The organism is Erwinia sp. 1181_3 (assembly GCF_052824965.1).
Map to the genome: position 1 here is coordinate 115344 of NZ_VTDE01000006.1, position 57671 is coordinate 173014.

A 57671-nucleotide genomic window follows, 5' to 3' on the forward strand; every position below is an offset into this window, starting at 1 on the left:
ATCTTTGATCGACGGGTTCTTCAGCATCACGTTCAGGGCACGTACGAAGGCGATAGTGGTTGAGATTTCTTTGTTCTGCTCATCCAGCAGCTGACGGAAATCTTCCAGTACAGGCATGGACAGCTTCTCGCTGAAGTTCGGCTCACGGGTTGGCAGGTAGCCGCCCAGTTTTTCACGCTGACCATGCAGGTAGTTGTATTCGTCAGACCCTTTATCGAAGGTCACGTACGGCAGTTTTTCGATGGCTTCATCGCTGACCGGCACGTTGAAACGATCACGGATATAGCGTACGCCATCCATGTTCATTTTCTTCACCTGGTGCGCAATGTTTTTGCCTTCAGCAGTCTCACCCATACCATAACCTTTAATGGTATGTGCCAGAATCACCACAGGTTTACCTTTGGTATCCTGCGCTTTTTTCAGTGCAGCGAAGACTTTCTTCGGATCGTGACCACCACGGTTCAGAGACCAGATCTCGTCGTCGGTCAGATCTTTCACCAGCTCAGCCGTTTCCGGATATTTACCGAAGAAGTGCTCACGAACGTAGGCACCGTTACGGGATTTGAAGGTCTGATAGTCACCGTCAACGGTTTCGTTCATCAGTTGGATCAGTTTACCGCTGGTATCTTTACGCAGCAGCTCATCCCAACGACCGCCCCAGATCACTTTAATCACTTCCCAGCCAGCACCACCGAAGATACCGTCCAGTTCGTTGATGATCTTGCCATTACCCGTCACCGGGCCATCAAGGCGCTGCAGGTTACAGTTGATGATGAAGACCAGGTTATCCAGTTTTTCACGGGTCGCGATAGTGATCGCCCCTTTGGATTCCGGCTCATCCATCTCACCGTCGCCCAGGAAGGCGTAAACGGTCTGCTGAGAGGTATCTTTCAGGCCACGGTGTTCCAGATATTTCAGGAATTTAGCCTGATAGATCGCACCCAGTGGGCCCAGGCCCATAGATACGGTCGGGAACTGCCAGAAGTTAGGCATCAGTTTAGGATGCGGGTAAGAGGACAGGCCTTTACCATCAACTTCCTGACGGAAGTTGTTCATCTGGTCTTCGGTCAGACGACCTTCCAGGAAGGCACGCGCGTAAACGCCCGGAGAAATGTGGCCCTGGAAGTAAACCAGATCGCCGCCGTCTTTTTCAGTGCGCGCACGGAAGAAGTGGTTGAAACACACTTCATACACGGTGGCAGAAGACTGGAAGGAAGACATATGGCCGCCCAGATCCAAATCTTTCTTGGAAGCACGCAGAACGGTCATGATGGCGTTCCAGCGAATAGCGGAACGGATACGACGCTCTAAAGACGTGTTGCCCGGGTATTCCGGCTCATCTTCAACAGCAATAGAGTTAATGTAGTTATTGGCTCCCGCGCCGGCAGCCACTTTAACGCCACCTTTGCGTGCACCGCTCAATACCTGGTCAATCAGATACTGTGCGCGCTCAACACCTTCTTCACGGATGACCGATTCGATCGCTTCTAACCAGTCGCGAGTTTCGATCGGATCCACGTCATTATTTAAACGTTCTGACATGGGGGGTATTCCTTATCTGTGTCTAATTACGTTGAATTGTCTGGAGCCTGTCTCTTTGTGCTCTGTGGGCAAAATACAAAGAGACAGGCCCGTCGTTTATACCTTTATAGGTACGTGCCGCGTTATATTTACGCGTTAATCCTTACGTTGCTGTAAACGTCGCAAGGAGCGCTCTCTACGACTTTGCTCCCGACTTCTGTCCAGCAATACTTCCTCGATAAACGCCAAGTGGCGGTGTGAAGCCTCGCGTGCCTGCTCTGGCTCACGTGCCACAATCGCCTCAAAAATACTGGCGCGGTGGCTACTTACTTTCTCCAGCATCTCACGACGCGTGTAGAGCATTTCGAAGTTCTGTCTGACGTTCTGTTCCAGCATCGGACCCATGCTACGAAGCAAATGCAGTAACACCACATTATGCGCCGCTTCTGTTACAGCGATCTGATACTGCATCACCGCTCCCGCTTCTGCGTCGAGATCGCCATTTTGCTGGGCGGTCTGAATATGCAGATGGCAGTCGCGGATGCGTTCCAGATCGTCGTCAGTGCCGCGCAATGCGGCGTAATAGGCAGCAATCCCTTCCAGTGCATGACGTGTTTCGAGCAGGTCGAACTGGGATTCAGGATGGCCGGCAAGTAATTCTACGAGCGGGTCGCTCAGGCTTTTCCACAAATTGGTTTGGACGAAGGTACCACCGCCCTGACGGCGTAATAGCAGGCCCTTGGCTTCCAGACGCTGAATAGCTTCGCGCAGGGAGGGACGGGAGACATCGAACTGCACGGCCAGCTCTCGCTCAGGCAGCAGTTTTTCTCCGGGACGCAGTGTCCCTTCCATAATCAGGGACTCAAGCTGCTGCTCAATAGCATCAGAGAGCTTAGGTTGGCGGATCTTGCTGTAGGCCATCATCCCTTCTTTTCGATTTGCCAGAGTAAATTGGTAATACCAATTGCAAAAAGGTGCCCGTAAAGTAACAAAGTATTCACCTGATGTCCATATGGCAACTGCCCGAAACCAGACCGCCGTCTCCTTCTCTGTCAGGGCACAGGCACGCCGTTGACACGCGAATTTACCTGACGACAAATGTTAAATTTCGTCACTTTTTCGAAAGCAGGCAGCAGCTTAGTGGATAGAATACGATACCCATACCTTCGCAGATAAGGCGTTATTACCCTTTTCTGCATCTTGTTATTTACCTTATCGCACCCGGTGCGATCGGTGGTTTTTTATCCAACCCAGCACACATAATGAGAAAGAAAGTGCAAAGTACCGCTCCTAACATTATTCTCTGCGCCATACCAGACTCATACGCATTTTCGTACTGACATAAGTGTAAATATATCAGTATGTTATTGGTTTTTTAGCCGATGCAGTCATACACAGAAAGCGCATTACGAGGATTATTATGGAGCAACAACCGGGAGAGACGCTGCAGCGCGGATTAAAAAACCGCCATATTCAGCTGATCGCATTAGGCGGGGCAGTGGGCACAGGACTGTTTCTGGGCAGTGCATCGGTGATCAAATCCGCCGGTCCGGCAGTCATTCTGGGCTATGCCATTGCCGGGTTTATCGCCTTCCTGATTATGCGTCAGCTGGGTGAGATGGTTGTCGAGGAGCCAGTTGCCGGCAGTTTCAGTCACTTCGCCCACAAATACTGGGGCGCTTTTGCGGGCCTGGCCTCCGGCTGGAACAACTGGATGCTCTACGTGCTGGTGGCGATGGCTGAACTGACCGCCGTGGGCAAATATATCCAGTTCTGGTATCCGGACATTCCGACCTGGATGACAGCGGCGGTGTTCTTCGTGATCATCAATGCGCTCAACCTGACCAATGTGAAGGTGTTTGGCGAACTGGAGTTCTGGTTTGCCATTATTAAGGTTATCGCCGTTGTCGCGATGATTGCCTTTGGCGGCTGGCTACTGTTCAGCGGCACAGGCGGCCCACAGGCAAGCATCAGTAACCTGTGGAGCCAGGGTGGCTTTATGCCGCACGGCATGGGCGGGCTGGTGATGATGATGGCCATCATCATGTTCTCCTTTGGCGGGCTGGAAATGATCGGCCTGACCGCCGCAGAAGCAGAGAACCCGGAAAAAAGCATCCCGACGGCAATCAATCAGGTGATCTGGCGCATCCTGATTTTCTATGTCGGTTCACTCACCGTGCTGCTGTCGCTGATGCCATGGACGAGTGTGACAGCAAATACCAGCCCGTTTGTACTGATTTTCCACGAGCTGGGTGATGCTCTGGTGGCTAACGCACTGAATGTGGTGATCCTGACCGCGGCACTGTCGGTCTATAACAGCTGCGTTTACTGCAACAGCCGCATGTTGTTTGGCCTGGCGCAGCAGGGTAATGCACCAAAAGCCCTGCTAAAAGTTGATTCACGAGGTGTGCCGGTCGCCGCTATCCTGATGTCTGCCACTGCCACCGCCTTCGGCGTGCTGCTCAACTATCTGATGCCCGCTTCTGCTTTCGAGCTGCTGATGGCGCTGGTGGTTTCCACGCTGGTGATCAACTGGGCCATGATCAGCCTTTCCCACCTGCGGTTCCGCAAACGCCTCGTCGAGCAGGGGGTTCAGCCTCGCTTTAAGGCCCTGTTTTATCCGTTTGGCAACTGGCTGTGCCTGGTCTTTATGGCTGGGGTGCTGGTTATTATGGCAATGACGCCGGGTATGGCTATTTCGGTGTGGTTGATCCCGGTATGGATTGGCATCCTGGCTATCGGCTACCAGGTTAAGCGCCGCACTTCGCGCACCTGATCTCCCTCTCCTTTATCCACGTTCCGGCAGCCTACGGCCGGAACGTTCTTCAGCCCCACTCGTAACGCCCCGTCATAAGACAATGTTATTCGTCATTTTCGATAATTTATGACAAAACAAATACAGCGATAAATGAGACGCCGCGCTGCTTTTTTAGTCGTTCCTGCGCATGTTTATCAGAAAGCGAGTGCAAACCTCTGCACATAGCACTATTCTCATCCTGAGGCTACGCCTTGAATTATATTTACTTACACAGTGTCGTAAAGTTTTTAATACACCTGGATAACAGGGCCAGCCGTAGACATAAAAAATAATAAAACATCATGAGGTCATACATGGAACATCAGCAGGGCGAAACGCTGAAACGTGGCTTGAAAAACCGCCATATTCAGCTGATCGCATTAGGCGGTGCCGTTGGTACCGGTCTGTTTCTGGGCAGCGCATCGGTCATCCAATCCGCAGGACCAGGCGTCATACTGGGTTATGCTATTGCCGGATTTATTGCCTTCCTGATCATGCGCCAGCTGGGCGAGATGGTGGTAGAAGAGCCGGTAGCCGGAAGCTTCAGCCACTTTGCTTATAAATACTGGGGCAACTTTGCCGGTTTCGCCTCTGGCTGGAACTACTGGGTACTGTATGTGCTGGTGGCGATGGCAGAGCTGACAGCCGTAGGCAAATATATTCAGTTCTGGTATCCGGATATTCCTACCTGGATGTCGGCAGCGGTGTTCTTTGTGCTCATCAACGCCATCAACCTGACCAACGTGAAAGTGTTTGGTGAGATGGAGTTCTGGTTCGCGATTATTAAAGTCGTTGCCGTGGTGGCTATGATCCTGTTCGGTTGCTGGCTGCTGTTCAGCGGCACGGGTGGCCCACAGGCCAGCGTGCGTAACCTTTGGGAACAGGGCGGCTTCCTGCCCAATGGCTTTAGCGGGCTGATCATGATGATGGCGATTATCATGTTCTCCTTCGGGGGTCTTGAACTGGTCGGCATTACCGCTGCGGAAGCGGATAACCCGGAAACCAGCATTCCAAAAGCCACCAATCAGGTGATTTACCGCATTCTGATTTTCTACATTGGTTCCCTGGCGGTCCTGCTGTCGCTGATGCCATGGACCCGCGTGACGTCTGATACCAGCCCGTTCGTTCTGATTTTCCACGAGCTGGGTGATGCGCTGGTGGCGAATGCCCTTAACGTGGTGATCCTGACGGCTGCGCTGTCGGTATACAACAGCTGCGTTTACTGTAACAGCCGTATGTTGTTTGGCCTGGCGCAGCAGGGTAATGCCCCTAAAGCGCTGTTAAAAGTCGACAGCCGCGGCGTGCCGGTGATCTCTATCCTGTTCTCCGCGATTGCGACGGCATTGTGCGTACTGCTCAACTATCTGATGCCGGGTGAGGCGTTTGGTCTGCTGATGGCGCTGGTGGTCTCAGCTCTGGTGATCAACTGGGCGATGATCAGCCTCGCGCATATGAAGTTCCGCCGTAAGAAAGATCAGCAGGGTGTCACCACCCGCTTCCCGGCGCTGCTTTATCCGTTGGGTAACTGGATTTGTCTGCTGTTCCTCGCGGGAATTCTGGTACTGATGGCAATGACCCCAGGCATGGCGATCTCTGTCTGGCTGATCCCGGTATGGGTACTGATCCTCGCCGTGGGTTACTGGATTAAAAACCGCACACAGCGCGCGTAATCATCACGCCCGCTGTTGATTCGGCCAGCACTTGCTGGCCGAATTGTTATCTGCTTCACACTTTCCCCTCTCCAGGCGTTTTGTCCATCTCTGCGACGTTTTGCACCTGCGCACCGCATCCGATAAGCGTGAATACTCTCAAGCACTAAAGACACGCGGGAGAATTATCCATGAAGGGCTCAAAACTCTCAGTCAGAGAGAAAATTGGTTACGGAATGGGCGATGCCGGATGCAATATGATCGGCGGCGCCATCATGCTCTTTCTTAACTATTTTTATACGGATGTCTTCGGACTGGCGCCTGCATTGGTGGGCGTTCTCCTGTTATCTGTCAGGGTGCTGGATGCAGTCACGGACCCGATTATGGGTGCGATTGCCGACCGGACTCAGAGTCGCTGGGGTCGTTTCCGCCCCTGGTTACTGTGGGTCTCCGTACCCTATGTGCTGTTCAGTGTGCTGATGTTCACCACTCCAGACTGGAGCTATAACAGCAAAGTCATATGGGCGTTTGCGACCTACTTCCTGATGTCGCTGACCTATACCGCGATCAATATCCCCTACTGTTCCCTGGGTGGCGTGATCACCAACGATCCCGGCGAACGCGTCTCCTGCCAGTCGTACCGGTTTGTGATGGTCGGGATTGCCACGCTGATCCTGTCACTGACGCTGCTGCCGCTGGCAGAGTGGTTTGGCGGTGACAACAAGGCGCGCGGCTACCAGATGGCTATGGGTGTGATGGCGCTGGTGGCACTGCTGATGTTCCTGTTCAGCTTTGCCACGGTACGCGAGCGTATTCGTCCGGCAGTGCCCAGCAATGACGACCTGAAAGCTGACCTGCGCGACGTGTGGAAGAACGATCAGTGGGTACGCATATTGCTGCTGACCTTCTGCAACGTCTGCCCTGGCTTTATTCGTATGGCTGCCACCATGTATTACGTCACCTGGGTGATGCAGCAATCGACTCACTTCGCCACGCTGTTTATCAGCCTTGGCGTGGTAGGCATGATGATCGGCAGTACGCTGGCGAAGATCCTGACCGACCGCTGGTGCAAGCTGAAAGTGTTCTTCTGGACCAACATCGTGCTGGCAGCATTCTCCGGTGGCTTTTACTTCCTTGACCCGCAGGCAACGATGCTGGTGCTGGTGATGTACTTCCTGCTGAACATCCTGCATCAAATCCCGTCACCACTGCACTGGTCGTTGATGGCCGACGTTGATGACTACGGTGAGTGGAAAACCGGTAAACGCATTACCGGTATCAGCTTCTCCGGCAACCTGTTCTTCCTCAAAGTCGGGCTGGCGGTGGCCGGTGCCATGGTCGGTTTCCTGCTCTCCTGGTACGGTTACAATGCTGGCGCGAAACAACAAAGCGCCGCTGCGCTGAACGGTATCGTGCTGCTGTTTACCGTTATCCCTGCGGTGGGATACCTGATTACGGCTGGCGTGGTTCGCCTGCTGAAAGTGGACCGCACACTGATGCTACAAATCCAGAGCGACCTTGAACAGCGCCGTACAAACTATCAGGAGCTGAACGACTATCACGAACACAAAGAACTGAAAACCAAACCACAAGGAGCCGCACGATGAACCACTGGCCTAACCCGTTGATTGAACAGCGCGCCGATCCCTTTATTCTGCGCCATCAGGGGAGCTACTATTTTATCGCGTCGGTACCGGAGTACGACAGGCTGGAGATCCGCCGCGCCGCTACCCTGGCAGAACTGGCACAGGCCGATGCCGTCGTCGTCTGGCGCAAACCTGAGCATGGCCCCATGAGCGCCCTGATTTGGGCACCGGAACTGCATCTGATTGACGGCCAGTGGGTGATCTATTTTGCGGCAGCGCCATCACAGGAGATTAAACAAGGTCTGTTCCAGCACCGCATGTTTGCCCTCACCTGCGATGATATCGATCCACTGAAAGGAGAATGGGTCGAACGCGGACAGATCCTGACCCCCATCGACAGCTTCGCGCTGGATGCCACACACTTCGTCCATCAGGGGAAAAACTGGTATCTGTGGGCGCAGAAAGATCCGGCCATCCCCGGTAATTCCAACCTCTACCTGGCAGAGCTGGCTACCCCCTGGCAGATAAAAGGCGAGCCGGTGATGCTCAGCCGCCCGCAGTATGAATGGGAGTGTGCAGGATTTAGCGTCAATGAAGGCCCGGCGGCAATACATCACGGCAGGCGCCTGTTTGTCAGCTACTCGGCCAGCGCCACCGATGAGAATTACTGTATGGGGCTGTTGTGGATTGATGTCGATGCGGACCCGCTACAGCCAGAAAACTGGCACAAATCTGCTGCGCCCGTGTTTACCACCGACTGGGAGAACCATCAATATGGTCCGGGCCACAACAGTTTTACGGTCGGGGAGAACGGCGAAGACGTGTTGGTGTATCACGCACGCAATTACACCGAAATTGAAGGTGACCCGCTATACGACCCTAACCGCCATACCCGGGTGAAAACATTCAGCTGGAGTGCCGATGGCATGCCGCAGTTCGGCACACCACCTGCAGACAGCGTGTTACACCAGCGTGCCGTAAATAGTCAGTAACGCCACCACCACCACGAGGACCAGCGACACTTTTTTCGCCAGCATCACTGCCACACGCGGGGTCTCCACCTTATCCAGGTGGGGATCGCGCGCCAGTGAGAACTGGGCCAGACGTGTCAGCACCTGATACTGCGGTGTGTGGCGATCGCCCAGAGACGCAAACCACGCGGGTAATGCACGCTCACCGTGCCCCAGCAAGGCATAAGCTACGCCCACCAACCGTACCGGGATCCAGTCAACCCAGTGCAGAATGGCATCAACACCGGACTGCGCGCGCGCCAGCGGATTCTGCTGCCGCGCCAGCCAGCTCTGCCAGGCACGCAGGAACGCATAGCCCACCAGCAGCACCGGCCCCCAAGTGCCCCCCACCACGAACCAGAATAGCGGTGCCAGATAGAAACGGTAGTTAATCCACAGCAGCGCATTTTGCAGTTCAGACAAAAACTCACGTTCGCTACACTCGCCGGGTACGCCGTGGATCAACGTCAATTCCTCAATCATGGCGTTATGAGCATCAGTGTCGTTATGGCTGGCCGCCTTCAGATAAGCGTGATAGTGCAGACGCACCGACCCGGCGCCAATACAGAGGAGGCCGATCAGTATCCAGAACAGCAGCTTAGGCACTCCAAAAAACAGCCCTTTTAGCGCCAGTAAGCACAGAGCGACGATAGCCATGATCATCACAACCATCAACAGCGTACGCACCAGAGAAAAACGCTGACGAGCGCGGAACAGTGGCACCAGATGATGATCCAGTTGCCAGTGTTCACCCATTTTAAATAATCGTTCCCATCCGAGAACCAGCAACAGGCTGAATAACGTCATGCCTTAACTCCCATTGAGTGTGGTCAGGGTGTTATGCCCAAGGTCGGCGCGAAAACGCGCCCAGTCGAAAGAGGGTCCAGGGTCCGTCTTACGTTCAGGTGCAATATCGCTGTGCCCGGTGATGTGCTGCGCCATCATCGGGTAGTGTTCAATTAACAGCTGCGTCACGGCCTGCAACGCCTGATATTGCGCATCGGTATAGGGCAGCGTATCCGTGCCTTCCAGCTCGATACCTACGGAGAAATCATTACAGACTTCACGCCCCTGATAGCGAGAAACCCCGGCGTGCCATGCCCGCAGATGAAAAGGCACATACTGCACGATCTCGCCGTCGCGGCGGATCAGACAGTGCGCAGACACCTGTAAATGACAGATATCAGCGAAATAGGGATGAATGCCAGGATCAAGCTGACCGGTAAACAGCGCATCGATCCAGGGGCCACCAAACTCACCGGGCGGCAAACTGATATTGTGCACCACCAGCAGTGAAGGTGCTTCATCGTCAGGTCGCTGATTAACATGCGGCGACGGAACATGCCGCACGCCAGCGATCCACCCATCTTGCAACTGCATACCGATCTCCTGTGTTCAGACTCTCGCAGATTAACATGGTTTTTTTCAGCTTAATCAAACTTATCTGTCGGCCTTTTTACTGTGGCAAAAAATATTTTCATCTTTTTGCATCCGATTTCCACTCTCAACCGTAGATAGATATAACCAGCATAATTGGGGTTACAGCAGGCCAGCATCCGATGATGCTCATGCCGTTGCCGCTTCAAACATGACGGGACTATGTAAGGCAAAAATGCCTTCTCTTACCCAAAGGAATTCATCATGAAAACGTTCATCCGTACCGCTCTGTGTCTCTCAGTGTTGTTCAGTGCCGCATCAATGGCTGAGATGTCCAAGAATACCGTGATGGTGGGTGGGGCCGCTATGCTCCCTTCCCATAATATCGTTGAGAATGCCCTGAACTCGAAAGATCACACCACGCTGGTCGCTGCTGTAAAAGCGGCAGGCCTCGCGGATACACTGCAAGGCCCTGGCCCCTTCACCGTCTTCGCCCCCACCAATGCCGCTTTCGCCAAGCTGCCCGCTGGCACGGTGGATAACCTGCTGAAGCCGGAAAACAAAGCAACGCTGACCAGCGTGCTGACCTACCATGTGGTGGCCGGAAAGTATGATATGAAGACGCTGGTGAAAAAAATCAAACAAGGCAACGGCAGCACTGAGCTGAAAACCGTGAATGGCGCCCCGTTGTGGCTGATGATGAATGGCCCACACAATATTCAGGTAAAAGATGATAAAGGCAATGTTGCCAATATCAGCACCTATGACGTGCAACAAAAAAATGGCGTGATTGATGTAATTGATACGGTACTGATGCCTTAATCCATCGTGTGCCAACACCAAGGGAAAAATTAAATATACCCGCTGATGTAAAAATAAAGGGTATATAATTGGTGCAGCAGGTTTTTTTCATACTCCTTCTGCACCTCTTTTTTTTCAGGACGTTTCATGACGGACGACGTAACAGATAGCCAGATTTTGTTAATGAAGGCCATTGCGGCCGGCGATAAACGGGCTTTTGAAGCGACCTACCACCGTTATTCACCCTACCTTTTTGCCATCGCATTGCGGATGTTACGCCGACGCGACTGGGCAGAAGAGGTTCTGCACGACAGTTTCCTTACTGTCTGGCAGCGTGCTGGCAGCTTCGACCCGGCGCTCAGTGCCCCCAAGACCTGGCTCACCAATATTGTGCGCAATCGCGCTATTGATTATCTGCGCCTGCAGGACAACCGCGTTGAAGAACTGGAAGAGGATGACACCCTTTTCGATGTTGACCGTTCACCAGCAGAGTTACCTTCAGGCTCGGAGTCGCGCAGGCTGGCAGACTGTATGACGCAGTTGACGTCTGAACAGCGGCAAAGCATCACGCTGGCGTATTACCAGGGGCTGTCGCACAGTGAAATTGCCCTGCACCTGGAGCAGCCTGCCGGAACCATTAAAAGCTGGATCCGCCGTGCATTAACTCAACTAAAAGAGTGTGTGGGCATATGAAAAGCAGACGCGATTTTGACTCAGCACTGGCCGCAGAATATGCCCTTGGCACCCTGCGTGGTGCAGCACGCCAGCGTTTTGCCCGTCGCCTGACGCAGGAACCTGAGCTGGCGGCAGAAGTCAGCCGTTGGCAGAATTCACTCTCTGAGCTGGATCAGCGGGTTACGCCTGTTATCCCGCCGGAAGCGGTGTGGCAACGCATCGCCCGTGGGCTTCCTGCCGATAAAATGCGTAAGAGCAGTGTGCGCTGGCCATGGCTCGGCTGGGCGCTGGCCGCCTCGTTTGCCGGGGCATTGCTGTATAACCAGTTTACTGTGCCTCCGGCACCGCAGACCGTGGCGGTCCTTAACGGTGACAGCCAGCAAGGATCCTGGGTGGTCAGCCTCAGCCCGGATAAAACGCAGCTCACAGTCCAGGCCATCAATGCCTCTGCCGTGCAGTCCGATCGCAGCTTGCAGCTGTGGCTGATCCCGCCAGGGGAAAAACCGCAATCGCTTGGGCTGATTGATCATTCAGCTCTTCAGCAGGTGGCCGTGAAGGAAATTCAGCTGGCCAGCCTGCCAACGCTTGCTATCAGTCTTGAACCGCGCGGTGGCTCCCCAACCGGGCAGCCGACCGGCCCCGTACTGTACAGCGGTAAAGTTATCCCGCTGTAGCGAGGCTGGCCTGCGGCAACACCGGGGCCAGCTGTGCAAGCAGTATTTCGCGTAAACGAGCGGCGGCAGGAGGTAAAATCTCCTGCCCCAGATGCAGCACCAGGCCTAAATCGGCCACTTGCGGCAACAGCGGATGCTGCAGTCGCTGTAGTCCGACTGGCAGGCCAAACCCGCTACGTAGCGTCACGCCCAACCCGGCGGCAGCGGCGGCCCAGATTCCACTCAGACTCCGGCTGGTAAATGCCACCCGCCACGGAATTGCAGCATGGTCCAGTGCATCAATAGCACGGGTCCGCATCACACAAGGTGCATCAAACAGCAGCAGCGGTAAAACATCACCTTGTTCCATCCATTGCGTAAACGGCGACTCATCACATCCTATCCAGCACAGCGGTGCAGCGGGTAGTGGCTGCATAAAACGTGAGGTTTCCTCACCCTGCCAGCACAGTGCCAGATCCAGCTCTCCCTGACGAATTCCCTGAAGTAGTTCGCTGTTACGCCCGATGCGCGCGGAGATCTGTATCAGAGGGTGTGCCCGGGAAAACTGCCCCAGCAGCGCTGGCAGCAACGTCTCGCCAAAATCTTCCTGTAACCCAATGCGCACGTTGCCAGCAATATCCCGCCCGGACAATGCGCTAAACGCTTCATCATTGAGCGCCAGCAGGCGCCGCCCGTAAGCCATCAGTAACTCTCCATCATCAGTGAGCATCAGGCGTCGCCCGCTTTTCTGCAACAGGAGTAACCCCGTTTGCTGTTCCAGTTTTTTAAGCTGTGCGCTGACGGCAGATGTCGAGCGGTTCAGGCGATCGGCCGCCTGCGCAAAACTTCCCAGTTCAATACCGAGAACAAACGTGCGTAACGCATCCAGATCGAAAGTCATACGTTTAAACGGTTGCATTAATCATCCTGTTTTTCGGGATTATCGATACCAATCTATGCGATTTTATAAACTATTTTCGCGTTCTATGCTGCTGACTTCTTCCTCACTACAGGAACAGCAACATGACCCCCCCTCTTGACCGTCACAGCCTGGCCAGCGTCGCGCCCACGCTGGCAGCGATAACTGAGCAGACACTGTTCGGCACGATCTGGCAGAGACCCGAACTGAGTAAGCGCGAGCGCAGCCTGATCACGGTGGCAGCGTTAATCGCCCTCGGCCGCGACCAGCAGTTACCCTGGCACCTGGATTTTGCCCGGCAACATGGCCTGAGTAACGCCGAACTGGCCGAAGTAATGACGCACCTGGCGTTCTACTGCGGCTGGCCCGCTGCCGTCTCAGCCCTCGGCCATTTACCCCAGCCCGGTCATCAACCTCAGGAGTAACCGACATGCCTTTCAGCCGTATTGCCCTGCCCGCAGGCACAACGCCTGTTTTCCGTCAGGCGTTGTCTGAGATTCTGCACCGCACCCTGGTGGACTTCTTCGACGTCCCCACCGACGACTGTTTTCAGCTACTGGATGAATATGCGCCAGGCCAGCGCGTGTTCCCGCGCCACTATCTTGGCGGCCCACGCTCGGAGGGATTTATCTGGTTCCATATCACTGCCGGCCGGCCCCGCTCGACACAGCAAAAACATCAGTTCTATCATCATCTGGCACACCGATTGGCCTCTGAACTGTCGGTGCGCCCGGAGGATGTGATGGTCACCCTGAGCTTTACGCAGCCAGAGGACTGGTCTTTTGCCAGCGGTAACGCCTTTCACTGGCAGGTGGAGAATGACGGATGATCACGTGGCGCTGGCTGGTATGGGTGCAGTAAACGCGCTAGCATGTCAGCCTCTGTTATCCGACCTTTCGGAGTTTGATCATGACCTCCCGCCGTTACGATCCGGACAGCCGCCGAGCTGAATTGATGGGCCGTATTGAAGATGATATTCCCCCTGGCGTTGCCCAGGCGCTGCGTGAAGATCTGGGCGGGGAAATCGATCCCTGTAAAGACATCACCGCCAGCCTGCTGTCTGCCGACACCCTGTCTCATGCGGTAGTCATCACGCGTGAACCCGGTGTTTTTTGTGGTAAACGCTGGGTAGAAGAGGTGTTTATCCAGTTGGGCGACAACGCGCAAGTGACCTGGCACGTTGAAGATGGTGATGCGATCACCGCCGATCAAATCCTGTTTGAAGTCACCGGCCCGGCGCCGTTGATCCTCACGGCTGAACGCACCGCGCTGAACTTTGTGCAGACGCTCTCGGGCGTGGCGACAGAAGTCAGCCGCTATGTTGCCCTGCTGGAAGGCACACGCACACAGTTGCTCGACACGCGTAAAACCCTGCCGGGGCTGCGCACTGCGCTGAAGTATGCCGTTCTGTGCGGCGGTGGAGCGAACCATCGCCTGGGTTTGTCCGATGCGTTTCTGATCAAAGAGAACCACATTATTGCCTGCGGCTCGATTGCCAAGGCGGTCGAGAAAGCCTCCTGGCTGCGCCCTGATGTACCGGTAGAAGTGGAAGTTGAATCGCTGGACGAGCTGGAACAGGCGTTGCAGGCCGGTGCTGACATCGTGATGCTGGACAACTTTACCGTTGAACAGATGCGTGCAGCCGTCACGTTGAGCGATGGCCGTGCACTGCTGGAAGTGTCGGGTAATGTGACGGATAAAACCCTGCGGACCTTTGCCGAAACTGGCGTGGACTATATTTCCGTAGGTGCTCTGACCAAACATGTGCGTGCCCTCGACCTGTCGATGCGCTTTCGCTAAAAGGTAACGACGCTTAAGAGATATCGCGTCAGACAATGTCCACGTTGTACCCCAGGCCAGCCATACATGCTGGCCTTTTTTCTGCCTGCGTTTCGGTTTTGCGAGATGGCTTCCTGGTTACCCGCAACTCTCTGTAACGCCCAAAACTCTTTACGTCCCTCCTCTGAAAGCTGCCGTTTGCCGCTGGCTGACCGCACATCCCGGGTTTATGTTGCCAGCCTCAATACACAAGGAGGTTTACCATGAACTACCAAGAGGGCTTTACCCTGATCGAACTGATGATTGTCATCGCGATTATTGCCATTCTCAGCGCCATCGGCCTGCCCGCTTACCAGGGCTATCTGCAAAAAGCCGCACTCACCGATATGCTGCAAACGGCTATGCCGTATAAAACTGCCGTAGAGCTGTGCGCCATTGAACGCGGTGGCAGTGGAAACTGTAGCGCGGGGAGTAACGGGGTTCCGGCTGAACGGACCTCACGCTATGTTTCGGCACTGACCACCAATGCAGGAGTCATCACGCTTACCGGCCAGGAGAGCCTCAAAGGGCTGAGTGTGAAACTGAGCCCCCAGTGGAATAGCAATGATGGCCAGTTAAGCTGGCAGCGCAGTTGTAGCAGCACCAATAGCGGACTGAAGGACGCCTGTCAGGATGTATTCCGTTTTGATGAGGATGAGACGCCATGACAGTAGAGACACAGCGGGCGCTGGAGGCTATCTGCCACCGTTACCAAGCCGTAATTATTGAATGCAATCCGCAACGGCTTCACATTGCGCTGGCAGACTCACCCAGTCATGAAATGATGACTGAATTACGCTTCGCTACGCATAGCGCAATTAATGTCGAATGCTGGCCACAGGCAAGGCTGGAGCAGTTTTCCCGACAGACAATGACAACAGCCGCGCAAGAACCTGCCCCGGAAGAGCATAGCGGTACAGCGGTAGAAAAAGTGGATTATCTGCTGGCCCAGGCACTGCAAAAACGTGCCTCTGACCTACATATCGAACCACAGGAAAATGGGTTACGTCTGCGCTTGCGCGTCGATGGCGTCATGCAACTGCTGCCGGCAACAGGCTGTGAAAATAGCGCAGCACTCATCGCACGACTTAAAATTCTTGCGGGCCTCGATATTGCGGAACGCCGCGTCCCACAGGACGGGCAGTTTTCACTGGCGCTGAACAATACGACGGAATCATTTCGCCTGTCGACGCTGCCCACCCGCTTTGGTGAAAAGGCGGTGGTGCGCCTGTTGCAAAGCGATACGCGGGCAATTGCACTGGAGAATATCGGTATGCCTGGCCCGCTTCTCAAGCGCTACCGTGATGCATTATCCCGCCCTCAGGGAATGATTCTGGTCACCGGCCCCACTGGAAGTGGAAAAACGTTCACGCTTTACAGTGGCCTCAGTTGGCTAAATGTCGCCACACGTAATCTTTGCAGCGTGGAAGATCCGGTGGAGATCCCCCTGGCAGGCGTGAACCAAACCCAGATTCATGCCCGATCCGGGCTCGATTTTCATCGCGTATTACGCGCCCTGCTGCGCCAGGATCCCGATGTCATTATGATCGGTGAGATCCGCGATGGAGAAACCGCTGAGATCGCCGTTAAAGCCGCTCAAACTGGACATCTGGTGCTATCGACTCTGCATACTAACTCCACCACTGAAACGCTGGTACGTTTGGGGCAAATGGGGGTGCCAGGCTATCTGCTGGCCTCTGCGCTCAAACTGGTGATTGCTCAACGTCTGGTTCGCAGGCTGTGCAAACACTGCCGCCAGCCCGCAGAAGCAACGGCCCATTTTCCGCCTCATATCTGGCCGGGTACCGTGCAGAACTGGCGTGCGGTGGGTTGTGAACACTGTTTTTCTGGTTTCTATGGGCGTCTGCCACTGTTTGAGCTACTACCCATCACTGCGCGGCTGCAAAATGCGCTGGCAAAATCGGCACGCCCGGAAGAGCTGGCAGATATTGCACGTCAACAAGGACTGAACTCACTGTTTGTTGAGGGGCTTCACTGCGTGAATCGTGGCGATACCACTCTGGAAGAGTTAACCCGTGTAGCGGGTGGTAGTGATGAATAAACGAACACTTTTCCGCTGGCAGTCGATTGACGACGACGGGCAGTTACATCAGGGAAGCAGTTTTGCCACCAGCGCCGGGCAGATTATTGAGGATCTTGCGGCTGTTCATCAGCTCCCGTTAAAGATCGCCCGTGGCCGCAGCTATGCTCCGCGTCACTGGCAGTGGCAACAGAAGAACGCATTTGTCCGCCAGTTGGCAACGTTACTGAAAGCGGGAATTCCCCTGACGGGCAGTTTACAGCTGCTGGGCGAAGATCACCCTGAACCCGGCTGGCAGGCGCTGTTGTTGCGGCTTCAGCAGAGCATTTCCGCCGGAGAACCTTTCTCGCAGGCGCTGGCTGCATGGCCGGATGTTTTCCCACCGCTGTTTCCGGCACTGGTGCACATTGGCGAACTGACAGGGGAGCTGGATGAGTGCTGCCAGCAACTGGCAAGCCAGCAAGAACGGCAGCAACAGCTACAGCTGAAAGTGAAAAAAGCACTACGCTATCCACTCTTTATTCTGGCGGTCGCCCTGCTGGTCAGCATCGGTATGCTGGTATTTGTGTTACCGGAGTTCGTCGAAATTTACCACACCTTCAACGCGCCACTCCCCGCCTTTACCTCCGCGGTCATTGCATTTTCTAAGCTACTACAGCAACAGGCACTGATATTTATGGTGTTTATTGTGAGTATCGGTGTTTTTTGGAACGTTCAGCGCAGGACATCCCAAGCCTGGCAGCGGCGAGAACAGCGTCTGTTACTCAGATTGCCGCTGATTGCCACGCTGTATCAGGGCAGTCTGTTGACCCAGATATTTACCACGCTCTCCATGACTCAGCGTGCCGGGCTGACTCTGCTGCAAAGCCTTCAGGCGGTTGAGAAAACGCTTTCGCCCCTACTCTGGCGTGAGGCCATCATGCAGTTACAGCAACATATCGCTGCCGGTAATCCGCTGCATCAGGCGCTGAAGTCGCATACGTTGTTCACCCCACTGTGTTATCAGTTGGTCAAGGTGGGCGAAGAGTCAGGGTCACTGGATACGTTACTGGAAAGACTGGCAAGCTGGCATGAACAACAGACCCATCAGTTGGCAGACCAGTTGGCCGCCGCACTAGAGCCATTAATGATGGTGGTCATTGGGGGAATTGTGGGCACGCTGGTGGTGGCGATGTATCTGCCCGTGTTCCGGTTAGGGGATGCGCTCGGCTAAAAACCATGTCCCCGCCCGGTTGGGCGGGAGCACTTGTGGCGTTAAAGGCTATTCTTATCGGTTAAAAATGCGGTTTTCCTGCTCATTAACACGAATAAACGTCGTGCGCTTGGTCAGTTCTTTCAAGCGCTCAGCGCCCACATAAGTACAAGCTGAACGCAGGCCGCCGAGAATATCGCGTGCGGTAAACTCAACAGGCCCACGAAGCGGCAATTTAACGGTTTTTCCTTCAGCTGCACGGTATTGCGCAACACCGCCTACATGACGCTTCATGGCCGACTCTGAACTCATGCCGTAGAACAGCATAAACTGTTCGCCGTTCTCTTCGACCAGCGTCCCTTCACATTCATCATGGGCCGCCAGCATACCGCCAAGCATGACAAAATCGGCTCCGCCACCGAAAGCTTTTGCAACATCGCCAGGCACCGAACAACCACCATCACTCACGATTTGGCCGCCCAATCCATGCGCCGCATCGGCACACTCAATAACGGCAGACAGCTGCGGGTAGCCAACCCCCGTTTTCACTCGGGTAGTACAAACAGAACCCGGGCCGATACCGACTTTCACAATATCTGCCCCGGAAAGGATCAGTTCCTCGACCATTTCGCCCGTCACGACGTTGCCGGCGCAGATGGTTTTCCCCGGACAGGCTTCGCGTGCCCGCCGCAGGAAAGCCACAAAGTGCTCAGAGTAGCCATTAGCCACATCGATACAGATAAAATTGAGTGCCGGGGATAACGCCAGGATTTGTTGTAACTTCAGGAAATCTGCCTCAGACGTGCCGGTCGACACCATGACATGCTGAAGCACCGCAGGCGTGGAACGCTCAACAAATGCCCGCCACTGCTCAACGCTGTAATGCTTATGCACTGCGGTGAGGATATCGAATGAGGCCAGTGCTTGTGCCATGCTGAAAGTACCGACGGTATCCATATTCGCGGCAATGATCGGTACGCCTGACCAGGCAATACCTGAATGCTTGAAGGTAAACTGACGCTCCAGCTCAACCTGAGAACGGCTTTGCAGCGTTGAACGCTTTGGCCGGATAAGAACATCTTTGAAGCCTAACTTAATATCTTCTTCGATACGCATAACAGATTTCCTGGTTGATGGCGTTGGTGCAATAACGCACTCTGCGGGCAACACTTTTGGTCATAAGCAAATTGCCCGCTCCAGTGACGCTATCATACGCGCTAAAAACGCGCCGACAAGACTGCGAAATTTGATTTATTTAGGCTACAATTCGAGAAATTTACCTGTGAATTTGTCTTGTGATCTGTGCCTCAAATTTGCCTTCAACGCGCAAATTCCAGTACGACAAGGCAGAGAGAATCAAGACCTATGCGCTATACCGTAGCGCTGACCGGTGGTATCGGCAGCGGAAAAAGTACCATTGCGAATGCCTTTGCCTCACTGGGCGTTGATATTGTCGATGCGGATATTATCGCACGTCAGGTGGTGGAAAAGGGCCAGCCCGCGCTAGCCGCTATTCACGCCCGATTTGGCGACGATGTGCTGCACCCGGATGGCTCGTTAAACCGGCCGGCATTACGCCAGAAAATTTTCAGCTCTCCAGCGGAAAAACGCTGGATTGATAATTTGTTACATCCTCTTATCCATGCAGAAACCCGACAGCAGCTAGCATTAACCCAGTCACTATGGTGTCTGTGGGTGGTTCCTCTACTGGTGGAGAATAATTTGCAGCATCTGGCTGACCGGGTACTGGTGGTCGATGTAGACCGTGAAACGCAACTGGCCCGGACCATGAGCCGTGATAACATTAGCCGTGAACAGGCTGAGAATATTCTTGCTGCACAGGCAACACGCGAAGCGCGTCTGGCAGTAGCGGATGATATTATTGATAACTGCGGGTCGCTTGAGACGGTGACAGCGCACGTTGCCGAACTCAACCAGCGTTATCTGGCGCTGGCTGCGACACGCTATCGGGATTAACAGTATGAGTACAATGGTTCTATTTGAGCACCCTCTGAATGAGAAAATGCGCACCTGGCTGCGTATCGAATTTTTACTAAAACAGCTGACTGCCAGCCAGAAAATCACCGACCATTTGGGTGCCCTGACCTTTTTCCGTAATGCTGCCGAACTCCTGGACGTCTTTGAGCGCGGCGAGCTTCGTACAGATATCCTGAAAGAACTTGAACGTCAGCAGCAGAAACTGCTGGGCTGGGCGGAAGTGCCTGGCGTAGATATGGCGCGTATTAACACACTGCGCAGCGATCTTAAAAGTTTCGGTGCTACGTTGATGTCCGCCCCCCGCATGGGCCAGATTTTACGCGAAGAACGGCTGATAGCCCTGGTGCGTCAGCGCCTGAGCATTCCAGGAGGCTGCTGTAGCTTTGATCTGCCTACGCTACATATCTGGCTTCATATTGAACAGCACCTGCGTGACCAGCAGGTGACCACCTGGATGGCATCGCTCGTACCGATACAACAGGCGCTGACAATGATCCTCGATCTGATTCGCCAGTCAGGGATATTCCGTAATCACACCAGCCTGAATGGTTTCTTCCAGGATAATGCGGAAGGAGCTGACCTGTTGCGTATGCAACTCCGGTTGGATGATGCGTTATATCCTCAGATTTCTGGCCATAAAAGCCGTTATGCCATCCGTTTTCTGCCACTGGACAGCGAACGTGGTGAAGTTCCTGCCCGCTTCGATTTCGAGCTGGCCTGTTGTTAAGGTAAGTGTAATGAATGATGTAACCGTAGTGAACTGCCCGACCTGTAGTAAGCAGGTTATCTGGGATGAACTCAGTACCTGGAGGCCATTTTGCAGCAAGCGCTGTCAGTTAATTGACCTGGGTGAATGGGCCGCTGAAGAGAAACGTATTCCCAGCAGCGGTGACCAGACTGACAGCGATGACTGGAGTGAGCAGCCATTTGATCGCGATTAATGATTAAGCGCTGGCTTTCAGTCGCGCAACAATCTCAACGTTTGCGGGGGGGAATGCCTCCGCATCCAGTTCGCTCTGCCTGACCCAGCGCTGTGGCTGCCCTTCACGCCCCCACGGCTCGCCATTCCAGCGATCGACAATGAAAAAGTGCAGCGTAACGCGCAAATCGTCATAGGTGTGATCGACAGTATCGTACGCCGTGGCATTCACCACCTCGATGCCGGTTTCCTCCAGCAACTCACGTTTCAGCGCCTGTTCGGGGCTTTCACCCTCTTCCATTTTCCCCCCAGGAAACTCCCAGCGGTTGGCCATATAGGAGTCTGCGGAGCGTTGCGCTAAAAAAATTTCTCCATCTTTACGAATAATGCCAACGGCCACTTGCAGGTGCTTCATGTTTTCCTCACTTCACTGGCTGACTTATTTTTCCCGCCACTATTCCAGCGTTGCCCCCCAATGACAAGTTGTTATGCGGGTAAGATCGGAAAGATCGAGCCTCGCCGCATGGCTGAAATGTAACATGGTGCAAATGCATTCAGCCCTGCCTTCACCCGGTATCCGGCGCTATAGTGCGCAGCATCATGGATGAGAGAGGGAGAAAATAATGCTGCAATTTGCGACGGAATCAGTATGGATTTACTGGGCATTGCTGGTGATGTCTGGACTGTGTGCAGGCAGTCTGCTGAATGTGGTGGTTTTCAGGCTTCCGCTGATGATACAGCGAAACGACCCTCACCGGTTCAACCTGGGATTTCCACGCTCTTATTGCCCACACTGTCAGATAACACTGACGATGGGCGATAACATTCCTCTGTTTAGCTGGCTGTGGCTGCGCGGGCGCTGTAGAGGATGCCAGGAAACCATTTCCTGGCGTTACCCCGCCATCGAAAGTCTGTCACTGCTGATCACATTACTGGTCGCCTGCCTCCTGCCTGCAGGACTGCTGCTGTTGGCCGCTCTGCTGCTGAGTTGGCTATTACTGGCGCTGGCGATCATCGACAGTATGCATTTTTTATTACCGGACAGCCTGACGCTTGCTTTGTTATGGGTAGGTCTGCTGTGCCATCTTGCCGGAGTGATGCCATCAGTGTCTCTGGAACAGGGGATTGCCGGCGCCGTGCTAGGTTATGGGTTATTTTGGCTACTCGCGTGGTGTTATCAGATCGTGCGTGGTGAAGAAGGTCTGGGAAGGGGGGATGCGAAATTACTGGCTGCCGGAGGGGCATGGTTGGGCTGGCAAACCCTTCCGCCATTACTACTACTGGCTTCATCTCTGGGTATCACTGTTTTCATGCTGGCGCGTCTGGTGGTTAAGCGCTCACTGTCGGCACGACTGCCCTTTGGCCCGGCGCTGGCAGCGGCGATCTGGATACTGTTCCTTTGGCAAAACACATAAAAAAAGGGCCGGAAAATTTCCGGCCCCTGGTGTTATCGTTCGCGGCTGACTACGCCAGGCGACCGTGACACTGCTTGTATTTTTTACCTGAGCCGCACGGGCACAGGTCATTGCGCCCCACTTTGCGTTCGCCGGTCTGTTCAGACAGAGACTGTGCCGCTTCGGTATCGGCATCCACATGGCTTAACTGCTGTTGCTGTGCCAGGCGCTCAGATTCCAGACGACGCTGTTCTTCCATCTGTTCAACTTCTTCCGGCATACGCACCTGAACCTTGCTCAGGGTGCTGATCACTTCATACTTCAGTGATTCCAGCATTGCCGCAAACATAGCGAAGGACTCACGCTTGTATTCCTGCTTAGGATCTTTCTGCGCATAACCACGCAGATGGATGCCCTGACGCAGGTAGTCCATTGCCGCCAGGTGTTCTTTCCACAGGGAATCCAGCGTTTGCAGCATCACGCCTTTCTCGAAGTTGCGCATCATTTCAACGCCAACCACTTCTTCTTTACGCTGATACTGTTCTTTCGCCTGCTCCATGATGCGGTCACGCAACGTCTCTTCATGCAACTCTGGCTCTTTATCCAGCCATTCCTGAATCGGCAGATTGAGGTCGAAATCGTTGCTCAGGCGCTCCTGCAAACCAGCAACATCCCACATCTCTTCCAGAGACTGCGGCGGTATGTAGCTATCAATGGTGCTTTTAAACACATCCTCACGAATGCTGGCAATGGTTTCTGACACGTCAGACACATCAAGCAGTTCATTACGCTGTGTATAGATAGCACGGCGCTGATCGCTGGCAACGTCATCGTATTCCAGCAGCTGCTTACGGATATCGAAGTTACGGCTTTCTACTTTACGCTGAGCGTTGGCAATGGCTTTGGTCACCCATGGGTGCTCAATCGCTTCGCCAGGCTTCATACCCAGTTTACGCATCATATTGGTGACGCGGTCTGAGGCGAAGATACGCATCAGGGCATCTTCCATTGACAGGTAGAAGCGGGAAGAACCCTGGTCACCCTGACGGCCTGAACGGCCGCGCAGCTGGTTATCAATACGGCGTGATTCATGACGCTCAGTACCGATGATATGCAGACCGCCGGAGGCCAGCACAGCATCATGGCGAATTTTCCACGCGCTTTTGATTGCCTCAATTTGTTCAGCCGTTGGTTCTTCGATGGCAGCAATCTCTGACTGCCAGCTACCGCCCAGCACGATGTCAGTACCACGACCCGCCATGTTGGTTGCAATGGTAACCGCTGCTGGCTGGCCAGCCTGAGAGACGATATCCGCTTCGCGTGCGTGGAACTTGGCGTTCAGCACTTCGTGCTTGATGCCCGCTTTGGTCAGCTCATTAGACACCACTTCCGATTTCTCAATCGAAATGGTCCCGACCAGCACTGGCTGGCCGTTAGCGGTGCGCTCGCGGATGTCTTCGATGATCGCGCCGATCTTCTCCATTTCAGTCATATAGACCAGATCCGGCAGATCCTTACGAACCATTGGGCGGTTGGTTGGCACCACAATGGTATCCAGCTTGTAGATAGAGCTGAACTCAAACGCTTCAGTGTCGGCAGTACCGGTCATTCCGGCCAGTTTGTTATACAGACGGAAATAGTTCTGGAAGGTAATTGAAGCCAGCGTCTGGTTTTCGTTCTGGATTTCCACGCCTTCTTTAGCTTCAACGGCCTGATGCAAACCATCAGACCAGCGACGGCCCTGCATGGTACGGCCGGTGTGTTCATCGACGATGATCACTTCGCCATCTTTAACGATGTAGTCAACGTCACGGGTAAACAGCACGTGGGCGCGCAGTGCAGCGGTCACGTGGTGCATCATCATGATGTTACCTGGCGAGTAGAGAGACTCTCCCTCAGCCATAATCCCTTCACTGACCATCAATTCTTCAACGGCCACCAGGCCGCGTTCGGTCAGGTGAACCTGACGCGATTTTTCATCAACAGAGAAATGGCCTTCCCCCTGGAAGCTGTCAGAATCTTCTTTTTCCTGACGGATCAGGTTAGGAATGATTTTATTGACCTTGATATACAGCTCAGAGCTGTCTTCAGCAGGGCCGGAGATAATCAACGGTGTACGTGCTTCATCAATCAGGATGGAGTCAACTTCATCCACCAGCGCATAGTTCAGCTTACGCTGTACACGGTCTTCCGGGCTGAATGCCATGTTGTCGCGCAGGTAGTCAAAACCGTATTCGTTGTTAGTGCCGTAGGTAATATCAGCAGCATAAGCGGCACGTTTTGCTGGAGCGGGCATACCTGGCAAGTTGATGCCGATGCTCAGACCGAGGAACTCAAACAGAGGACGGTTGTTTTCCGCATCACGCTGGGCAAGGTAGTCGTTGACGGTCACCACGTGAACACCCTTACCGCTCAACGCGTTAAGGTAGGCTGGCAGCGTTGCGGTCAGGGTTTTACCTTCACCGGTACGCATTTCCGCGATGCAGCGATCGTTCAGCACCATACCGCCAAGCAGCTGTACGTCGAAGTGACGCATGGCAAACACACGCTTACTGGCTTCACGTACGGTTGCAAAGGCTTCAGGGATCAGGCTATCCAGCTCTTCGCCTTTTTCCAGACGCGCACGGAACTCGACGGTTTTCGCTTTCAGCTCGTCGTCAGACAGCTTCTCGAAATCCGGTTCCATCTTGTTGATCTGTTCTACAGATTTACGCATACGGCGCAGTGTACGGTCGTTGCTGCTACCAAAAACTTTGGTTAATAATTTGATTAACATAATAAATAATTTCTCTCAGCCATCATTGTTCATGATGGGCACTTAACGTTTGATTTTAAACAGACTGTTTTTTATGAATTAAGAGATGAGAACGGGTCCGGCACGAATGCCCTGAACCTGAGCCAGCCAGAGGCCGGTTTGATGACGGGGTGCAGCTTCGACCTGACGTTGGGCTGTATAGCGAATAATGACCGGCGGTTTGGCTTCGTGAGTCAGCAGCGCGTTGAGCGTATCCAGCAGCGCCAGTTTATGCGCTTCGTGGGGCTGTTCGGCAACCGCTGCGGGTGACACCGATGGTGTCAGCGTAAACGACAGATGGCGGATGACCGTGCGGATAGCATGCTGATGCCAGTAGTCTACGCTGAATGATGGGCGTCGAGCACTTTCGAGCAATGCCAGGCTGTCAAAGCGTGCGGCGGTGCCAATATTCAGGCTTCGTGACGAGGTTTCTGCTAAGGTAGTACGCTCGTGCGCTGACGCTTGAGGCAGCCCAAGACTCGCCGCGACCATCCCCAAAAGGAGATGCGGCCAGAAATAGCGTCTGCCAAATTGTCGCCAACGATTAAGAATACCGATCACTGTGTTCCGCCGGAGCTTGCTATGCGAGATAGTCGCCCACAATCAATTGAAAGTTTTTTCGATATGGCCCAGGACCAGAGCGTGCTGCAAAACGTGCAGCAACGTGCCATTGCCCTGAACAAATTGAATCGCGCAGTGCAGGGTGTCATCCCCGCTCAACTGCATCCCTGGTGCCGTGTGGCAAACTTCCGTCAGGGGATTCTGGTCATCGAAACGGCTAATGCCAGCTGGTTGATGCGCTTACGCTATGAACAATCCAGTCTGCTGTCAGCTTTACGTGCGCAAATATTACCATCATTGACGTCAATCGACATCAGGATAAATCCTTCGCTGGCGGCAAAAGGTCAGGAATCTGTACAAGAAAGAAGCAATCAGGCAAAGGACGCAGAAAAACCGCCGTTACGACAGATTAGTGAGCACAGTGCAGAAATGTTGCGAAGTGTCGCGAGCCAGAGCCCGGAAAAACTGAAGAGAATATTAGAACGACTGGCCTCGCTGGCCGGAGAGGGTACCAGCTCAACCAGTCGTAATAAGTAAGTTCAGGCTTACGCCAGAACCAGATTTGGTGCCTTGAATTTCACCGGGAGTGCAGCTTCGTCTTCAAACGTTGCCCATTCCCAGGCTTCCTGTTTCGCCAGAACAGCCTGTAACAGCTTGTTGTTTAGCGCATGGCCAGACTTGAATGCGGTAAACGCACCAATAATGTTATGGCCACACATGTACAGGTCACCGATCGCATCCAGCATTTTGTGACGGACGAATTCGTCTTCAAAGCGCAGACCATCTTCGTTCAATACGCGGTAATCATCCACCACGATTGCACAGTCAAAACTGCCGCCAAGGCACAGGCCACGGGACTGTAATGCTTCGATGTCGCGCATAAAGCCAAACGTACGAGCACGGCTGATCTGACGCGCAAAGGCTTCTGCAGAGAAGTCCATGCGGTAGCGCTGTGAACTGGAGTCAATTGCCGGGTGGTTAAAATCAATGGTGAAATCCAGTGAGAAACCGTTGTGCGGCGAAAGCTCAGCCCACTTGTCGCCATCTTCAACCCGGACAGGCTGCTTGATGCGAACAAATTTCTTGGCGCTGTTCAGTTCTTCAATACCCGCGTCCATCAGCAGATAGATAAAGGGTGCGGCGCTGCCATCCATAATAGGAATTTCAGGCGCGTTCACTTCCACCACGATATTATCAATGCCAAGTCCCGCAAGGGCTGCATTCAGATGTTCGACCGTTGAAATACGTACGTCATGCTCATTAACCAGGCAAGTACAGAGCATGGTATCACGCACGGATTTGGCATCAGCCGGGAAATCAACCGGTGGATTCAAGTCAGTGCGACGATAGATGACCCCGGTATTAGCCGGCGCAGGGCGTAACGTCAGCGTGACTTTCTTGCCGGTGTGTAAACCGACGCCAGTCGTCTGAACAATACGTTTTAATGTCCGTTGTTTGATCATCGTATTATCTCGCAAAAATTAGTCATCCGACCGTCAGTTTACTTCACTGACGGGCAAACACTTTAACACAAAGAGCGAAGAATCCCAATTTCTCAGGTTATTCTTAGTCTGCCTGCTTACGCAGGAAGGCCGGAATATCCAGATAATCAGGCTCTTTGTTCGTCTGTGCACCCGGATCATTAACCACTTTCGCAGCAGGTTTTTGTTCCTGCGGCAGCGGGGCCATTCCGTGCTGCTGATAACGGTTGTCCATCAGCGGCTGAGTCGGCTGTTTGCTGGTCACCAGGGTAATTTCTGGACGTTTGTCCATGCCGATACCGGTTGCCACCACGGTGACGCGCAGTTCGTCATTCATTTCTGGATCGAGCGATGTACCGATAACAACGGTGGCATTATCAGAAGCGAAAGCACGGATAGTGTTACCCACGGTTTCGAACTCATCCAGACGCAGGTCAAAGCCTGCAGTGATGTTAACCAGCACACCACGTGCGCCTGACAGGTCGATATCTTCCAGCAGTGGGCTTGAGATCGCCATTTCAGCGGCTTCTTCAGCACGGTCTTCGCCACACGCCACGCCTGAACCCATCATCGCGTAGCCCATTTCGGACATCACGGTGCGCACGTCAGCAAAGTCGACGTTCATCAGGCCCGGACGGGTAATCAGTTCTGCGATACCCTGCACTGCACCTTTCAGCACGTCGTTAGCCGCACCGAATGCGTCCAGCAGAGAGATACCACGACCCAGTACTTTCAGCAGCTTGTCGTTTGGAATGGTGATCAGTGAGTCGACGTGCTTCGACAGCTCGGCAATCCCCTGCTCGGCAAACGCCATGCGCTTCTTCCCTTCAAAATTGAAGGGTTTAGTCACTACAGCAACGGTCAGAATGCCGAGTTCTTTAGCCACTTCCGCCACAACCGGCGCAGCACCTGTACCGGTACCACCACCCATACCTGCGGCGATGAACACCATGTCTGCACCTTCCAGTGCCTGACGCAGTGCTTCACGATCTTCTTCTGCAGAGTTACGGCCCACTTCCGGGTTTGCACCCGCACCCAGGCCTTTAGTAATGCCATTACCAATCTGAATGGTCTGGCCTACTGCCGTTTTGCGCAGTGCCTGTGCATCGGTATTTACCGCGAAGAACTCAACGCCTTCAATACGCTCACGCACCATATGCTCAACAGCGTTACCGCCGCCGCCGCCGACGCCGATGACTTTAATCACCGCGTCGTTGGTTAATTCCATAGGTTCAAACATAATTTCTCTCCGTTATGTGCCTGTTCGCCTGGAGATCACCAATAAGTCTATACCTGCAACGTAAAAATTGCTTAGGTACAGCATGATCCCCTTTGGTAAAAATTAAAACTCTTTTCTCAGCCAGCTGTTGATTTTCTTGAACCAATTACCCACTGAGGCTCTTTTTTCTACTTCTGCCTCACCGTTAAGGTGAGATTCTTTTCCGTAGTGCAGTAAGCCAACCGCTGTTGAGTAGTACGGCTCCTGCGCGTAATCCGTTAATCCCGTGATATTCAACGGCTGTCCGATGCGCACCTGCGTGTGGAATACACGCTGGGCGCAAGCCGCCAATCCTTCAATCTGTGCTGCGCCACCCGTCAGTACGATACCGGCCGCGAGGTGATGTTTAACGCCCTGCTGGCGTAACTGCTCCTGCAATTGCAGGATTTCGTCGTTCACCAGATTCAGCAGCTCGGTGTAACGCGGTTCAATAACCTCTGCCAGCGTCTGACGTTGCAGGCTGCGTGGAGGACGGCCACCCACACTGGGGACTTCCACATTTTCGTCTTTGCCGACAATGGAACCCAGTGCACAGCCGTGGCGAACTTTAATCGCTTCAGCATCTGTCGGCGGCGTGCCGAAGGCGTAGGCGATATCGCTGGTGACCACGTTACCCGCGTACGGGATCACTTTGGTATGGCGCAGCGCGCCACCGGTATACACAGCGATATCCATTGTGCCGCCACCCACGTCAACCACGCAGACGCCCAGCTCGCGTTCATCTTCAGTCAATACGGCAAAGCTGGAGGCCAGCCCGGCGAAAATTAACTGATCCACTTTCAGGCCACAGCGTTCTACCGCTTTGACGATGTTCTTCGCCATATCATTGTGACAGGTGATCAGATGCACTTTCGCCTGCATGCGCACCCCGGATAATCCGACCGGGTTTTTGATCCCTTCCTGATAGTCGATCGCATATTCTTGCGGAATAACATGGAGGATGCGGTGTTCATCACGAACACGGACGGATTTTGCGGTGTGTACCACATTCTCCACATCTTCCTGTGTCACTTCCTCTTCGGAAATAGGAACCATCCCTATTTCGTTCTGACAACTGATATGTTTGCCCGATAATGCAAGGTAAACAGACGAAATCTGGCAATCAGCCATCAGTTCGGCTTGGTCGATAGCACGCTGAACGCATTTGACTACCGATTCCAGGTCATTGACCCCGCCTTTATCCATCCCACGAGACGGGCAGCTGCCCACCCCGATAATATTCACCATGCCATCAGGCAGAACTTCCCCTACCAGGGCGGCCACCTTCGCGGTGCCTATCTCGAGTCCAACTACCAGTTTTCTGTCCGTCGACTTGATCATTGTTGTTTAGCCTGTGCCTGTGCCTGAGTTTGTTGCTGTTGCTGATTACTGTCAGCGGCCGCGATAGGTGCTGGTGCCCATCCTACTGCTGCGCCAGAGTCGTAACGCAGATCAACGTAGGTAATAAGCTTGTTATCCAACTGGGCCTGCTGTTGCAGGGTGGGGTATAACTCGATAAAGCGTTGCAGCCGCTTCATGTCTTCGTTTCGCCCCAGCTCAAGCCGGATATCATTCTCTAGCACCAACTGCCATGAACGCCGTGCGGTCATGGATGCCGCTTTCAATTTCAATTTACTGGCCGCCAGAACATCACTCATCTGGTGGAAGCCGGTTAACACTTCGGACTCGCTGCCTTCGGGGCCATACAACATTGGCATCACTTCTTTGCCGAGATGACTGGCCGGAACGCTAAACGATTTACCTTCTGCATCAACCATATGCACATCATTCCAGCGTGCAACCGGGACATACTCAACCAGATGAATTTTTAATTCGTCCGGCCACTGCTTACGTACGCTCACCTGCTGAATCCACGGCAAGCGTTCAATCTGTTGCTGAATAACATCCACATCCTGCGACATAAATGTGCCGGGTTCACCCAGCGACAAAATCGCCTGGCGGATGTCATCGTTCGTGGTGTAATGCGTCTGACCGGTGACCACCAGCTTCGACAACGGAAGCCTGGAGGCATCGTTCATCCACTTCAACACCACAAAACCGCCAGCCAGCATCACACCCATGACCATCAGCAGGAAAACGATCCCAGCAAGGCGCGAACCGTTGCTGCGCCCGGTACCGGGGCGTGCTTTTTCTTGCGCTTCACGGTTGCGGACATTCAGAGCAGCCTGAGACATATCAGTCGGCCAGTTCCAGAATGCGCGTCACCAGCTGTGAAAAGCTCATGCCAGCCTGTTTGGCCGCCATCGGAACCAGACTGTGGCTGGTCATTCCCGGGGAAGTATTGACTTCGAGCAGATAGAAACGCCCGTCGCCACCCATCATCACATCAACACGGCCCCAGCCGCTGCAACCCAGTGCACGCCATGCCGCGATCACCAGTTCACTTAATTCCGCTTCCTGCTCCGCACTCAGCCCAGATGGGCAGAAGTACTGAGTATCGTCAGAAATGTATTTTGCTTCATAGTCATAGAACTCACTGGCGGTCTGAATACGGATAGAAGGTAAGATTTCTTCACCAATCACGCCCACCGTATACTCCGGCCCGCTAAGAAATGCTTCAACCAGCACTTCATCGTCATGACGGAAAGCTTCATCCAGTGCCGCAGGGAATTGCCAGGCTTCATTCACCCGCGAAATACCTACGCTCGACCCTTCACGGCTCGGTTTAACGAACAGCGGCAGGCCAAGCGCATCGATGCTTGCCAGTTCCTCAGGCGTCAGGCCGTCATCCATCTGTTTACGCGTCAGGGCGACAAACGGCGAAACCGGTAAACCGCACCCCTGCCACAGATACTTACTGCGCAGTTTGTCCATGGTGATTGCGGACGCCATCACACCGCTGCCGGTGTAAGGAATGTTGAGAAATTCCAGCACGCCCTGCAATGTCCCATCTTCACCACCACGACCATGCAGGGCGATAAAGGCTTTATCAAAGCCCTGTTCTTTCAGTTGTAAAACAGGCACATCGCGGATATCTACCGGATGTGCATCAATACCCGCTTCCTGCAAACCTTTCAGTACCGCAGCGCCAGATAACAGCGATACGTCACGTTCTGCGGAGGTTCCACCCAGCAATACCGCTACTTTCTCAGCCATGATGTTCCTCATTAATCGTCTGCAGTTGTAACTTTTGCTCGGACAAGGTGCGGGCAATACGCCCAACGTTACCGGCACCCTGAACCAGAATCAGATCGTTGCCGGACAGTTTTGGCAACAGCATTTCCAATACCGCATCGTGATCAGAGACCAGGATAGGGTCAACCTTGCCACGACCACGAATAGTACGGCACAGGGAGCGACTGTCTGCCCCGGGAATCGGTGACTCACCAGCAGCATAGACATCCAGCATCAATAACACATCAACCTGCGACAAAACATTAGCAAAATCATCATATAAATCGCGGGTACGGGTATAACGGTGCGGCTGGAAGATCATCACCAGATTTTTATCCGGCCATCCTGCACGTGCTGCTTTAATCGTTACGTCCACTTCCGTTGGATGGTGGCCATAATCATCCACCAGCATCGCAGTACCGCTCTGCCCCTTCGCATCCGTCACCGGATACTCACCAAGGAAGTCAAAGCGACGTCCGGTGCCCTGGAAGCTCTCCAGCGCACTGAGGATATCTTCATCCTCAATGTTCTCTTCGGTCGCTACTGCCACTGCAGCCGCTGCATTCAGCGCATTGTGGCGGCCTGGCGCATTGAGCGTAACGTGCATCAGCGGCTTATCATGGCGCACCAGCGTAAAGTGCCCACGTGCACCGCGCTGTTCGTAGTTCTCAACGCGCACATCAGCGTCATCGCTGAAGCCGTAGGTGGTGATCTGGCGGCCAACGCGTGGGATCAAATCGCGGATCACCGCATCATCGACACACAGCACTGCACGCCCGTAAAACGGTAAGTTATGCAGAAAGTTTATAAACGTCTGCTTTAAGTTTTCGAAGTCGCCCTGGTAAGTATCCATATGATCGGCTTCGATATTCGTCACAATTGCCACCATCGGCTGCAAATGCAGGAACGATGCATCACTCTCATCGGCTTCTGCAATCAGGTAGCGGCTGCTGCCAAGGCGCGCATGCGTCCCTGCGGCTTTCACCAGCCCACCGTTAACAAACGTCGGGTCGAGGCCGCCTTCAGCGTAAATGCTCGACACCATCGCGGTGGTGGTCGTTTTGCCATGCGTACCCGCAATCGCAATGCCATGACGGAAGCGCATCAGTTCAGCCAGCATTTCCGCACGGCGGATCACCGGGATACGGGCTTCACGTGCGGCCACCACTTCCGGGTTGTCCTGCGATACCGCGGTAGACACCACCACGACGCTGGCATCACTGACGTTTTCCGGGCGATGGTTAAAGTAAATGGTCGCCCCCAGCGCGCTCAGATGCTGCGTCACCGCATTCGGTGCCAGGTCTGACCCACTGATTTCATATCCTTCGTTCGCTAACACTTCGGCAATACCACCCATGCCAGCACCACCGATGCCAACAAAGTGAATGTGCCGGACGCGACGCATCTCGGGCACGATCGAACGCAGTTTTGCCAGTTGCTGTGTATTCATCTCTTACCTGTGTTGCTGCGGGCCAGGCATGCCTGGCCCCTACTATTCTCAATCAGGTCGGGTATGCCCGACCCCTGGAAATTATTTTGCCGCTTTGCTGACTTCAGCTGCGACACGCTCAGTTGCATCCGGGATCGCCACCGCACGCGCTTTTTCAGCCATCTGCAATAACGTTGCACGATCCCAACGAGCCAGAGTGGCAGCCACTATCTCGGCGGTAAATTCCGGCTGCTCATAAATTTTGGCGGCTCCGGCCTGCTCAAGCGGCAGGGCATTCCAGTACTGCTGACGATCTTTGTGCTGGAATGGCACGAAGATCGCCGGTAAGCCTGCTGCCGCCACTTCACTGACGGTCAACGCACCGGAACGACACACCACCACATCGGCCCAGGCATAAGCACTGGCCATATCGTCGATAAATTCCGACACCCGATGTTGCGTCTGGTTCACACGAGCATAATGTTGATTGACCGCGTCGAGCGCGCCCTTACCCACCTGATGCCACAAACTGATGTCATCACCCAGCAACTCTGCCACCTGAGGCATCGTCTGGTTGAGCACGCGCGCGCCCTGACTGCCGCCAATGACCAGTATACGGGTTGGGCCTTCGCGTCCTGCTAAACGTACCGCCGGTAACGGCAGAGCCAGTACATCGGTCCGCACCGGGTTACCCACCACTTCCGCTTTGGGAAACGCGCCGGGAAAGGCTTGCATTACGGTGGTCGCAATCTTTGCCAGCCATTTGTTGGTTAATCCGGCAATCCCGTTCTGCTCGTGCAGCACCACCGGAATCCCACAGCTCCATGCCGCAAGGCCACCTGGACCGGACACATAACCGCCCATACCCAACACAACATCGGGCTTCCAGGCTTTCATAATTGCCCGCGCCTGGCGCCAGGCATTGAAGATACGCAATGGCGCAGCCAGCAACGCTTTAATCCCTTTGCCACGCAGTCCACTAATGCGGATAAAATCAATGTCGATACCATGCTTCGGCACTAAGTCCGCTTCCATCCGGTCAGCGGTACCCAGCCAGCGCACCTGCCAGCCCTGCGCCATCAGATGGTGTGCGACCGCCAGCCCGGGAAAAACATGCCCGCCAGTACCGCCTGCCATCACCATCAGTCGCTTTCCACTCATCGACTACCCTCTGCTAAACGCCTGCGCTTTCGCCAGGCGCGTTTCATAATCTATGCGTAATAAAAATACGATAGCGGTCGACATAATAATCAGACTCGATCCACCGTAACTGATCAGCGGCAACGTCAGACCTTTGGTCGGTAACATGCCCGCTGCGGCCCCAACGTTTACCAACGCCTGGAAGCTAAACCAGACACCGATAGAACACGCCAGAAAGCCCGAAAAACGCTGATCGAGCTCTAAAGCACGACGTCCGATGGACATCGCGCGAAAAGCGACGAAGAATACCATTAACAGGGCTAAAACCACACCGATATAACCCAGTTCTTCACCGATAATCGAGAAGATAAAATCGGTGTGTGCTTCAGGTAAATACTCCAGTTTTTGCACAGAATTACCTAATCCCTGCCCCCAGAATTCGCCTCGGCCAAAGGCCATCAACGATTGGGTTAACTGGTAACCACTGCCAAAGGGATCTTCCCAGGGATTCCAGAAGGAGGTCACACGACGCATTCGGTAAGGTTCAGCAACAATCAGCAAACACACAGCAAAAATGCCGGAGCCGATAATCGCCAGGAATTGCCACAGTTTCGCCCCCGCCAGGAATAACATGGCCAGCGTAGTAACAAACAGCACGACCACCGTGCCAAGGTCAGGCTGGGCCAGCAGTAACACAGCCAGCACCACCATCACACCCATTGGCTTACAGAAGCCCCAGAAGTTATTACGTACTTCTTCTACCTTGCGCACCAGGTAGCTGGCGAGGTAACAGAACAGCGTCAGCTTCGATAATTCTGCAGGCTGAATACGCAGTGGCCCAAGAGCGATCCAGCGCGAAGCCCCGTTGACCGAGCTACCCACCACCAGCACGATCAGCAGCATCAGCACGGAGGCCAGCAGCATGATGTTGCTGTAACGCTGCCAGAAATCCATCGGGATGCGCAGGGTGACCAGCGACATCCCCAGCGCCAGCGCAATGTAGAAGGCATCACGCTTGGCAAAATAAAATGGGTCGTCAGACAAACGCTGCCCTACCGGCATCGACGCGGACGTCACCATCACGAAACCAATAATCGCCAGGCCGAAGGTCAGCCACAGCAGGGTACGGTCATACAACACGATAGAGTTGGTATCGCTTTCACGCGATCCCATCACCCAGGATTTCAGGCGTTCGGAGAGGCCACCGGCCAGGCTCAGACCCGGTACACGCATCAGTTTGCCTCCCGCGCCAGTTGAGCAAAGACGTCACCACGCTGCTCAAAGTTCTTAAACTGGTCCAGGCTGGCGCAGGCGGGAGAGAGCAGCACCAGATCACCCGGCTGAACCTGGTCGGCAATCTGTTGCATCGCTTCAGCCATCGTTTCCGTCTGCACTGAAATCTCCGGACGCAAGGCGGCCAGCGCCGCACCATCACGGCCAAAGCAGTAAGTACGGATACGGTCGCCCTGCAAATAGCGGCTCAGCGAGCTGAAATCCGCCGATTTGCCATCACCGCCCAGCAGCAACCACAACGTTCCCTTCACCTGTAAACCATTCAGCGCAGCTTCTGTGCTGCCGACATTGGTGGCCTTGGAGTCATTAATCCAGCGTACGCCATTGTGTTCATGCACCAGCTGGAAGCGGTGTGGTAGGCCTCCAAAGGTGGTTAATGCTTTCAGGCTGGTGGCTCGCGGCAGGCCCACGGCATCGGCCAGCGCCAGTGCCGCCAGGGCATTGGTATAATTGTGCTGACCGACGAGGTGCATTTCGTCGGTGTTTAAGACTTTCTCGCCTTTCACGCGCAGCCAGACACTGCCCTGCTGGCGATTAAGATGATAATCGCCCACATCAGCACCAAAGCTGACACAGCGTTTATCCGCTCCGCGGACTGGCATGGTCATCGCATCGTCAGCGTTCACCACGCAGACGGCGGCATTTTCATAAATACGTAGCTTAGCGGCGCGATACTGCTGCATTCCCAGCGGATAGCGATCCATATGATCTTCAGTGACGTTGAGGATCGTGGCCGCTGCCGCCCGAAGGCTGACGGTGGTCTCCAGCTGGAAGCTGGAGAGCTCAAGCACATACAGCTGCGCGGGGTTGTCCAGCAGCATCAGCGCTGGCAAACCAATATTGCCGCCGACACCCACCTGCCAGCCCGCCGCTTTCGCCATTTCTCCCACCAGCGTGGTGACGGTGCTTTTCCCATTGGAACCGGTGATAGCCACAATCGGTGCCTGCGCTTCACGGCAGAACAGCTCGATATCGCCAACGATTTCCACCCCCGCATCGGCGGCATCCATCAGCGAAGGATGGCTCAGCGCCATACCCGGGCTGGCAACAATCAGATCGGCACTTTGCAGCCAGTCATCATTTAACGAACCCAACCAGCGCTCGACGTTTTCCGGCAGCTTTTCCAACCCCGGTGGCACGACACGGGTATCCATCACGCGTGGCGTTACGCCGCGTGAGACAAAGAAATCAACACAGGAGAGGCCCGTCAGACCCAACCCGATAATGACCACTTTTTTACCCTGATAGTCAGCCATAATTAACGCACCTTCAGTGTTGCCAGGCCAATCAGCACCAGCATCAGTGAAATGATCCAGAAACGCACGATGACGCGAGGTTCTGGCCAGCCTTTCAATTCATAGTGATGGTGGATCGGCGCCATGCGGAAAATACGTTGCCCGCGCAGTTTGAACGACCCGACCTGCAGGATCACCGACAGCGTTTCCACCACAAACACACCGCCCATGATCACCAGCAGGAACTCCTGGCGCAGCAGCACGGCGATGGTTCCCAGCGCGCCGCCCAGCGCCAGTGAACCCACATCACCCATAAAGACCTGTGCCGGGTAAGTGTTGAACCACAGGAACCCTAAGCCCGCACCGACAATCGCGGTACAGACAATCACCAGTTCACCGGCATGGCGCAGATACGGAATATGCAGATACTCAGCAAACTTCACGTTACCCGTTGCCCAGGCCACCAGGGCAAAGCCCGCAGCAACAAAAACGGTGGGCATAATCGCCAGGCCATCAAGGCCATCCGTCAGATTGACCGCATTGCTGGTGCCGACAATCACAAAGTAAGCCAGCAGCAGATACAGCAGCCCCAGTTGCGGCATCACGTCTTTAAAGAACGGCACAACCAGTTCGGTCGCCGGGGTATCTTTGCCGATCATGTACATCACGAAAGCCGCAGCCAGCGCAATCACCGACTGCCAGAAGTATTTCCAGCGGGCAATCAAGCCTTTGGTGTCTTTGCGCACGACTTTACGATAGTCATCCACAAAGCCAACGGCGCCATAGCCTAACAGCACGAACAGTACGCACCAGACATACGGATTGGAAGGATAGGCCCACAGCAGCACTGAAATCGTGATGGCAGTGAGGATCATAATCCCGCCCATCGTCGGCGTGCCGCGCTTGCTGAAATGCGATTCCGGGCCGTCGTTACGTACAACCTGACCAAAAGACATTTCCTGCAGGCGGGCAATCATTCGCGGCCCCATCCACAAGGAGATAAACAGCGCGGTCAGCAGGCTGACAATGGCGCGAAACGTCAGATACGAAAAGACGTTAAAGCCGGAATAAAATGTGACCAGATGCTCGGCCAGCCAGACTAACATGCGCCTTTCTCCTGTAAGGTTTGCACAACCTGCTCCATCGCAGCACTGCGTGAACCTTTAACCAATACGGTAATCTGTTGATGTTGTGACAGTAGCTCACGCGCACGCGCGCTGAGTGCTGCCTTATCACGGAAGTGCTCACCCACACCGCTGGCATCAGAGATGTCCTGGCTGAGTGAACCTACACTTAATACTTTGTCGATACCGGCGGCCTGTATGGCTGCACCCACCTGACGGTGGCACTCGGCGGCCTCAGCCCCCAGTTCGCCCATATCGCCGACGATCATCACGCGATAACCCGGCATCTCAGCCAGTACCTGTGCGGCGGCGGTCATCGAACCCACGTTGGCGTTGTAGCTGTCGTCCAGCAGCAACTGGTCCGCACCCAAGATCACCGGGAACAGACGCCCCGGAACGGCTTGCAGCGAACTCAGCCCTTGTTTTACTGCACTCAGCGGCGCGCCAACCGATAACGCCAGTGCACTGGCGGCCAGCGCGTTGGCAATATTGTGACGCCCCGGCAGCGGCAGCATCACCGCCACATCGCCTTTCGGCGTATGTAAGGTGAACTGCGTGCCCTGAGTGCTAAATGTCACGTCCGTGGCATAAAAATCACTGTCAGCCTGCTGCTCGGGCGAAAAACGCCAGACCGTTTTGGCATGCAGCGCCTGCTGCCAGTGCGGCCAGTCGTTGCTGTCGTTGTTGATAATCGCAGTGCCATGCAGCGGCAGGCCGTTAAAAATCTCACCTTTGGCTTTCGCCACGCCCGCCAGCGACCCGAACCCTTCCAGGTGCGCGGCAGCAAGATTATTCACCAGCGCCGTTTCCGGCCGGGTCAGTTCAGTGGTGTATGCGATCTCGCCCTGGTGGTTAGCCCCCAGTTCAATCACCGCATACTGATGATCGGTTGTCAGACGAAGCAGCGTCAGTGGCACACCGATGTCGTTATTCAGGTTTCCGGCGGTATACAGCGTCTCACCACATTCGCGCAGGATAGCGGCCGTCATCTCTTTCACGGAGGTCTTGCCAGAGGAGCCAGTCAGCGCCACAACGCGGGCACCCGATTGTTGACGGACCCAACCTGCCAGTTGGCCCAGTGCAATACGGGTATCCGCCACCACCACCTGCGGCACGGCGACAGGTAAGTGCTTACTCACTAATAACGCAAGCGCACCCGAGGTGAGTGCATCAGCAACAAAGTCATGTGCATCAAAGCGTTCGCCTTTCAAGGCGATAAACAGACAGCCTGCGGTGACCTTACGGGTATCCGTGGTGACCGCATCCATCGTCAGGTCGCTGCCATACAGCGTGCCGCCGGTGATGTCTGCCAGTTGCCGTAGCGTAAAAGCAATCATGCGAGAACCCCCAGCAGACGTGCGACCGTCACACGGTCAGAGTAATCAAAGCGCTGGTTACCGATGATCTGATAATCTTCATGGCCTTTACCCGCCACCAGAACAATGTCGCCTTCCTGCGCCTGCATTACCGCGTTAGTGACCGCTTGCGCACGTCCCATCACCACGCGTGCACGGCCCGCATCCAGCAGTCCACTCAGTACATCGGCAACAATCGCCGCCGGATCTTCGCTGCGTGGGTTGTCGTCAGTAATCACCACGACATCGGCAAACTGCTCGGCAATGGCCCCCATCAGCGGACGTTTACCTTTGTCACGATCGCCACCGCAGCCGAACAGGCACCACAGCTGACCTTTACAGTGCAGTCGCGCGGCTGCCAGCGCTTTCTCCAGAGCATCCGGCGTGTGGGCATAATCCACCACCACCGTTGGTTTGCCCGGTGCGCTGAACACTTCCATACGCCCGGTCACTGGCAGCAGTTGCTGGCCGGTAGAGGTCAGTGCAGCCAGCGGATAATCCAGAGACAGCAGCGTAGCCAGTGCCACCAGCAGATTGCTGACGTTAAATGCCCCCATCAGGCGGCTTTCAATTTCACCGTTCCCCCAACTGGATTCAAAACGCACAGAGGCCCCACCATCGTGGTAGTTAACGTCTGTTGCTTTCAGCCAGCGCCCACGGCAGCCGGGCTGTAAATTATTTTCCATCGTGACCGCGACGGCATCGGGCAATTTTTCCAGCCAGCGGCGACCCACATCGTCATCCGCATTAATGATCGCCTGGCCCACCTGATGCTCGGAGAACAGCAGCCATTTAGCCGCTTCGTAACGCGTCATATCACCATGATAGTCAAGGTGATCACGGCTCAGGTTGGTGAACGCAGCTGCCGCAAACGGCAAAGCAGCCACGCGATGCTGCACGAGGCCGTGTGAGGAGACTTCCATCGCTGCCAGCGTAGCGCCTTTGTTCACCAGCGAGGCCAGCAGGTGCTGCACATCCACCGCCGAGCCTGTCGTATTTTCCGCAGGTGCCAGTTGTCCGTAGACACCGTTACCCACCGTGCCCATCACCGCACCGGTTTCGCCCAACAACTGCGCCCACTGAGCCAGCAGCTGGGTGATGGTGGTTTTTCCATTAGTACCCGTGACGCCAATCAGCTTCAGTTTCTCACCTGGCTGCTGATAAAAACGCCCGGCCAGCGCAGACAAACGCTGAGAAAGCTGTGCGAGGAAGATCACCGGCACACCGTGCATCTGCACGATCTGTCCGTCTTCTGCTTCACCTTCGGCTTCGGCAATCACTGCCGCCACGCCTTGGGCAATCGCCTGAGGAATAAAACGGCGCCCGTCGGCCGCGTGGCCTTTTATCGCCACAAACAGATCGCCGGATGCCGCAATACGGCTGTCCAGCGTCATTTCACGCAGTGGGAGCTCCGGTGCGCCAGGCACCCAGGGGGCCAGTAAGTCGCGCAGATTACGATCGGTCACTCGATCCCTCATTCTTGTTAGTTACCATCTCGTTCTTGTCACTGGTGGGTAGCGCATCCGGTTCAACATTCATGGTGCGCAATACACCGCCCATGATGGCGCCAAACACGGGCGCAGATACCGCACCGCCGTAATATTTTCCTGCCTGGGGATCGTTAATCACCACCACCAGTGCAAAACGAGGGTTGCTGGCGGGTGCAACACCCGCGGTATAAGCAATGTATTTGTTCACGTACTTGCCGTCCGGACCGACTTTCTTCGCCGTACCGGTTTTAATCGCAATACGGTAACCCTTGATCGCAGCTTTCACGCCACCGCCACCGGGCAAAGCAACGCTTTCCATCATGTGCAACACGGTGCGCACCTGCGCTTCAGGGAAAACGCGTTGACCCGCCACCGGCGGGTCAACTTTGGTAATCGACAATGGGCGATAGATGCCGTAGCTGCCCATTGTTGCGTAGACTCGCGCTAACTGTAACGGCGTTACCATTAGCCCATAGCCGAAAGAGAAGGTGGCCCTCTCTATGTCAGACCACCGTTGTTTTTGAGGATATAAGCCACTGCTTTCTCCGACCAACCCCAAATTGGTCGCTTTGCCGAACCCAAAACGAGAGTAAGTATCCACTAACGCATTGGACGGCATCGCTAACGCCAGTCGTGAAACACCGACGTTAGACGACTTCTGTAGTACCCCGGTCAGGGTCAATTCGCTGTAACGCGCCACGTCTTTAATCTCATGGCCGTTAATCCGGTAAGGCACCGTGTTGAGTACGCTACCTTCACGAACCACGCCACGTTGCAGCGCCGTCATCACCACCATCGGTTTGACGGTGGAACCCGGTTCGAAAATATCGGTGATAGCACGGTTACGCATCACATCTTTGGTGGTACCAGACAGGTTATTCGGGTTATAGGCCGGACTGTTCGCCATCGCCAGCACTTCGCCCGTGTTCACATCCACCAGCACCGCCGTACCTGATTCCGCCTTGTTAAACGCCACGGCGTTATTCAATTCGCGATAGACCTGTGCCTGAAGGCGTTCGTCGATGCTCAACGCCAGGTTATGCGCTGCCTGGCTGTCTACCGTGGAAATATCTTCAATCACGCGGCCGAAACGGTCTTTACGCACCGTACGTTCGCCCGGTTGACCTGTCAGCCACTTATCAAAACTTTTCTCAACGCCTTCAATGCCCTGTCCATCGATGTTGGTGAAACCAATCAGATGGGAGGTCACCTGCCCGGCAGGGTAATAGCGGCGTGACTCTTCACGCAGGAAGATACCCGGCAGTTTGAGTTTCTTGATGTAATCGCCAATGGCTGGATTCACCTGACGCGCCAGATAAACAAAGCGGCCATTCGGATTGGCATTAACACGTGCCGCCAACTGGTCAAGGGGGATAGAAAGCGCATCGGATAAGGCTTTCCAGCGGCTGTCTAGCGTAATACCGCCTTTGTCGTGCAGTTCTTTCGGATCGGCCCAGATCGCATTGACCGGCACACTGACCGCCAGTGGTCGGCCCGCACGGTCGCTGATCATCCCGCGCGAGGTTGGGATGGCCTGAACGCGCAGTGAGCGCATATCCCCTTCTCGCACCAGTCGGTCAGGGTTAATGACCTGAAGATACGCAACCCGCAACAGCAGGCCTGCCAGCGCCAGAAAAATACAGCCACACAGCAACGCAAAACGCCAGCTTACAAAGCTGGCCTGATCTTCCGTGCGTTTCGACTTCTGCGTTTTGGTTGCGGCTCTCATTGAGTCCGTATGTCCTTATTGCTGTACCACAATATTTTCCTGAGAAGGATCAACGTGTTGCATCTGAAGTTTCTCCGTTGCTGTGCGTTCCACCCGGCTGTGATCGCCCAGTGCATTCTCTTCAAGGATCAGGTTACGCCACTCGATATCGAGGGCGTCGCGTTCCAGCACAAGCTGCTCGCGCTGAGCGGTCAGCAGGCGAGTTTTGTGTGCCGTCGTCACCACCAGCACGGCTGAAACCAGCGAGGCAACCAGCAGGATCAGAGGGATCTTGCCATGGCGCAGCAGGTCCCCGCCGATCACTCCCGGCAGGCTGTGACGTTCGTTGCCGATCATGACGCCGTGCGCTCCGCAATACGCAGTACGGAACTGCGCGCGCGCGGGTTATCACCAACTTCAGTGTCGCCAGGCATCATTTTCCCCAGGGCTTTCAGACGACGTCCGCCCAGGCTGTTCAGCTGTGCTTCGGTCATCGGGATACCATGAGGCACCTGAGGACCGCGACTCTGTTCACGCATAAAACGCTTCACAATGCGGTCTTCCAGCGAGTGGAAGCTGATCACCGAGAGACGTCCACCCGGAGACAATGCACTCAGTGCACCTTTCAGCGCCTGCTCAATTTCTTCCAACTCACTGTTTACCCAGATACGGATTGCCTGGAAACTACGCGTAGCAGGGTGTTTAAACTTGTCTTTGACTGGCGTTGCCGCATAGATCACGTCGGCCAGCTCTTTGGTTCGGGTCATTGGCTGTTCGCGGTTGCGCTCAACAATGGCGCGTGCGATACGTTTAGCAAAGCGCTCTTCACCAAAGGTTTTCAGCACAAAGACAATGTCTGTTTCTTCTGCTTTCAGCAGCCACTCGGCCGCCGACTGACCGCGCGAGGGGTCCATACGCATATCCAGCGGCCCATCGCGCATGAAGGAGAAACCACGTTCGGCATCATCAAGCTGGGGTGAAGAAACACCCAGATCCAGCAGGATCCCGTCGATTTTTCCGGTGAGCCCACGCTCTTCGACATACTCCGCCAGTGCGGAAAAAGGGCCATGAATGATGTTGAAGCGCGGATCGGTGATCTCAGCAGCGGCGGCAATAGCCTGCGGATCGCGGTCGATGGCATACAAACGTCCCTGCTCTCCCAGTTGGGAAAGGATCAGGCGTGAATGTCCACCGCGCCCAAAGGTGCCATCAATGTAGATGCCGTCAGAATGAATATTGAGGCCGTTTACCGCCTCATCTAAAAGCACTGTGGTGTGTTTAAAAGTATCCTGCATAGCTATAACGACAAATCCTGCAGCCGGTCAGACAAAGGCGCCTGAGAGGACTGCTCTGCGTCAATATCTTCCTTGACTTGTTGATACCAGGTCTGTTCATCCCACAGCTCAAACTTGTTGAACTGTCCAACCAGCATCACTTCTTTTGTCAGACTCGCATGTTGACGAAGGGTATTCGCCAGCAACAAACGGCCTGCATTATCCATCTGGCATTCACTGGCGTGCCCCAGTAACAGGCGTTGTACACGGCGCTCTGCTGGGTTCATGCTGGATAAACGAGACAGCTTTTGTTCAATAATTTCCCATTCGGGCAGGGTATAGAGCAACAGGCATGGCTGGTGGAGGTCAATGGTACAAACCATTTGCCCTTGTGATTCCCCGATCAGCGTTTCGCGATAGCGCGTTGGCACGGCAAGCCGCCCTTTGCTGTCGAGATTGACTAACGTTGCCCCTCGGAACATGCCAGTCTCACCCCCCAGTTACCCAAGATCACCACTTAACTCCACAAATTCCCACCAAAAGAGTGTACGGAGCAGAGGAAAACATTGTCAAGCCGCAGCAATGACTGAATGGCACTATTTCTTCGTGAGGTAAAATAGGGGGAAGTTAAAAACAAACGACCTTAAGAGGAAATTTAAAAATAAACTAATGAATAATGGCAGGAAATTCTCACAAGCCTGTCAATTGCTCAAAAACTTACCACCTATTCATCGCAAAAAATAAGCTGCCCGCTTTGCGACGTGGGCGGCATTTTAAGTTATTTCTTAAAATTTTCCCAGCACAACCCCAGTGACAGCGCAGGGTACTGTGACTGGCAAGTTACAGAGTATTTATAAACGTCAGGCTTTATAATCAGATGCTGACATTCAGCCTATCTTTTTACTTTTATTTACCCGACCTCTCTCCACCATCATGGCTAAATTGTGCCCACCCTGTTGGACAGATAAGAAAAAGGCAGCTTTCGCTGCCCTGAGTTTTCAGTTTGTTTTACGGTTTAAACGACCCCGTCGATAAAGATTACGACGGATTCGTGTCAGACCCGGTTTAGGTTTACGGGGCTCATCAAGGCTGGCAAGCACCAACTCAAGGACACGCTCCGCAACATCGCGGTGTCGCTGCCCCACGGCCAGCACCGGGCAATCGAGGAAGTCCAGTAACTCATGGTCGCCAAATGTGGCGATGGCCAAATCCTGCGGCAGCCGCCCTTCCCGACGCAACGTCACATCCATTACGCCCTGCAACAGGCCGAAAGATGTGGTAAACAGCGCCTCAGGCATGTCATGGGTTTCCAGATATTTTTCAAATAATGTTGCTGCGGCACTGCGCTCAAAACTGTTGGCATAAATGTAGTCGATCGGCCGTTCGTCCCCTTTCCATGCATCCCGAAAGCCCAACTCACGAAGGAAGCTGACGGACAGTTCCGGTAACGCCCCCAGGAAAAGCACTGATTTTGCGGGCAACTTACGCAATTCAGCACCCAATGCTTCGGCATCATCCTGATCGGCACCCACCACGCTGGTAAAGTGCTCACGATCCAGCGCACGGTCCAGAGCAATGATAGGCAGTGGATCGTTAATCCAGCGCTGATAGAACGGGTGCTCCGGCGGCAAGGAGGTAGAGACAATAATGGCATCCACCTGGCGTTGCAGCAGGTGTTCCACACAGCGCATTTCGTTATCAGGCTGATCTTCCGAACAGGCGATCAGTAACTGGTAGCCTCGCTGGCGGGCCTGGCGCTCCAGATAGTTCGCAATCCTTGTGTAGCTGGTATTTTCCAGGTCAGGAATAACCAGTCCTATCGAACGCGTGCGTCCGGCGCGTAACCCCGCAGCCACTGCATTCGGATGGTAATTATGCTCACGCACCACCGCCATAACCTTCTCGACGGTTTTATCGCTGACACGATACTGCTTGGCCTTGCCATTAATCACGTAGCTGGCCGTCGTACGCGAAACACCCGCGAGGCGCGCAATTTCATCCAGTTTCACAATAACCCCACAATTCGCTATGGATTAGTATTTGTAACATCTAACCGCAGAATAGTTTAGCGAGCAACCGCTTTTCATCTGCGACAGGGGCTTTGTGACAAAATAAAAAAACCCGGCATTACGCCGGGTTAACAAACATTCGGGATTCGGGTGGGAAGCTATCAACGCATAATGCGTTCGCCGCGCGCCACACCAACAATACCTGAACGCGCAACTTCAACGATTTCCGCGACTTCACGTACGGCGCTGAGGAAGGCATCCAGCTTGTCACTGGTGCCCGCAAGCTGAACCGTGTAAAGCGATGGCGTTACATCCACAATCTGACCACGGAAAATTTCAGCACAGCGTTTGACCTCTTCACGCCCATAGCCGCTGGCCTGGATCTTCACCAGCATGATCTCACGCTCGACGAAAGCGCCCTGCCCGAGTTCGCTGACACGCAGCACATCAACCAGCTTGTGCAGCTGCTTCTCGATCTGCTCCAGAACCTTTTGGTCACCCACGGTCTGAATCGTCATACGCGACAGCGTCGGATCGTCCGTGGGTGCCACGGTCAGGCTTTCAATGTTATAGCCGCGCTGGGAGAACAGGCCTACCACGCGGGACAATGCGCCGGATTCGTTTTCCAGCAGAACCGATAATACACGACGCATAGTTACGTCCTCTCCGTTTTGCTCAACCACATTTCGTCCATACCGCCACCGCGAATATGCATCGGGTAAACGTGTTCCGTGCCGTCAACGTTAACATCAACAAACACCAGGCGCTCGCGGCCCAGATGTTCGAGCGCTTCTGCCAGCTTCGATTCCAGTTCATCAGGATGGCTGATGGAGATACCTACGTGACCATAAGCCTCTGCCAGGCGGACAAAATCAGGGAGCGATTCCATATACGACTGCGAATGGCGACCGGAATAAATCATGTCCTGCCACTGCTTCACCATGCCCAGGACACGGTTGTTCAGATTCAGCACCAGTACCGGAATGCCGTACTGCAACGCGGTAGACAGCTCCTGGATATTCATCTGAATACTGCCATCGCCAGTGACACACACGACGGTTTCCTGCGGCAGAGCCAGCTTCACGCCCAGTGCAGCCGGCAGGCCAAAGCCCATCGTTCCCAGGCCACCGGAGTTGATCCAGCGGCGTGGTTTATCAAACTGATAATAGAGCGCAGCAAACATCTGGTGCTGACCCACGTCGGAAGTGACGTAAGCATCGCCATTTGTCAGGCGATAGATGGTTTCGATCACCGCCTGCGGCTTGATCTTATCGCTGGTACGGTCAAACTCGAGGCACTGACGTGAACGCCATTGATCGATGCTCTGCCACCAATCGCGTACGCTGTCGTAATTCTGCTGCACATCGCTCTGTGCCAGCAGTTCCAGCATCTGTTGTAGAACCAGTTTGGCATCACCCACGATTGGCACATCCGCGGCAACCGTTTTCGATATCGACGTCGGATCGATATCGATATGCAGCACCGTGGCATTCGGGCAATATTTCGCCAGATTGTTGGTGGTACGGTCATCAAAACGCACACCGACTGCGAAGATCACATCGGCGTTGTGCATCGTCATATTGGCTTCATAGGTGCCATGCATACCGAGCATGCCCACACACTGGCGGTGCGTGCCAGGGAATGCACCCAGGCCCATCAGTGAAGTGGTCACCGGGATATTCAGCGTTTCAGCCAGCTGGCGTAGTTCGTCATGACAAACGGCATTAATCACGCCACCGCCGGCATAGATTACCGGCTTTTTCGCGGCCAGCAGAGTTTGCAGCGCGCGTTTAATCTGGCCTTTGTGGCCCTGAGTCGTCGGATTGTACGAACGCATGCTGACTTCATCAGGCCAGACATACGGCAGCTTATTCGCCGGGCTCATCATATCTTTAGGCAGGTCAACCACCACCGGTCCGGGACGACCGCTGGCCGCCAGCCAGAATGCTTTCTTCATAATGGTCGGGATATCTTCTACCCGTTTCACCATAAAGCTGTGTTTGACCACCGGACGGGAAATACCCACCATGTCGCACTCCTGGAAGGCGTCGTAGCCGATCAGGGAAGACATGACCTGGCCGGATAGCACGACCATCGGGATGGAGTCCATATAAGCGGTAGCAATACCGGTAATCGCATTGGTTGCACCCGGTCCTGAGGTCACCAGCACCACACCCACATCACCGGTTGCACGTGCGTAGCCGTCGGCCATATGCACAGCACCCTGCTCGTGACGGACAAGGATATGATCCACGCCACCAACGGTTTGCAGAGCGTCATAGATATCGAGGACCGCTCCGCCGGGATAGCCGAATACATGTTTTACGCCCTGATCGATTAACGATCGGACCACCATCTCGGCTCCTGACAACATCTCCATTTTTGCCTCCAGGCTTAAGGTGCTGATTTATCTTGCACGGACAGCATAACGTCACCGGACGGCAGATAAGGTCAAAACCTGTTTTTTTTATGCTCAGATAGTGGAAGTCATTTCCAAAATCCAGGTACAGGGCGAAGCCCCAGTTTTTTGAGGTTATGGCAAATACCATAACCGTAGAAAAGTTGGCAGGCAAACGGCAAACCTTACGACATGTGCGGAAAGTGATAATTAAGGCTCTGCCCGCCTGCCCCTGCCATCGACAATTACACTGACGATTTCCCGTTCTAAAAGCGGATTATTCTGCGACGAAGAAATATGCATTGTGATCGTTTTGTTATTAAAACTTTGTGGCCTTTAATGCCCGGCGCGCCAAATAATTCCCACGCTTTGAGGATTGTTATTGAAGGTTGACAGCCCCGGTCTTTATCAGGTATCAATAAAGTCACTGCCAGAATTTAATGAGGTTTGAATCAATGATCCGCACTCATCGCCTACTCGGTCTACTACTAAACGCATCCTCTTTGCGCGGTAGACTGGTGGGCGGAATCAATCACTGATTCAGGCCTGTAAAACCTAAGAAACCCGCGCCGATGCGCGGGTTTTTTTATGCTCGCAGCAGCAGGCGACGTAAACCAGACAAGGAACTATTCCATGAGCGACCAAGTCATTATTTTCGATACCACTCTGCGCGATGGCGAACAGGCATTACAGGCCAGCCTGAGTGTGAAAGAAAAACTGCAAATTGCCCTGGCACTCGAACGTATGGGCGTTGACGTGATGGAGGTCGGTTTCCCGGTGTCGTCTCCTGGTGATTTTGAATCCGTCCAGACCATCGCCCGCCAGATTAAAAATAGCAGGGTCTGTGGCCTGGCACGCTGTGTAGAAAAAGATATCGACGCGGCCTATGAAGCGCTGCGTGTTGCAGATGCCTACCGTATTCACACCTTCCTCGCCACCTCGCCGATGCATATCGCCACCAAGCTGCGCAGCACGCTGCCAGAAGTGATTGAGCGTGCAGTCAAAATGGTGAAACGCGCACGTAACTATACGGACGACGTGGAGTTCTCGTGCGAGGATGGCGGACGCACCCCCATTGATGACCTGTGCCGCGTAGTGGAAGCGGCAATTAATGCCGGTGCCACCACCATCAACATCCCTGATACCGTGGGTTACACGCTGCCGTACGAATATGCCAACATCTTTAGCGCATTACGCGATCGTGTGCCGAATATTGATAAAGCCATTCTGTCTGTTCATACCCACGACGACCTGGGGATGGCGGTAGGTAATGCGCTGGCCGCCGTTAACGCGGGCGCCCGTCAGATTGAAGGGGCGATGAATGGCCTGGGTGAGCGCGCAGGTAACTGTGCGCTGGAAGAAGTGATTATGGCGATTAAAACCCGCGGACAATTGATGAACGTTCAGACGCGGATTAATCATCAGGAGATCTACCGTACGTGCCAGACCGTCAGCAAAATCTGCAACATGCCTATCCCTGCCCACAAAGCGATTATCGGCTCCAATGCTTTCGCTCACTCTTCCGGTATCCACCAGGATGGCGTGCTGAAAAATCGCGAAAACTACGAAATCCTGACACCAGAATCCATCGGTCTGAAACAGGTGCAGTTAAACCTGACCTCACGTTCCGGCCGTGCTGCCGTGAAGCACCGCATGGAAGAGATGGGCTACACCGACAGCGAATACAATATGGATACGCTGTACGACGCATTTAAGGCGCTGGCCGATAAAAAAGGCCAGGTGTTCGATTATGACCTGGAAGCACTGGCTTTTATCAACAAACAATCTGAAGAGCCAGAATACTTCACGCTGGATACCTTCAACGTGCAGTCCGGCTCCAGCGTGATTGCGACCGCTACCGTGCAACTGGGCTGCGGTGAAGAACAGAAGACTGCAGCGGCGACCGGAAACGGCCCGGTGGATGCGGTGTATCAGGCGATTAACCGCATTACCAGCTTCGATACCGAGCTGATCAACTATCAGCTGACCGCTCAAGGTCACGGTAAAGATGCCCTGGGTCAGGTGGATATCGTGGTGCAGTACAACGGCCGCAAATTCCACGGCGTGGGCCTGGCGACGGATATCGTCGAATCCTCGGCTAAAGCGATGGTCAACGCACTGAACACTATCTGGCGCGCACGTCAGGTTGAACAGGAATTACAGCGTAAGTCTCAGATCAAAGACCAAAAGGAAGCCGTATAACATGTCCCGCACTTACCATATCGCAGTGTTACCCGGTGATGGCATCGGCCCGGAAGTGATGGCACAGGCCAGTAAAGTCCTGGACGCTATTCGCCAGCGTTTTGATCTGCGTATCTCCACCAGCGAGTATGACGTTGGCGGTATCGCCATTGACCGCCACGGCGTACCCTTGCCTGAGGGCACCGTCAAAGGCTGTGAGCAGGCTGACGCTATTCTGTTCGGTTCTGTTGGTGGCCCAAAATGGGAACACCTTCCACCGACCGAGCAGCCTGAGCGCGGCGCCCTGTTGCCACTGCGCAAACATTTCCAGCTGTTCAGTAACCTGCGCCCGGCCAGCCTGTATCAGGGGCTGGAAGATTTCTGCCCGTTGCGCCGTGATATTGCCGATCAGGGGTTTGATATCCTGGTGGTCCGTGAACTGACCGGTGGGATTTACTTCGGCCAGCCGAAAGGCCGCGAAGGCAGCGGTATGCATGAACGCGCTTTCGACACCGAGGTGTATCACCGTTTCGAAATCGAACGCATTGCGCGTATCGCCTTTGAATCCGCGCGTAAACGCCGTAACAAAGTCACCTCGATTGATAAAGCCAATGTGCTGCAATCCTCGATTCTCTGGCGTCAGATTGTGAATGAAGTGGCGCAGGATTACCCGGACGTCGAGTTAAGCCATATGTATATCGACAATGCCACCATGCAGCTGATCAAGGCGCCGTCACAGTTTGACGTGATGCTGTGTTCTAACCTGTTCGGTGACATCCTGTCCGATGAATGTGCCATGATCACCGGCTCGATGGGCATGCTGCCGTCAGCCAGCCTGAACGAAAAAGGCTTTGGTCTGTTTGAACCGGCCGGTGGCTCCGCCCCGGATATTGCCGGTAAAAATATTGCTAACCCGGTGGCGCAGATCCTGTCGCTGGCCCTGCTGCTGCGCTACAGCCTGAATGCGGCCGATGCCGCTGATGCGATTGAGCAGGCCATTAACCGTGCGCTGGAAGAAGGTTTCCGCACCGGCGATCTGGCAGGCAGCGGCAAGGCGATCGGCACCGATGAAATGGGCAGCGTGATTGCCCGGTTTATTCGCGAAGCATAAAAATATGAAAACACTGTACGAGAAGCTGTTTGATGCGCATGTCGTGCACGAAGCACCCAATGAAACGCCGCTGATCTATATCGACCGTCACCTTGTCCATGAGGTGACGTCAGCGCAGGCCTTTGACGGTCTGCGCGCACACGGTCGCCCGGTGCGCCAGCCGTCAAAAACCTTTGCCACGATGGATCACAACGTCTCCACTCAGTCGCGTGACATCAACGCCAGCGGCGAGATGGCACGGATTCAGATGTCGATGTTGATCAAAAACTGTGAGGCCTTTGGCGTCCAGCTGTTTGACCTCCGCCATCAATTCCAGGGCATTGTGCATGTGATGGGGCCAGAGCAGGGATTATCACTGCCTGGCATGACCATTGTTTGCGGTGATTCCCACACCTCAACCCACGGTGCACTCGGTGCGCTGGCCTTTGGCATCGGCACCTCCGAAGTGGAGCACGTACTGGCAACGCAAACGCTGAAACAGTCACGGGCGAAAACCATGAAGGTTGAGGTACGCGGTCAGACTGCGCCAGGGATTACTGCAAAAGATATCGCGCTGGCCATTATCGGTAAAACCGGCAGCGGTGGCGGCAACGGTCACGTTGTGGAGTTCTGCGGTGCAGCTGTCGAAGCGCTGAGCATGGAAGGGCGTATGACCCTGTGCAATATGGCAATTGAACTGGGTGCCAAAGCCGGGCTGATTGCGCCCGATGACACCACCTTTAACTACGTCAATGGCCGCCGTTTTGCCCCTAAAGATGCCGCCTGGCAGCAGGCCGTCGACTACTGGCGTACGCTGAAAACTGATGAAGGCGCGCACTTCGACAAAGTGGTCACGCTGGATGCAGCAGATATAGCGCCGCAGGTCACCTGGGGAACCAACCCCGGTCAGGTGATTGCCGTCAGTGACCCGATTCCCGATCCGGCTTCGTTCAGCGATCCAGTGGAACGTGCCTCGGCAGAAAAAGCGCTGGCCTATATGGACCTGAAACCCGGTATCCGTCTGACCGACGTGCCGGTGGATAAAGTGTTTATCGGCTCCTGCACTAACTCGCGCATTGAAGATTTACGCGCGGCCGCAGCCGTGGTGAAAGGGCATAAGATTGCTCAGGGTGTGCAGGGCTACGTGGTGCCGGGTTCTGGCCCGGTGAAAGCGCAGGCAGAAGAAGAAGGTCTGGATAAGATCTTTATCGATGCGGGCTTTGAATGGCGTTTACCGGGCTGTTCTATGTGCCTGGCGATGAATAACGATCGCCTCAGCCCCGGAGAACGCTGTGCCTCCACCAGCAACCGCAACTTTGAAGGTCGTCAGGGCCGTGGCGGACGTACCCATCTGGTCAGCCCGGCCATGGCCGCCGCAGCGGCGGTCGCTGGTCACTTTGCTGATATCCGCGAGCTGATTTAAGGAACTGTTATGGCGAAAAAATTCACGCAGCACAGCGGTATCGTGGTGCCGCTGGATGCGGCTAACGTTGATACCGATGCGATTATCCCTAAGCAGTTTTTGCAGATGGTGACGCGCACCGGTTTCGGCCGCAACCTTTTTTATGACTGGCGTTATACCGACCCCGAAGGGCAAATTTCCAACCCGGAATTCGTGCTGAATAAGCCTGAGTTTAGCGGGGCCAGCATCATGCTGACGCGGGAAAATTTTGGCTGTGGTTCCTCACGCGAACACGCCCCCTGGGCGCTGACGGATTACGGAATTCAGGCCATTGTCGGTTCCGGTTTTGCCGATATCTTTGCTAACAACTCATTCAATAACCAGCTGCTACTGGTGACGCTGAGCGAAGCGGAAGTCGACGAGATGTTCCAGTTAGTGGCAGCGGAACCGGGCATTCGCTTCACGGTTGATCTGGAAAATCAGCAAGTGCGGGCCGGGGATAAAACCTACCCGTTTGAGATCGACAGCTTCCGCCGTCACTGCCTGATTAACGGGCTTGATGCGATTGGCCTGACCTTACAACACGACGCCGATATCACCGCGTACGAGCAAAAACAGCACGCGTTTTTGCGTTGATATTGCGGGCTGACCGAAAAAGAAGGTCAGCCCCTGGAACCTCTGTACGGGCCAGGCATGCGCGGCCCGTATTTATACCACGCGCTGTTCTCTGACCCGCCACGACAGCGCAAACGCCACCAGCGCCAGCAGTAACGCCACCCAGTACACCGAGTGATGGCCGAACGTCTCCGCCAGCGCCCCCTGCACCACACCCGCCAGGATCACCCCGGTTGAGATACTGTTGGTAAACAGCGTGGTGGCCGCACCAGGCCGCGACGGCATCAAGTCCTGGAACCAGATCATGCCAATCCCGGCAATAATGCCGATATACACCGCATTAAACAGCTGCAATATCATCAGTGCGGTGCGACTCTGGAACAGCACCAGACCAAGATAAAACAACGCCCCGCAGGCCACCGCCAGCAACATCATATTACGCTTACCAAAGCGTTTCACGTAGTGCCCTGCCAGCAGCATCACCGGGATCTCCAGCCCTGCCGCCGTCCCCATCAACAGACCGGCCAGCGTATCCGGCATTCCCAGCACGCTACTGATATACAACGGCATATCAATGATATACATCGTGTTACAGGTCCACATCAGGACCGATCCGATAAACAGCATACGCACATCGCGGCTCTTCCAGCCGCTGACGTCGGTGATGGGCACATCTGCTGTCGCAGCCTGCACGCGCGGCACCGACGGCAGGGTAAACCAGATTAATGCCACACAAACCACGAACAGCAGCGCAGCGACGAGAAACATGGTGGTAAAACCGTAGTTCAGCGCAATAGCAAAAGAGAGCGGCGGGCCAATTACCCACGCCAGTGATAACTGGGCGCGCATCACTGAACTAAACATCACCGCTTCACGGGCAGAGCTGTCAGCATATTCGCGTGCCAACGCAAAAATTTGCGGCATCGCCACGCTGGCGACCGCAGACAAGAAGACCCCGGCGGTAATTAACGTCAGATAATGACGATTGAAGGCGAATAACAACGCGTTACCTATCGCCATCACGCAGCAAAACAGGATCAGCATACGTCGGTCACCACGACTGTCCGAGCGTTTTGCCAGCAGCAGACTGACCACGATCCCCGCCACCGCATTCACCGTATAAAACAGCCCAACCCAGAAGGGGCGCACCGCCACTTCACGGCTCAGAAACAGGCTAAGAGTGGGGGCCTGCAACGCACCGGCAATCCCAACCATGAAAGAAACCGCCATAAAAGCCAGATAGACCGGATGAATACGACGGCGTTGGAGCGATGTCATGACGGATGCCTCGACTGGCTGAAACAAGAGTGAACAGACTCAGAGCTTAGAAGAAAACCGACGAAAAAAGCCAGCGGCTTACCGCTGGCTGGTGAAAAGCACCATACTCAGAATCAGGGCTTACGCCACTGTGAATGATTGAACGCCATTCCGAAGAATGCCTCCCGCTCTTTCATCTGTTGCCATTATCGCCGTAATATAAGGCAGGAAAAACAGACAGCTTTTAACACAGGGTTCCTCTTTTATGTCCTCACCCCGTTTACAGCAGCAATTTATCCGGCTCTGGCAATGTTGCGACGGCCAGCCACAGGAAACCACGCTCAGCGATCTGGCGGTACAGCTTAGCTGTTCCCGGCGTCATATGCGTAACCTGCTGAATGCCATGCAGGATCAGGGCTGGCTGGAGTGGCAGGCTGAGGCAGGACGCGGCAAGCGTTCACGCCTCACTTTCCGTTATACCGGGCTGGCGTTACAGCAACAACGGGCAGAGGACTTACTGGAACAGGACCGCATCGACCAACTGGTGCAACTGGTGGGGGATAAAAACCGCGTACGTCAGATGCTGCTCTCCCATTTAGGCCGCAGTTTCCGCCAGGGTAAACATATTCTGCGCGTGCTCTACTACCGTCCGTTACTGAATCTGCTGCCCGGGACGCCGCTGCGCCGCTCGGAAACGCATCTTGCGCGGCAAATCTTCAACGGGCTGGCACGGATAAATGAGGAAAACGGGGAAATCGAGCCGGATATTGCCCATCACTGGCAACAGATCGCCCCGCTGCACTGGCGCTTCTTTCTGCGCCCGGCCATCCACTTCCATCATGGCCGTGAACTGGAGGTTGAGGACGTCATTGCCACGCTCGTACGCTTACAAGAGCAACCGCTGTTCAGCCACCTCGAACGTATTGAATGCCACACGCCCTGGACGCTGGATATTCATCTCAGCCAGCAGGATAACTGGCTACCCTGGCTGCTGGGCAGTGTCAGCGCCATGATCCTGCCGAAAGAGTGGCCGCATATGCGTAATTTTGCCCGTCAGCCGGTGGGCACCGGCGCCTACGAGGTGGAACGCAACCAACACAGCCAGCTGCGCATTGCCGCCTTTGATGACTACTTTGGTTATCGCGCATTGATTGATGAGGTCAATATCTGGGTGCTGCCGGAGATCAGCGACGAACTGGTCTACTCCGGTGTCAAACTGCAAAGCGAAAACACTGATGAAAAATCCGAAGAGAGCCGACTGGAAGAGGGCTGCTATTTCCTGATGTTTGATCAGCGTTCTGAGCACGGATGTAACGAACAACTGCGCCGCTGGATCAGCACCATTTTCAACCCTATCGCCCTGCTGAACCACAGCGGTATTGCCTACCAGCGCTACTGGTTCCCGGCCTACGGCCTGCTGCCACGCTGGCATCATCGCCGCGATATGGCCATTGCAGAGAAACCCGCCGGGCTAACCTCACTGACCATCACCTGGTACAGCGATCATATTGAACACCAGGGCATTGCCAACGCGCTCGGACCGATCCTTGCCGCACACGGCGTTGAGCTGATCACTCAGGAAATTGATTATGAAAGCTGGTATCGCGGCGAGGCTAAAAGCGATATCTGGCTGGGCAGCGCCAACTTTACCCTGCCGCTGGAGTTCTCTCTGTTTGCCCTGCTGTATGAGATCCCGCTGATGCACCACTGTGTGCCGACTGACTGGGAAAGCGATGCCCGACTCTGGCGCGAGCAGAAACTCTCGCTGGCCGACTGGAGCAAGCAGTTGATCGACAGCAACTTCCTCCATCCGCTGTTCCACCACTGGCTCCTGCTGCATGGACAGCGCAGTATGCGCGGTGTACGCATGAACACGCTGGGCTGGTTCGACTTTAAATCTGCCTGGTTCGCTCCCCCCGAATCATGACGCTTTCGTAACAAAGACGAAACCACTAGAATGAGCCGTTCTCAACGGGGTGCGAAGACATCTGCTGACGCCGGATCACTGCCTGCGCAGCACTTTAAAACGCTGCGAGCAAGCATTCAGCCGGTGAAGGCCAGCGCACAGCCACCGCAGCATACATCAGTATGTGAGGATGGCGCGCACTGCCCGACGCCGGATCAATGCCTGCGCAGCACGTTTTCGCTGAGATAAAACCCGTCGAACCTGACCCGGATCATACCGGCGTAGGGATTTGAGAGTGTCACTGACTCAGATCCTTTGCGCATACCTTCAAGGAACGCAAAGTGTTGAAAAAATATTTACCTCTGCTGGTGCTGTTTTCCCTGCCTGCCCTCGCGGCCAAAGAAACCCTGACGGTTTACACCTACGACTCCTTCTCTGCCGAATGGGGACCGGGTCCAGCCATCAAGAAAGCCTTTGAAGCACAGTGTCACTGTGAACTGACATTCGTGGCCCTTGAAGATGGCGTCTCGCTGTTAAACCGGCTGCGCATGGAAGGCAAAAACAGCAAAGCGGATGTAGTGCTGGGCCTGGATAACAACCTGCTGGATGCCGCAGAAAAAACCGGGCTGTTCGCCGCCTCAAACACCGATACGTCCCACAGTACCGTCCCCGGCGGCTGGAAGAACACGACGTTTGTCCCTTATGACTACGGCTGGTTTGCTTTTGTCTATGACAAAACCAAGCTACAGAACCCGCCGAAAAGCCTGAAAGAATTGGTCGAGAGCGATCGTCCCCTGAAGGTGATCTACGAAGATCCGCGCACCAGCACCCCGGGCCTTGGCCTGCTGTTGTGGATGCAGCAGGTGTTTGGCGATAAAAGCCCGGAAGCCTGGCAGAAGCTGGCAAAGAAAACGGTGACCGTCACTAAAGGCTGGAGCGAGGCGTATGGCCTGTTCCTCAAGGGCGAAAGCGATATGGTGCTCAGCTACACCACCTCTCCCGCTTATCATCTGATTGAAGAGAAGAAAGATCAGTACGCCGCCGCCAACTTCAGCGAAGGGCACTATTTACAGGTGGAAGTCGCCGGTCAGTTGAAGTCCAGCAAGCAACCGAAGCTGGCGCAGCAGTTTATGCAGTTTGTGATGACTCCAGCGTTCCAGGACACCATCGCCACCGGCAACTGGAT

The 57671-nt window shown here is 54.6% G+C and carries 54 protein-coding genes (2 of these 54 cut by a window edge); 25 read left to right on the plus strand and 29 right to left on the minus strand.

All coding sequences use genetic code 11. The features are described from left to right. Together aceE and pdhR are read right to left on the minus strand one after the other, a co-directional pair. On the minus strand, nucleotides 1-1542 hold the 5' portion of the coding sequence (gene aceE / locus FY046_RS16220) for a pyruvate dehydrogenase (acetyl-transferring), homodimeric type (RefSeq protein ID WP_159336895.1). 1122 nt of this gene lie to the left of the window's left edge; only the first 1542 of its 2664 coding nucleotides appear in the window; the start codon lies at nucleotides 1540-1542; its stop codon lies beyond the left edge, outside the window. A 135-nt stretch (nucleotides 1543-1677) separates the two neighbouring features. After that, a complete protein-coding gene (gene pdhR, locus FY046_RS16225; protein ID WP_133842270.1) occupies nucleotides 1678-2442 on the minus strand; it encodes a pyruvate dehydrogenase complex transcriptional repressor PdhR in 765 nt (254 codons plus the stop codon). Between the two features lie 499 nt (nucleotides 2443-2941). On the opposite strand from pdhR, the gene aroP (FY046_RS16230) reads away from it, so the two are divergent. From aroP (FY046_RS16230) to FY046_RS16245, 4 genes are all read left to right on the plus strand, one after another. Beyond that, nucleotides 2942-4297 carry an aromatic amino acid transporter AroP gene (gene aroP, locus FY046_RS16230; RefSeq protein ID WP_171149227.1) on the plus strand — a complete coding sequence of 452 codons (1356 nt, stop codon included), beginning with the start codon at nucleotides 2942-2944 and terminating at the stop codon, nucleotides 4295-4297. A 335-nt stretch (nucleotides 4298-4632) separates the two neighbouring features. After that, nucleotides 4633-5988 carry an aromatic amino acid transporter AroP gene (gene aroP / locus FY046_RS16235; protein ID WP_133842272.1) on the plus strand — a complete coding sequence of 452 codons (1356 nt, stop codon included), beginning with the start codon at nucleotides 4633-4635 and terminating at the stop codon, nucleotides 5986-5988. A 170-nt stretch (nucleotides 5989-6158) separates the two neighbouring features. Continuing rightward, nucleotides 6159-7574, plus strand: coding sequence for a glycoside-pentoside-hexuronide (GPH):cation symporter (locus FY046_RS16240; protein ID WP_446186286.1), 1416 nt, complete (start codon nucleotides 6159-6161; stop codon nucleotides 7572-7574). Further along, nucleotides 7571-8545, plus strand: a complete 975-nt coding sequence (locus tag FY046_RS16245) for a glycoside hydrolase family 43 protein (protein WP_167863370.1) — start codon at nucleotides 7571-7573, stop codon at nucleotides 8543-8545. The genes FY046_RS16240 and FY046_RS16245 overlap by 4 nt, the downstream gene beginning before the upstream one ends. Here the strand turns inward: FY046_RS16245 and ampE are convergent. After that, the gene (gene ampE, locus FY046_RS16250) at nucleotides 8516-9370 is read right to left on the minus strand and encodes a beta-lactamase regulator AmpE (RefSeq protein ID WP_159336892.1); all 855 of its coding nucleotides are present in this window, start codon (nucleotides 9368-9370) and stop codon (nucleotides 8516-8518) included. The two genes, FY046_RS16245 and ampE, sit on opposite strands and share 30 nt — an antisense overlap. 3 nt (nucleotides 9371-9373) lie before the next feature. Further along, complete coding sequence (ampD, locus tag FY046_RS16255; protein WP_159336891.1) at nucleotides 9374-9943, minus strand: 1,6-anhydro-N-acetylmuramyl-L-alanine amidase AmpD; 570 nt, start codon at nucleotides 9941-9943, stop codon at nucleotides 9374-9376. Between the two features lie 261 nt (nucleotides 9944-10204). Between ampD and FY046_RS16260 the strand changes: the two genes are divergently transcribed. From FY046_RS16260 to FY046_RS16270, 3 genes are all read left to right on the plus strand, one after another. Continuing rightward, on the plus strand, nucleotides 10205-10762 hold the full coding sequence (locus tag FY046_RS16260; protein WP_133842277.1) for a fasciclin domain-containing protein: 558 nt from the start codon (nucleotides 10205-10207) through the stop codon (nucleotides 10760-10762). Nucleotides 10763-10888: 126 nt separating this feature from the next. Beyond that, the gene (locus tag FY046_RS16265) at nucleotides 10889-11434 is read left to right on the plus strand and encodes an RNA polymerase sigma factor (protein WP_133842278.1); all 546 of its coding nucleotides are present in this window, start codon (nucleotides 10889-10891) and stop codon (nucleotides 11432-11434) included. Continuing rightward, nucleotides 11431-12090, plus strand: coding sequence for an anti-sigma factor (locus tag FY046_RS16270; RefSeq protein WP_159336890.1), 660 nt, complete (start codon nucleotides 11431-11433; stop codon nucleotides 12088-12090). The genes FY046_RS16265 and FY046_RS16270 overlap by 4 nt, the downstream gene beginning before the upstream one ends. Here FY046_RS16270 and FY046_RS16275 read toward each other — a convergent pair. Next, entirely contained in the window at nucleotides 12077-12988 is a 912-nt protein-coding gene (locus FY046_RS16275) for a LysR substrate-binding domain-containing protein (RefSeq protein ID WP_133842280.1), read from the minus strand. The two genes, FY046_RS16270 and FY046_RS16275, sit on opposite strands and share 14 nt — an antisense overlap. A 104-nt stretch (nucleotides 12989-13092) precedes the next feature. Between FY046_RS16275 and FY046_RS16280 the strand changes: the two genes are divergently transcribed. The 6 genes from FY046_RS16280 (at nucleotide 13093) to hofC (ending at nucleotide 18060) form a co-directional block, all read left to right on the plus strand. Beyond that, the gene (locus tag FY046_RS16280; RefSeq protein WP_446186287.1) at nucleotides 13093-13413 is read left to right on the plus strand and encodes a carboxymuconolactone decarboxylase family protein; all 321 of its coding nucleotides are present in this window, start codon (nucleotides 13093-13095) and stop codon (nucleotides 13411-13413) included. Nucleotides 13414-13418: 5 nt separating this feature from the next. Continuing rightward, nucleotides 13419-13817, plus strand: coding sequence for a tautomerase family protein (locus FY046_RS16285; protein ID WP_446186288.1), 399 nt, complete (start codon nucleotides 13419-13421; stop codon nucleotides 13815-13817). Nucleotides 13818-13897: 80 nt separating this feature from the next. Continuing rightward, a complete protein-coding gene (gene nadC, locus FY046_RS16290) occupies nucleotides 13898-14788 on the plus strand; it encodes a carboxylating nicotinate-nucleotide diphosphorylase (protein WP_133842283.1) in 891 nt (296 codons plus the stop codon). 242 nt (nucleotides 14789-15030) lie between these two features. Then, complete coding sequence (gene ppdD / locus FY046_RS16295; protein WP_159336888.1) at nucleotides 15031-15474, plus strand: prepilin peptidase-dependent pilin; 444 nt, start codon at nucleotides 15031-15033, stop codon at nucleotides 15472-15474. Then, the gene (gspE, locus tag FY046_RS16300) at nucleotides 15471-16868 is read left to right on the plus strand and encodes a type II secretion system protein GspE (RefSeq protein WP_159336887.1); all 1398 of its coding nucleotides are present in this window, start codon (nucleotides 15471-15473) and stop codon (nucleotides 16866-16868) included. The genes ppdD and gspE overlap by 4 nt, the downstream gene beginning before the upstream one ends. Next, on the plus strand, nucleotides 16861-18060 hold the full coding sequence (gene hofC / locus FY046_RS16305; RefSeq protein ID WP_167863368.1) for a protein transport protein HofC: 1200 nt from the start codon (nucleotides 16861-16863) through the stop codon (nucleotides 18058-18060). The genes gspE and hofC overlap by 8 nt, the downstream gene beginning before the upstream one ends. A 54-nt stretch (nucleotides 18061-18114) precedes the next feature. Here the strand turns inward: hofC and FY046_RS16310 are convergent, their stop codons facing one another. Next, nucleotides 18115-19155, minus strand: a complete 1041-nt coding sequence (locus FY046_RS16310; protein ID WP_133842287.1) for a GMP reductase — start codon at nucleotides 19153-19155, stop codon at nucleotides 18115-18117. A 249-nt stretch (nucleotides 19156-19404) separates the two neighbouring features. Here FY046_RS16310 and coaE point away from each other — a divergent pair, with 249 nt between their 5' ends. Genes coaE through yacG form a run of 3 tightly spaced genes read left to right on the plus strand, consistent with a single transcriptional unit; the run spans nucleotide 19405 to nucleotide 20978 of the window. Then, complete coding sequence (coaE, locus tag FY046_RS16315) at nucleotides 19405-20016, plus strand: dephospho-CoA kinase (protein WP_133842288.1); 612 nt, start codon at nucleotides 19405-19407, stop codon at nucleotides 20014-20016. A 4-nt stretch (nucleotides 20017-20020) separates the two neighbouring features. Continuing rightward, nucleotides 20021-20764, plus strand: a complete 744-nt coding sequence (gene zapD / locus FY046_RS16320; protein WP_133842289.1) for a cell division protein ZapD — start codon at nucleotides 20021-20023, stop codon at nucleotides 20762-20764. Between the two features lie 10 nt (nucleotides 20765-20774). Continuing rightward, entirely contained in the window at nucleotides 20775-20978 is a 204-nt protein-coding gene (gene yacG / locus FY046_RS16325) for a DNA gyrase inhibitor YacG (protein WP_133842290.1), read from the plus strand. 3 nt (nucleotides 20979-20981) lie between these two features. On the opposite strand, the gene mutT is transcribed toward yacG, so the two are convergent. Next, the gene (gene mutT, locus FY046_RS16330) at nucleotides 20982-21371 is read right to left on the minus strand and encodes an 8-oxo-dGTP diphosphatase MutT (protein WP_133842291.1); all 390 of its coding nucleotides are present in this window, start codon (nucleotides 21369-21371) and stop codon (nucleotides 20982-20984) included. Nucleotides 21372-21579: 208 nt separating this feature from the next. Between mutT and FY046_RS16335 the strand changes: the two genes are divergently transcribed. After that, a complete protein-coding gene (locus tag FY046_RS16335; protein WP_133842292.1) occupies nucleotides 21580-22371 on the plus strand; it encodes a prepilin peptidase in 792 nt (263 codons plus the stop codon). A 49-nt stretch (nucleotides 22372-22420) separates the two neighbouring features. Here the strand turns inward: FY046_RS16335 and secA are convergent, their stop codons facing one another. Both secA and secM read right to left on the minus strand, forming a co-directional pair. Next, the gene (secA, locus tag FY046_RS16340) at nucleotides 22421-25126 is read right to left on the minus strand and encodes a preprotein translocase subunit SecA (RefSeq protein ID WP_167863366.1); all 2706 of its coding nucleotides are present in this window, start codon (nucleotides 25124-25126) and stop codon (nucleotides 22421-22423) included. Between the two features lie 78 nt (nucleotides 25127-25204). Next, nucleotides 25205-25705, minus strand: a complete 501-nt coding sequence (secM, locus tag FY046_RS16345; RefSeq protein WP_159336885.1) for a secA translation cis-regulator SecM — start codon at nucleotides 25703-25705, stop codon at nucleotides 25205-25207. Between the two features lie 21 nt (nucleotides 25706-25726). On the opposite strand from secM, the gene FY046_RS16350 reads away from it, so the two are divergent. Then, nucleotides 25727-26242 (plus strand): DUF721 domain-containing protein, encoded by a 516-nt coding sequence (locus FY046_RS16350; protein WP_133842295.1) that lies wholly within the window; start codon nucleotides 25727-25729, stop codon nucleotides 26240-26242. A gap of 8 nt (nucleotides 26243-26250) precedes the next feature. Here FY046_RS16350 and lpxC read toward each other — a convergent pair whose 3' ends face one another. The 19 genes from lpxC to ilvI form a co-directional block, all read right to left on the minus strand. After that, on the minus strand, nucleotides 26251-27168 hold the full coding sequence (gene lpxC, locus FY046_RS16355; RefSeq protein ID WP_133842296.1) for a UDP-3-O-acyl-N-acetylglucosamine deacetylase: 918 nt from the start codon (nucleotides 27166-27168) through the stop codon (nucleotides 26251-26253). Between the two features lie 103 nt (nucleotides 27169-27271). Further along, entirely contained in the window at nucleotides 27272-28426 is a 1155-nt protein-coding gene (ftsZ, locus tag FY046_RS16360; RefSeq protein WP_133842297.1) for a cell division protein FtsZ, read from the minus strand. Nucleotides 28427-28528: 102 nt separating this feature from the next. Then, nucleotides 28529-29785 (minus strand): cell division protein FtsA, encoded by a 1257-nt coding sequence (gene ftsA, locus FY046_RS16365; protein WP_048914885.1) that lies wholly within the window; start codon nucleotides 29783-29785, stop codon nucleotides 28529-28531. Continuing rightward, complete coding sequence (gene ftsQ / locus FY046_RS16370) at nucleotides 29782-30639, minus strand: cell division protein FtsQ (RefSeq protein WP_133842298.1); 858 nt, start codon at nucleotides 30637-30639, stop codon at nucleotides 29782-29784. Before ftsQ ends, ftsA begins: the two co-directional genes overlap by 4 nt. Nucleotide 30640: 1 nt before the next feature. Beyond that, complete coding sequence (locus FY046_RS16375; protein ID WP_133842299.1) at nucleotides 30641-31561, minus strand: D-alanine--D-alanine ligase; 921 nt, start codon at nucleotides 31559-31561, stop codon at nucleotides 30641-30643. After that, nucleotides 31554-33029, minus strand: a complete 1476-nt coding sequence (murC, locus tag FY046_RS16380; protein WP_133842300.1) for a UDP-N-acetylmuramate--L-alanine ligase — start codon at nucleotides 33027-33029, stop codon at nucleotides 31554-31556. Before murC ends, FY046_RS16375 begins: the two co-directional genes overlap by 8 nt. An 81-nt stretch (nucleotides 33030-33110) precedes the next feature. Beyond that, nucleotides 33111-34169, minus strand: a complete 1059-nt coding sequence (gene murG / locus FY046_RS16385) for an undecaprenyldiphospho-muramoylpentapeptide beta-N-acetylglucosaminyltransferase (RefSeq protein ID WP_133842301.1) — start codon at nucleotides 34167-34169, stop codon at nucleotides 33111-33113. Between the two features lie 3 nt (nucleotides 34170-34172). Further along, nucleotides 34173-35381 carry a cell division protein FtsW gene (gene ftsW, locus FY046_RS16390; protein ID WP_133842302.1) on the minus strand — a complete coding sequence of 403 codons (1209 nt, stop codon included), beginning with the start codon at nucleotides 35379-35381 and terminating at the stop codon, nucleotides 34173-34175. Beyond that, nucleotides 35381-36697 (minus strand): UDP-N-acetylmuramoyl-L-alanine--D-glutamate ligase, encoded by a 1317-nt coding sequence (gene murD, locus FY046_RS16395; RefSeq protein ID WP_133842303.1) that lies wholly within the window; start codon nucleotides 36695-36697, stop codon nucleotides 35381-35383. The genes ftsW and murD overlap by 1 nt, the downstream gene beginning before the upstream one ends. A 2-nt stretch (nucleotides 36698-36699) precedes the next feature. Then, nucleotides 36700-37782: a phospho-N-acetylmuramoyl-pentapeptide-transferase gene (mraY, locus tag FY046_RS16400; RefSeq protein WP_133842304.1), complete on the minus strand. Its 1083-nt coding sequence runs from the start codon at nucleotides 37780-37782 to the stop codon at nucleotides 36700-36702. Continuing rightward, nucleotides 37776-39137 (minus strand): UDP-N-acetylmuramoyl-tripeptide--D-alanyl-D-alanine ligase, encoded by a 1362-nt coding sequence (murF, locus tag FY046_RS16405; RefSeq protein ID WP_133842305.1) that lies wholly within the window; start codon nucleotides 39135-39137, stop codon nucleotides 37776-37778. Before murF ends, mraY begins: the two co-directional genes overlap by 7 nt. Further along, on the minus strand, nucleotides 39134-40621 hold the full coding sequence (murE, locus tag FY046_RS16410) for a UDP-N-acetylmuramoyl-L-alanyl-D-glutamate--2,6-diaminopimelate ligase (RefSeq protein ID WP_133842306.1): 1488 nt from the start codon (nucleotides 40619-40621) through the stop codon (nucleotides 39134-39136). Before murE ends, murF begins: the two co-directional genes overlap by 4 nt. Further along, nucleotides 40608-42374, minus strand: coding sequence for a peptidoglycan glycosyltransferase FtsI (locus tag FY046_RS16415; RefSeq protein ID WP_133842307.1), 1767 nt, complete (start codon nucleotides 42372-42374; stop codon nucleotides 40608-40610). Before FY046_RS16415 ends, murE begins: the two co-directional genes overlap by 14 nt. A gap of 15 nt (nucleotides 42375-42389) precedes the next feature. Then, complete coding sequence (gene ftsL, locus FY046_RS16420) at nucleotides 42390-42710, minus strand: cell division protein FtsL (RefSeq protein ID WP_133842308.1); 321 nt, start codon at nucleotides 42708-42710, stop codon at nucleotides 42390-42392. Beyond that, complete coding sequence (rsmH, locus tag FY046_RS16425; RefSeq protein WP_446186289.1) at nucleotides 42707-43648, minus strand: 16S rRNA (cytosine(1402)-N(4))-methyltransferase RsmH; 942 nt, start codon at nucleotides 43646-43648, stop codon at nucleotides 42707-42709. The genes ftsL and rsmH overlap by 4 nt, the downstream gene beginning before the upstream one ends. Before the next feature lie 2 nt (nucleotides 43649-43650). Beyond that, a complete protein-coding gene (gene mraZ, locus FY046_RS16430) occupies nucleotides 43651-44109 on the minus strand; it encodes a division/cell wall cluster transcriptional repressor MraZ (RefSeq protein WP_133842310.1) in 459 nt (152 codons plus the stop codon). A gap of 516 nt (nucleotides 44110-44625) precedes the next feature. Next, complete coding sequence (cra, locus tag FY046_RS16435; protein WP_133842311.1) at nucleotides 44626-45636, minus strand: catabolite repressor/activator; 1011 nt, start codon at nucleotides 45634-45636, stop codon at nucleotides 44626-44628. 161 nt (nucleotides 45637-45797) lie between these two features. Then, nucleotides 45798-46289 carry an acetolactate synthase small subunit gene (ilvN, locus tag FY046_RS16440; protein WP_133842312.1) on the minus strand — a complete coding sequence of 164 codons (492 nt, stop codon included), beginning with the start codon at nucleotides 46287-46289 and terminating at the stop codon, nucleotides 45798-45800. A 2-nt stretch (nucleotides 46290-46291) separates the two neighbouring features. Then, on the minus strand, nucleotides 46292-48016 hold the full coding sequence (gene ilvI, locus FY046_RS16445) for an acetolactate synthase 3 large subunit (protein ID WP_133842313.1): 1725 nt from the start codon (nucleotides 48014-48016) through the stop codon (nucleotides 46292-46294). A 473-nt stretch (nucleotides 48017-48489) separates the two neighbouring features. Here ilvI and leuL point away from each other — a divergent pair, with 473 nt between their 5' ends. The 5 genes from leuL to leuD all read left to right on the plus strand — a co-directional run bounded on the left by leuL (nucleotide 48490) and on the right by leuD (nucleotide 53343). After that, nucleotides 48490-48573 (plus strand): leu operon leader peptide, encoded by an 84-nt coding sequence (gene leuL / locus FY046_RS16450; protein ID WP_133842717.1) that lies wholly within the window; start codon nucleotides 48490-48492, stop codon nucleotides 48571-48573. A 94-nt stretch (nucleotides 48574-48667) separates the two neighbouring features. Next, the gene (leuA, locus tag FY046_RS16455; RefSeq protein ID WP_446186290.1) at nucleotides 48668-50236 is read left to right on the plus strand and encodes a 2-isopropylmalate synthase; all 1569 of its coding nucleotides are present in this window, start codon (nucleotides 48668-48670) and stop codon (nucleotides 50234-50236) included. Nucleotide 50237: 1 nt separating this feature from the next. Continuing rightward, entirely contained in the window at nucleotides 50238-51326 is a 1089-nt protein-coding gene (gene leuB, locus FY046_RS16460; RefSeq protein WP_133842315.1) for a 3-isopropylmalate dehydrogenase, read from the plus strand. A gap of 4 nt (nucleotides 51327-51330) precedes the next feature. Beyond that, nucleotides 51331-52728 carry a 3-isopropylmalate dehydratase large subunit gene (gene leuC, locus FY046_RS16465; protein ID WP_167863362.1) on the plus strand — a complete coding sequence of 466 codons (1398 nt, stop codon included), beginning with the start codon at nucleotides 51331-51333 and terminating at the stop codon, nucleotides 52726-52728. Nucleotides 52729-52737: 9 nt separating this feature from the next. Beyond that, a complete protein-coding gene (gene leuD, locus FY046_RS16470; protein ID WP_133842317.1) occupies nucleotides 52738-53343 on the plus strand; it encodes a 3-isopropylmalate dehydratase small subunit in 606 nt (201 codons plus the stop codon). 72 nt (nucleotides 53344-53415) lie between these two features. Here the strand turns inward: leuD and FY046_RS16475 are convergent, their stop codons facing one another. After that, complete coding sequence (locus FY046_RS16475; RefSeq protein WP_133842318.1) at nucleotides 53416-54600, minus strand: MFS transporter; 1185 nt, start codon at nucleotides 54598-54600, stop codon at nucleotides 53416-53418. Nucleotides 54601-54844: 244 nt separating this feature from the next. On the opposite strand from FY046_RS16475, the gene sgrR reads away from it, so the two are divergent. Together sgrR and thiB are read left to right on the plus strand one after the other, a co-directional pair. After that, complete coding sequence (gene sgrR, locus FY046_RS16480; RefSeq protein WP_159336884.1) at nucleotides 54845-56506, plus strand: HTH-type transcriptional regulator SgrR; 1662 nt, start codon at nucleotides 54845-54847, stop codon at nucleotides 56504-56506. Nucleotides 56507-56826: 320 nt separating this feature from the next. Continuing rightward, nucleotides 56827-57671, plus strand: partial view of a thiamine ABC transporter substrate binding subunit gene (thiB, locus tag FY046_RS16485; RefSeq protein WP_133842320.1) — the 5' portion only. It continues 142 nt past the right edge of the window; the window shows 845 of its 987 coding nt (coding positions 1-845); the start codon lies at nucleotides 56827-56829; the stop codon falls past the right edge of the window.

Bases quoted from the DNA above. Each gene is read 5' to 3' on its own strand.
- pdhR (WP_133842270.1), bottom strand. From the start codon at position 2,442: ATGGCCTACAGCAAGATCCGCCAACCTAAGCTCTCTGATGCTATTGAG.
- aroP (WP_171149227.1), top strand. From the start codon at position 2,942: ATGGAGCAACAACCGGGAGAGACGCTGCAGCGCGGATTAAAAAACCGC.
- aroP (WP_133842272.1), top strand. From the start codon at position 4,633: ATGGAACATCAGCAGGGCGAAACGCTGAAACGTGGCTTGAAAAACCGC.
- FY046_RS16240 (WP_446186286.1), top strand. From the start codon at position 6,159: ATGAAGGGCTCAAAACTCTCAGTCAGAGAGAAAATTGGTTACGGAATG.
- FY046_RS16245 (WP_167863370.1), top strand. From the start codon at position 7,571: ATGAACCACTGGCCTAACCCGTTGATTGAACAGCGCGCCGATCCCTTT.
- ampE (WP_159336892.1), bottom strand. From the start codon at position 9,370: ATGACGTTATTCAGCCTGTTGCTGGTTCTCGGATGGGAACGATTATTT.
- ampD (WP_159336891.1), bottom strand. From the start codon at position 9,943: ATGCAGTTGCAAGATGGGTGGATCGCTGGCGTGCGGCATGTTCCGTCG.
- FY046_RS16260 (WP_133842277.1), top strand. From the start codon at position 10,205: ATGAAAACGTTCATCCGTACCGCTCTGTGTCTCTCAGTGTTGTTCAGT.
- FY046_RS16265 (WP_133842278.1), top strand. From the start codon at position 10,889: ATGACGGACGACGTAACAGATAGCCAGATTTTGTTAATGAAGGCCATT.
- FY046_RS16270 (WP_159336890.1), top strand. From the start codon at position 11,431: ATGAAAAGCAGACGCGATTTTGACTCAGCACTGGCCGCAGAATATGCC.
- FY046_RS16275 (WP_133842280.1), bottom strand. From the start codon at position 12,988: ATGCAACCGTTTAAACGTATGACTTTCGATCTGGATGCGTTACGCACG.
- FY046_RS16280 (WP_446186287.1), top strand. From the start codon at position 13,093: ATGACCCCCCCTCTTGACCGTCACAGCCTGGCCAGCGTCGCGCCCACG.
- FY046_RS16285 (WP_446186288.1), top strand. From the start codon at position 13,419: ATGCCTTTCAGCCGTATTGCCCTGCCCGCAGGCACAACGCCTGTTTTC.
- nadC (WP_133842283.1), top strand. From the start codon at position 13,898: ATGACCTCCCGCCGTTACGATCCGGACAGCCGCCGAGCTGAATTGATG.
- ppdD (WP_159336888.1), top strand. From the start codon at position 15,031: ATGAACTACCAAGAGGGCTTTACCCTGATCGAACTGATGATTGTCATC.
- gspE (WP_159336887.1), top strand. From the start codon at position 15,471: ATGACAGTAGAGACACAGCGGGCGCTGGAGGCTATCTGCCACCGTTAC.
- hofC (WP_167863368.1), top strand. From the start codon at position 16,861: ATGAATAAACGAACACTTTTCCGCTGGCAGTCGATTGACGACGACGGG.
- FY046_RS16310 (WP_133842287.1), bottom strand. From the start codon at position 19,155: ATGCGTATCGAAGAAGATATTAAGTTAGGCTTCAAAGATGTTCTTATC.
- coaE (WP_133842288.1), top strand. From the start codon at position 19,405: ATGCGCTATACCGTAGCGCTGACCGGTGGTATCGGCAGCGGAAAAAGT.
- zapD (WP_133842289.1), top strand. From the start codon at position 20,021: ATGAGTACAATGGTTCTATTTGAGCACCCTCTGAATGAGAAAATGCGC.
- yacG (WP_133842290.1), top strand. From the start codon at position 20,775: ATGAATGATGTAACCGTAGTGAACTGCCCGACCTGTAGTAAGCAGGTT.
- mutT (WP_133842291.1), bottom strand. From the start codon at position 21,371: ATGAAGCACCTGCAAGTGGCCGTTGGCATTATTCGTAAAGATGGAGAA.
- FY046_RS16335 (WP_133842292.1), top strand. From the start codon at position 21,580: ATGCTGCAATTTGCGACGGAATCAGTATGGATTTACTGGGCATTGCTG.
- secA (WP_167863366.1), bottom strand. From the start codon at position 25,126: ATGTTAATCAAATTATTAACCAAAGTTTTTGGTAGCAGCAACGACCGT.
- FY046_RS16350 (WP_133842295.1), top strand. From the start codon at position 25,727: ATGCGAGATAGTCGCCCACAATCAATTGAAAGTTTTTTCGATATGGCC.
- lpxC (WP_133842296.1), bottom strand. From the start codon at position 27,168: ATGATCAAACAACGGACATTAAAACGTATTGTTCAGACGACTGGCGTC.
- ftsZ (WP_133842297.1), bottom strand. From the start codon at position 28,426: ATGTTTGAACCTATGGAATTAACCAACGACGCGGTGATTAAAGTCATC.
- ftsA (WP_048914885.1), bottom strand. From the start codon at position 29,785: ATGATCAAGTCGACGGACAGAAAACTGGTAGTTGGACTCGAGATAGGC.
- ftsQ (WP_133842298.1), bottom strand. From the start codon at position 30,639: ATGTCTCAGGCTGCTCTGAATGTCCGCAACCGTGAAGCGCAAGAAAAA.
- FY046_RS16375 (WP_133842299.1), bottom strand. From the start codon at position 31,561: ATGGCTGAGAAAGTAGCGGTATTGCTGGGTGGAACCTCCGCAGAACGT.
- murC (WP_133842300.1), bottom strand. From the start codon at position 33,029: ATGAATACACAGCAACTGGCAAAACTGCGTTCGATCGTGCCCGAGATG.
- murG (WP_133842301.1), bottom strand. From the start codon at position 34,169: ATGAGTGGAAAGCGACTGATGGTGATGGCAGGCGGTACTGGCGGGCAT.
- ftsW (WP_133842302.1), bottom strand. From the start codon at position 35,381: ATGCGTGTACCGGGTCTGAGCCTGGCCGGTGGCCTCTCCGAACGCCTG.
- murD (WP_133842303.1), bottom strand. From the start codon at position 36,697: ATGGCTGACTATCAGGGTAAAAAAGTGGTCATTATCGGGTTGGGTCTG.
- mraY (WP_133842304.1), bottom strand. From the start codon at position 37,782: ATGTTAGTCTGGCTGGCCGAGCATCTGGTCACATTTTATTCCGGCTTT.
- murF (WP_133842305.1), bottom strand. From the start codon at position 39,137: ATGATTGCTTTTACGCTACGGCAACTGGCAGACATCACCGGCGGCACG.
- FY046_RS16415 (WP_133842307.1), bottom strand. From the start codon at position 42,374: ATGAGAGCCGCAACCAAAACGCAGAAGTCGAAACGCACGGAAGATCAG.
- ftsL (WP_133842308.1), bottom strand. From the start codon at position 42,710: ATGATCGGCAACGAACGTCACAGCCTGCCGGGAGTGATCGGCGGGGAC.
- rsmH (WP_446186289.1), bottom strand. From the start codon at position 43,648: ATGCAGGATACTTTTAAACACACCACAGTGCTTTTAGATGAGGCGGTA.
- mraZ (WP_133842310.1), bottom strand. From the start codon at position 44,109: ATGTTCCGAGGGGCAACGTTAGTCAATCTCGACAGCAAAGGGCGGCTT.
- ilvN (WP_133842312.1), bottom strand. From the start codon at position 46,289: ATGCGTCGTGTATTATCGGTTCTGCTGGAAAACGAATCCGGCGCATTG.
- ilvI (WP_133842313.1), bottom strand. From the start codon at position 48,016: ATGGAGATGTTGTCAGGAGCCGAGATGGTGGTCCGATCGTTAATCGAT.
- leuL (WP_133842717.1), top strand. From the start codon at position 48,490: ATGATCCGCACTCATCGCCTACTCGGTCTACTACTAAACGCATCCTCT.
- leuA (WP_446186290.1), top strand. From the start codon at position 48,668: ATGAGCGACCAAGTCATTATTTTCGATACCACTCTGCGCGATGGCGAA.
- leuB (WP_133842315.1), top strand. From the start codon at position 50,238: ATGTCCCGCACTTACCATATCGCAGTGTTACCCGGTGATGGCATCGGC.
- leuC (WP_167863362.1), top strand. From the start codon at position 51,331: ATGAAAACACTGTACGAGAAGCTGTTTGATGCGCATGTCGTGCACGAA.
- leuD (WP_133842317.1), top strand. From the start codon at position 52,738: ATGGCGAAAAAATTCACGCAGCACAGCGGTATCGTGGTGCCGCTGGAT.
- FY046_RS16475 (WP_133842318.1), bottom strand. From the start codon at position 54,600: ATGACATCGCTCCAACGCCGTCGTATTCATCCGGTCTATCTGGCTTTT.
- sgrR (WP_159336884.1), top strand. From the start codon at position 54,845: ATGTCCTCACCCCGTTTACAGCAGCAATTTATCCGGCTCTGGCAATGT.